This is a genomic window from Paraburkholderia sp. NPDC080076, assembly GCF_050281145.1.
In the GTDB taxonomy this organism is placed as follows: Bacteria; Pseudomonadota; Gammaproteobacteria; order Burkholderiales; family Burkholderiaceae; genus Paraburkholderia.
This window is the reverse complement of the sequence record NZ_JBNNWQ010000011.1, coordinates 1-57,671: the sequence shown is the minus strand read 5'-3', so window position 1 is coordinate 57,671 and position 57,671 is coordinate 1. Positions and strand designations below refer to the sequence as shown.

The following is a 57,671-nucleotide window of genomic DNA, read 5'->3' as shown; positions in this document are numbered from 1 at the left end:
AATTCACTGGTGTTGATCGTGCCGACCGACAGCCATTTCGCGCCGACCGCTCTGAACGATCTGACTTCGGCGAGCGTGAAGCGCGTCGCGTACGGCGATCCGGCTTCCGTGCCGGTCGGCCGATACACCCAGGGCGCTCTGCAGGCCGCGGGCGTGTGGGATGCGGTGAGCGCGAAGGCGGTGCTGGCCTCGAACGTGCGTCAGAGCCTCGACTATGTGTCGCGTGGCGAAGTCGACGCCGGCTTCGTGTTCAGCACCGACGCCGCCGTCATGCCGGACAAGGTCAAGGTCGCGCTCGACGTACCGACGCAAACGCCGATCACCTATCCGATCGCGCAAGTGGAAGGCAGCCGCCACGCAGCGGACGCGCAAGCGTTCATGAACTTCGTGCTGTCGCCGGCCGGCCAGGCCGTGCTCGCCAAGTACGGCTTCAAGCCCGCGCACTAACTTCACCGGGACGACGCACGCTCATGCAACAGGCCTGGATTCCGCTTCTGCTGTCGTTGAAAGTGGCGGGCTGGGCCACCGCGCTCAATCTGGTATTCGGCGTCGCGGCGGGCTTCGGTTTGTCGCGCTGGCGCTCCGGCGCGCGCGACGTGATCGACTCGCTGCTGATGCTGCCGCTCGTCATGCCGCCCACCGTGCTCGGCTATTACCTGCTCGTTCTGCTCGGACGGCGTGGCGTGATCGGCGGCTGGCTCGACCGCTTCGATATCCAGTTGGTGTTCACCTGGCAGGGCGCGGTGATCGCGTCGACGGTCGTGGCGTTTCCGCTTGTACTGAAATCGGCGCGCGCCGCCTTCGAGGCCGTCGATCCGCAACTCGAGCGCGCCGCGCGCACGCTCGGCGTCAGCGAGACGGCCGTGTTCTTTCGCGTGACGCTGCCGCTCGCCGCGCGCGGCATTCTCGCCGGCGGCCTGCTGGCGTTCGCGCGGGCGCTCGGCGAATTCGGCGCGACGCTGATGATCGCGGGCAATCTGCCGGGACGCACGCAGACGCTGTCGGTAGCGGTGTATTCAGCCGTGCAGGCCGGCGACGACAGCACCGCGAATTTCCTCGTGCTCGTGACCTCGGTGACGTGTGTCGTGATCCTGTTGCTCGCGGGGCGTCTCGTGCCGCAGCACACGTTGTTGAAGTCAGGTTGACATGCTGCTCGCCGTCGACATCCGCAAGACCTTCCAGAGCGCCGAGCGACGTTTCACGCTCGATGTCGCCTTCAAGGCGACCTCGCAACGCGTCGTGCTGTTCGGGCCGTCGGGTGCGGGCAAGAGTCTGACGTTGCAGGCTATCGCCGGCCTGCTGCGTCCCGACGAAGGCTCGATCACGCTGCATGGCAACGCGCTGTTCGACAGCGCGCGCGGCGTCGATCTGAAACCGCAGGCGCGCAAGCTCGCCTATCTGTTCCAGGACTACGCGCTATTTCCGCATCTGAATGTGCGGCAGAACATCGGCTTCGGCTTGCAGCAGGGTTGGCTCAATCCGCGCAAACGGATCGCGCATCCGCAGATCGATTACTGGCTCGATGCCTTGGAGTTGCAGAGCGTGGCGGGCAACCATCCGGCGCAGCTTTCCGGTGGACAAAAGCAGCGCGTGGCGCTGGCGCGAGCGCTCGTCGCGCAACCTCAGGTGCTGTTGCTGGACGAACCGTTTTCGGCGCTCGACAGCGTCTTGCGTCAGCGCATGCGCCGCGAGTTGTCCGATCTGCAGACACGGCTCGATATTCCGATGGTGTTGATCACGCACGATCCCGACGATGTCGCCGCCTTCGGCGATCAGGTCGTGCAGGTCAGCGATGGCTGCGTGCGCGAGGATCATCCGTTCGCCGGCTATGCGCGCAGCGAGCCCTGACTCGATCGTTAGCGTTTCGCGCGCTCAGTCCTTTACCCCGAGAATCACACTCGACGCCTTGAACGCGGCGACGACGCTCCCGCCTTCCACGAGGCCGAGCGTGTCGACGCTCTCATTCGTGACGACCGCGGTAATCACCGCGCCGCCATTCAGCACCAGCGAGACCTCGGCATTCACCGCGCCGCGCTTCACGCTCTGCACCGTGCCGCGCAACTGATTGCGCGCCGAGAGCTTGAGCGGCGCGCCGCTTTCGTTGTCGACGAGCAGCACGACCCACGACGCCTTGATCAACGCGAACGCCGCCGCGCCCTCGACGAGGCCCAGCGTCTCGGTGCTTTCATGCGTGATGACCGAGACAATCGCATGGGCGCCGGGCAGCGTCAGCACGACTTCGTCGTTGACGGTGCCGCGCGTGATCGCCGACACCGTGCCATACAGCTGATTGCGCGCACTCGTCTTCACGCCGATGCGGCCAATCAGATCCCAGTCCGTCGCGAATCCTTCGATCGCCGCGCCCGCGCGTTCGAGAAAGCGTTGATGCTCGCGTTCCACCGCACGAAACGTCTCGATCAGCTTGACGGCGCGCGGCGTCAGCGTGGTGCCGCCACCGCCTTTGCCGCCGGTCAGGCGCACCACGAGCGGCTCGCCGGCGAGATTGTTCATCGTATCGACGGCATCCCACGCGCCTTTGTAGCTCATGCCGACGGCTTTGGCCGCGCTGGTGATCGAGCCGGTCTCGCCGATCGCCGCGAGCAGCGCGATCCGCGACGCGCCGCCGAGCGTCTGCGCGCCCGCCTGAAACCAGACGGAACCGCCGAGCTCGAGATTGTCGCGGGAAGGATCGGTGTGGTCGGATGTCATGGCGAGGAGCGGTCGATGAGCGAGGAAAGGACGACGAATCATTATAGCGACGCAGACCCGCGTCACCGGCCGCGCGGCCAGCCGACTTCGAAGCGGGATAGATGGGATACTTTCAGTTCGACGCTTCGAACACCACGTCCTTTGCATTTTCGGCGCGCCGGCTTTGGCCGGCGCGCCGCAACGTCAACAAGGAGCAAGACAGTGAACATCGATCTATCGGGCAAGACCGCTATCGTCAGCGCATCCACGGCGGGCATCGGGCTTGCGATCGCCACCGGCATTGCTGCGTCAGGCGCGCAGACCATTATCAACGGACGCAAGCAGGAAGCGGTGGACCGCGCGATCGAGACGATCCGCAAGACCGCGCCGCAAGCGAAATTGCAGGGCTTCGCGGGCGACCTCGGCACGCTGGAAGGTTGCGACGCGTTGGCGAAAGCCGTGCCGCAGACGGATATCCTGGTGAACAACCTCGGCGTCTTCGGACCCGGCGACATCTTCACCACTGAAGACGACGATTGGGAGCGCTACTTTCAGGTCAACGTGATGTCGGGCGTGCGGCTCACGCGGCACTACCTGAAAGGGATGATGGAGCGCAAATGGGGCCGCGTGGTGTTCATCTCGTCCGAGTCGGCATTGAATATTCCGCCGGATATGCTCGCCTATGGTTTTTCGAAGACCGCGCAATTGAGCATCGCGCGCGGCATCGCCAAACAGGCGGCCGGCAGCGGCGTGACAGTGAATGCCGTGCTGCCCGGACCGACCTTGTCCGACGGCTTCCGTTCGATGGTCGAAGACACCGCGAAAGAGCAAGGTAAAACCGTCGAACAGGTCGCCGCGGAATTCGTCCGCGAGCACCGAAGCAGTTCGATCATCCAGCGCGCGGCCACCACCGAGGAAGTGGCGAACATGGTCGTCTACGTCTGCTCGCCGCAGGCCTCGGCGACGACCGGCGCGGCGCTGCGCGTCGATGGCGGCGTGATCGATACGATTGCGTGACGTGCCGCTTTTCTAACGAACGACGGGCGGCATGGCCGCTCGTCTTAACGTCATGTCATGGCCGCAATCTTCACAACGCGTACTGCGCGATGCCGTTGCCGAACGACCAGTTCTCCTTCAGCACCTCGACGAGATTGATAAATACATCCTCGCGTCGCAGCCCGGGCGATTCCGCCAGTTCGTCCGCCATGCGCTTGTATAGCGCCTTCTTCATCTCGAGCGTGCGCGTGTTGTTCAGCGTGATCTGAATGATCACGAGATCGTCGCTTCGCTGCACGTTCAGATACTGATCGTCGTACACAAAATTGCCGGCCTCATGCTCGGTGATCAGCATGAAGATGTCGTCCTTCGGCACGTTGAAGGTGTCCACCAGCGAACGCTGGATGCTCTGCGTCACCGCCTTCCGGTATTCGGCGGACTTGCCTGCGCGCAATGCGATTCGTGTGAGCGGCATGATGAAACTCCTTGGCTGCGGTTGATTGGGTAAACACAGCTTAGGCGCACTCAGTCATAATGAACAGACATCATTGATGATTTCATCTATATCCATCGAAAATGAAAGTTCTCGATCTCGACGCGGTTCGAGCGTTCGTTCTGGTCGCCGACCTGCACAGCTTCACGCGTGCGGCGGATGCGCTCGACACGACCCAATCGGCCGTCAGCCTCAAGCTCAAGCGGCTGGAAGCCCATCTGGGCAAGCAATTGCTCGAGCGTACGCCGCGTGTGGTGCGCCTGTCCGCGGACGGCAATGCGTTCCTCAGCGCCGCGCGCGACCTGCTGAACGCGCACGAACGCGCGCTGGGGTCGCTGTCGGTCGAGCGCCGGCGGCTCGCGTTGGGGCTCAGCGAGCATGTCGCGGGACCGGACTTGCCGCTCCTGCTCGGCAGGCTCAATGCGCACGATCCGGGGCTGGTGATCGAATTGCATCTGGGCATGTCCGCCGCGTTGCTCGCGCAATTCGACGAACGCCGCCTCGACGCGGTGATCGTCCGCTACGGCGCCGACGAACCGCCACGCGACGACGCCCAGGTGCTCTTTAGCGAACCGCTCGGCTGGCTCGCCACGCCGGCGTGGTTGCCGCGAGTCGGCGAGCCATTGGCGCTGGCGCTGTTGAGCCCGCCGTGCAACGTGCGCGACGTGGCACTGCGAGCGCTCGCGCAGGCGGGCGTTGGCTGGCAGGAAGTATTCGTCGGCGGCGGCGTGGCGGCCGTCGGCGCGGCCGTGGCGGCGGGCCTGGCGGTGTCGCCGCTGGCGCGCCGCGTGGCGCCGCGCGGCCTGATCGACGTCGGTGCGCGGCTCGGTTTGCCGGCGCTGCCGGAATCGCGCGTCACGCTGCATTCGCGGGTCAGGGACGAGCGGTCGGCGGAGACGTTGCGGCTGGTGACCAACGGGTTGGCGATGCAATGACAAAACGACTCACCGCCTTCCCCCGCGGATAAACTTCGCCGCCTTTCGCTTAAGCTAGAAAAGTTATCCCTTTCAAAGTAGATCCGTGGACCTCGACCCTCGACAAACCGCCGCCGTCCGCGCGGTCATCGAAACCGGCAGCTTCGAGCAGGCAGCTGTGCGGCTGAATCTCACGTCGTCGGCGGTATCGCAGCGTGTGCGGGCGCTCGAAACACGGCTGGGCAACCCACTGATCGTGCGCACGCGGCCGTGCCGTGCGACGCAGATGGGCCAGCGTCTGCTGCAATATCTGCGGCGCGCCGCCCTGCTCGAAGACGATTTCGCCAGCGATCTTGCACGCGCCGACGAAGCGCTCCTCAGCGTCGCCGCCGCCGTCAATGCGGACACGCTGTCGACGTGGTTTTTCCCCGCCCTCTCCGACATCTTGCTGCAAGAAAACGTGCTGCTCGACCTGACCGTCGACGACCAGGACCACACGCACGCCCTGCTCGCCTCCGGCCTCGCGATCGGCTGCATCACCACCGAACCGGCGCCCATGCGCGGCTGCTTCGCCGAACGGCTCGGCGCCATGCGCTACCGGCTGGTGGCGTCGGCGGCGTTCGTGCAGCGATGGTTTCCGAATGGCTTGACGCGCGAAAGTGCGCGGCGCGCGCCGGTGATCCTGTCCTCACGCAAGGACGCGTTGCAGGCGCGTTTTCTCGAGACGCGCTTCGGCCTGCCGCCGGAAGCCTACCCCTGTCACTACGTGCCCGCGCCGGTCCCGCGTTACATGGCGATCCAGCGCGGCCTGGCGTACGGCATGGTGCCCGAACTGGAATTCGGCGATGCGTTAGAGCGCGGCGATCTGATCGACCTGGCGCCGAAGCAGCCCACCGACGTCGAGTTGTACTGGCACGCGTGGAAGGTCCAGTCGCCGCGCCTGGAAAAGCTGTCGGCGCGCATCGTCGAACTTGGGCGCACCGCGTTGGGGGCGCCAGGCAGCAAACCGAAGCGCAAACGCGCGGCTTGACCGCGGATCAGTGAAGAATCGGCGGCAGCGAACCGCTGCTGGCCGTGGCGGGATTGCTCGTGGCGTTCGCCGGATTGGCTTGAACGTTTGCGGACGGCGCCGGCACATTCACGTGGGATGCAGCCGGTTTCGCCGCGCCGGTTTTCGCCGCGACCTTAGCCGTTTGCGGGTTAGCCTGACGAGCCGGGACCACCAGATTCGCGTGCACGACCTTGCCCTGGCTCGGTTGGGTCTGGACGAACTGCGCGTGCGGCTTTTTACTCTGCGCCATCACGGCCGCTTTCGATTGGGTTTTGCCTCCATGCGTCGCGCTGATCCCGCTCTTCGCGGCGCCCTTGGCCGCCACCTTCTTCACGCTGGCGCGCGCCGCCGACTTGTTGCCATGCCCCGTCGTCGCTGTCACGTGCTTCGAAGCGGCCTTCGCCGCTGTCTTCGAACCGGCGCCAGACTTGACCTTCTTGCCCGGCTTCGTGACATGCCCGCTCGCCTCGGGCGGGTTCCATACTTCGGCATAACCCGCGGCCATGGCCGCGCCCGACACACACCACACGGCAAGCGCCGCTCCTGCTGCAACTGCTCGAACGCCCATCTCCTGCTTCTCCTGATCTTCGACTTTATGACGAGCCCGGATTATATTCTCTTGCAAAAATCCACATTTAGACTAATATCAATTCCAAGTACAAATTAGGACTTACCCGCTCATGGCTCACGCTGCCCGTGCCACCCAGCCCGAAGCGCCGATTCGTCGGCCGGTTTCGGAACCCACGCTAACGGAAATGTCCGCGGCGGGTCTACGCGCGTTCTTCAAAATCGCGCACGACTGGGACCTGAACGCGGAAGAACAGATCGTGCTGCTCGGCTCGCCGGGCCGCTCCACCTACTTCAAATGGAAGTCGGCGCCTGAAACGGCCCGCCTCGGGCGCGACACGCTAGAACGCCTGTCACTGCTGCTCGGCATCTATAAAGCGCTGCAAATCCTGTTGCCGCAAGCCAGTGCCGCCGACACCTGGATCAAACGTCCCAACAGCGCGCCGCCGTTCGGCGGCCGCCGCGCGCTGGACCGCATGCTGGCGGGCAACATCAGCGACCTCGTGGCGGTGCGCCAGTATCTCGACGCAATGCGAGGCGGCTGGGCGTGACACAACCGCATTGGCAGGACCGCTGGCGCACGGCGCCGCTCGATTGGTCGCCCGCGTATCGCGTGATTCCGACGCGCTTTCCCGCCGTCAATCTGTTCGACCGGGTCGCTTCGCCGGAAGATTTCGACGCCTTGTACGCGCTCGAAGCCATGACCAACGACCGTCTGCGCACCGAAGTCGGCGAGCTCGATCTGGTGCCGCGCGAAGAACGCCGTTTCGGACCGGGCTACGGGCCGATCATGGCCGCGTTGACGCATCTGAATCCGCTCGGCAGCCGTTTCTCGGACGGCACATACGGCGTGTTCTATTGCGCGCGCTCACGCGCCACCGCGATCGCCGAAACGCGTTATCACACAGGGAAATTTCTGGAAGCGACGGCCGAGCCGCCCATGCGCCAGCAGATGCGTCTTTACACCGTCGCCGCGCAAGGCAGCGTGGTGGACATTCGCGGCGACGCTTCGGTGGATCTCGCGGTGCTGTCGCCGGATGACTATCTGGCCGGCCAGTCTCTCGGCCGGGCCATCCGCGCGGGAGGTGCGCCGGGTATCGTGTATCCGTCGGTACGGGATGACGGCGGCGAGTGCCTCGCCGCGTTCAAAACGACGCTGCTGCGCGACTGCCATCACGCGGCGTATCTGGAATACAACTGGAATGGCACGAGCGTGGATATGGTGTTCGAACTCAGCCAGGTCGGCTGATAGCTCGGCCTAAATGGACTGCGCGTGGCCTGCGCGCGCAGTCGCCAACGCCGCCGTCAAGGCAGCGCCAGCGCCGCCGCGCCTTCCGCGCGGGCCTCTTCGGTCGAGACGGACCAGCGCCGCAAGGCCAGCGGCTCCACGATCGTGAGCTTGCCGCCCGGCCCGAACGCGCCGGTGTCGATGAACACCTGTGAGCCGACCTGCTTGATGTCGCGCATCGGCGTGTGGCCGCAATAGGTCAGCGAGAGACCGCGCTGCCGCTGCGGATCGCCGTTGCCCAACGCCAGGTCGCGGCCCCACAACAATCGCTGGCGGGTGTCGGCGGAGAAATTCCCCGCGTCGAGCTCCGCATCCGAGCCGAAGAATTCGGCATGCAGAATATTGAAGCGCTCCTTGCCGCTGCCGACCACGCGCGCAAGCGGCAACCCGCGCAGGATTTCTGCGTAATGCTGCAAGCGTTCGTCGGATAGCTGCGCCGCCCAGATGCCGCCGATTCCGTACCACCACTGACGCCGCAAGCGCCCGTCGGCGACCGCGCACAGCGTGTCTTCGTGATTGCCGAGCACGGCGAAAAACCACGGCTTGTCGAGCAGCGCCAGAGCCAGTTCGGAATTCTCGCCGCGATCCACCAGATCGCCGACCGAGAAGAGCCGGTCGCGCTCCGGGTCGAACGTGATCACGCGCAGCAGATAGCGCAATGCATCGACGCAGCCATGCAGATCCCCGACCACGAAGTCGCGGCCGCTCCGGTTGGCCGGGTGATGCTGGACGGAATTGACGAGTACGGTAGCCATGCGTTCATGATAATGCGGCATCCGCAATGCGTATGCGCGCTGCCTATCGTTTCTTGGCGCCGTGGAGGGCGAGAATGACGCAAATCAACGCAAAAGCGCCATGTTTCCGGCAGGCCTTACCGGAAACACGCCGTCTGCGCGGTCACTATTGCTGAGTTCGCAATTTGCCGATCTGATCAGCCGTCACGGTCGATTGGGGATTGCCGAACTGTCTGGTCACATAGTTGGTGATGGCGGCCACCTGCTCGTCGGTGAGCTGGCTGGCGAATGCGGGCATCAACACGTCCGCCTGTTTCGTCGTACGGGTGACGCCGTGCAGGATCACCATCGCCAGATTGTTGGCGTCGCTCGCACCCACCACGGAGTTGTGAATCAGCGACGGATACGCACCCGGCGCGCTCGCGCCCACGCCTTGACCCGTCCAGCTATGGCAGCTCGCACAATTGGCGACGAACAGTTGCGCACCGTTCACGGCGTGGACGGCGGTGCCGCGCAGCGCCGTGACGTCGTCGGCGGGATTGCCCCATTGGTCGCGCGGGCGCGATTCGCCGCCGCTGATCGGCGGCACCGCGCGCAGATACGCGACGATCGAGCCGAGATCCTCGCGCGTCAGATATTGCGTGCTGTCGGCTACCACCTCGGCCATCGGACCGGCCGCATTGGCACGGCCCGGCGCCGCGCCGGTCGACAGATACGACACCAGTTCGTCGTCGCTCCAGTTACCCACGCCGCTGTTCTTGTCCGACGTGATGTTGTACGCGTGCCAGCCGGCCTGCACCGCGCCGGAGAAACGCGAACTCGTCTTCAAGCCCTGCGTGAAATTGCGCGGCGTATGGCATTCCTCGCAATGCGCGAGCCCTTGCACCAGATACGCACCGCGATTCCACTCGGCGCTTTGCTTGGGATCGGGCACGAAGCGGCCCTCGGTGAAATTGAACAGGTTCCAGAACACCATCAGCCAGCGCTGATTGAATGGGAATTTCAGGCTGTTGCCGGGCGGCGTGTAGTGGATCGGCGTGAGCGTGTTCAGATACGCGCGAATCGCCAGCACGTCCTGATCGGTGACCTTGGTGTACTCCGCATAAGGGAAGGCCGGATACAGGCGCTCGCCGCCTTTGCCGATGCCTTCATGCATGGCGCGCAGAAAATCGGCGTCGCTCCATTGGCCGATGCCGGTGTCCGGATCGGGCGTGATGTTCGGCGTCACGATGGTGCCGAACGGTGTGTTGATCGGCAGCCCGCCCGCGAAGGGCCGCGCTTTGTCCGCCGTGTGGCACGCCACGCAATCGCCGGCGCGCGCGAGGTATTCGCCGCGCTTGACCAGGTCGCCGCCGGCCGCCGTCACCGGCAAGGCCGCGCCGCTGATCGCTTGCGAGGCGTCGGCGGCGCGGGCCTGCGTGATCGGCAGTTCGTCGTTACGTTGCGTGTCGGGGCCGTGCGCCTCATACCAGGCGACGTACAGCGCGAACAGCGAAAAAATCGCGGCCAGCGTCGCGACTCTGAGGTGGCGGCGGCGGGCGTTCCGCGCAAGCGCCTCGAGCGGCTGCACGCGAGAGGTGTTCTTCGTCATTGTGGCTCTCCGTTCACGCTCAGATTTCACGCTTGAGCTTGTCGGCCAGCTTCAGCGACAGGGCCGCGATCGTCAGCGTGCAATTCACCGAGGCCGCGGTCGGCATCACGCCGCTGCTGGCGATGAACAGATTGGAGTGGTCATGCGTGCGGCAGTCCGCATCGACGACCGAATCCGCCGGATCGCTGCCCATGATCGTGGTGCCCATGATGTGATTGTTCGGCGCGAAGGTGTCGTCGAAGGTCACCTCGGCGCCGCCGAACAGCGCGGCGATTTGCGCATACAGTTCGTGCGTATTGGCCGCGCTTTTCTTCACGTAGTCGTTGATCGAGTAGTAGATTTCCGGCTGCGGAATGCCGAGCGCATCCTTGTGATCCGCCGACGGCACCACGCGGTTCTGCGGCTCCGCCAGGTGCTCATGGAAGCTGTTGATATTCAGCGTGCGCGCCGCGCGGTCGCGTATCTGCCGGTCGAGTTCGGCGCCGGTCAGGCCTTTTTTCAGGAGATCGGCGGTCACGCTCATCGTGGGCACGCCGTTCGAGAGATGCAGCTTCTTCGCGGCGTAGTCCGAACGGAACGCGCCATCGCGGAAGTTGACGATCGAGGTCATCTCCATCGGTCCGCGTCCCGGCCACAGCGGTTCATTGGCGAGGAACGCGACGCCCGTGCCCGGATGATCCATCAGGTTGCGGCCCACCTGATCGGAACTGTTGCCGACGCCGTGCGGGAATTTATCGGACGTCGACATCAGCATCAGCTTCGGCGTTTCGATGCCGTTCGCGGCAAGCACGAATAGTTTGCCGCTCACGCGCGTGCTGTTGCCGTTCGGGTCCTTGTAGTGGACCGCGGTGATCAGCCCTTTATTGTCCGCTTCGACGCGATACACCACCGCTTCGGGAATCAGTTTCGCGCCGGCCTGTTCGGCTTTCTCCGCATGCACGACGCCGTTGTACATCGCGGCGATCGGGCAGATCGGCATGCAGTTGTTGTTGCCGCAGCAGGTGGGCCGCGCGTCGTACGGACGGCTGTTGCGGGCCACCGGCTCGGGCACGACCTTGAAGCCTTGTGCATTGAGCACGTCGCTGAAGCGCTGATCCATGTACGAGAGCGGAAGCTGGCTCATCGGATACGGTTTCGAGCGCGGCGAGCCGAGATCGATCGAACTGCCGGGACCCGACACGCCGAGCTGCACTTCAGCCGCCGAATACCACGGCTCCAGCGTTTCATACGGATAAGGCCAGTCGCGTCCCACGCCGTACAGCTTGTGCAACTGGAAGTCCGACGGCAACAGCCGCCATGCGGCCGCCGCCCAATGCCAGGTCGTGCCGCCCACCAGCCGCAGGTACTGCGAGCTATACGGATAGTCGCCTTTCTGGATCAGATAATTGTTGGCGGGCGCGTACTCGGGATGCGGCGCATAAGGCGTCGATGGATACGGCGTCGCGAAGTCCGACTTGACCGGCGAGTTGCGGAAGTTCTCGACGATCTGCCAACGCGGAATGCGCGGCCCGGCTTCGAGCAGAATCACCGACGCGCCGGCCAGCGCCATCTGATGCGCGACCAGTCCGCCCGCCACGCCCGAACCGACTACGACGATGTCGGCGGAATTTGAGTTTGCCATTGTTGCCCTCTTGTGCAGAGCACTTATCTTTGTTTGCGTTGTTTGCTGTACTCGCGTGCCGCCACTGCGTCGAATGACTCAATCGAACAATGCGGCACGCGCGAGACGAACCTCGCTCACGCGCTCAACGGTTTCTTCGTCCAGTAGAACGGCACGTCCCGGCAATAGGACGGAATCGTGAGCACGTCCTTGACGGGCTCGAACATCAACGCTTTTTCATAAGCAACCACGTCCACATGCGGCATGTCGCCGACAAGGCCGAGATACCACGCGCGCATGATCGCGCTCACGGATTTCGCGAGCGCGGGCTGGTCGACTTGCAAAGCCTGCGTGACGGTATCCGACGGTACGCCGCCATGACCTTGCAACCATGTGTTGAGCGCGGCGACGTTCTGCGTGAACTGACTGTCGGATTTGGCGAGGGCGTCGTAGACGCGTTTGCCGAGCGGGGCGTCGAAGCCCGTACGGCCGGTGAGACGCTGCGAGAGTGCAAGGAATGCGTCGAGCCCGCCGCCCGCGGGCGTATCGGCAAACGCCGGGGCGATCCATGAAAGCGAGCGGCCGGCGCCGGCAAACGCGAGCGCCGCGGCTGCGGCACATGCACCGAGTACCCACGCTCTGCGCGAGGCGGACAACGATGCTGACGACGACAACTCTGCTGGACGCGTCACTTCGTGGTGCGCATCATTGTTGTTGGGTACATCTGTCATGGGGACTCCAGATGGTGAGTGATTCTCAACTTGCCTCGCGACCCTGGCGTGATGCCATTCGCGCGTGGCGTCGATCTCTACCCCAAACCTGGCCTAAGCGCCGCTTGAGCGGTCTTTTGTGAACCCGCACGCACCCAGTGCGAGCTGAGCTACGTGGTGCTGATGACATCCGTATGAAACCGCATGCACGGCATGGCATGCGCGGCAAAAAAAACCGTGCCGCCTGCCAATCGCCTTTCAACTGAAAGCGGCGCGCAAGGGCGTTGCGAAAGACTATAGCCTGTGACCCGCCCATTCGACAAATGGTGGTCCAGGCGCGGGTAGAATCCGCGACAGCGAGAGCCCCACACCCTACATTCCATGCTCACAAAATACTATCCACAGGTTCTTCGCAATCGACCGCGCATGTTGGTCGGCCTTGCGCTCGGCATCGTCGCCGCGCTGGCCGTGCCCGCGCACACACGCCCGATGGTCCGCGTGCTGGCCGGTTGGGACGCGGCCATCTGGAGCTATCTGGCGATGATCTGGGTGCACATGGCCGTTGCCGACGAAGGCCGCGTGCGCGAATTCGCCCGTCGCGACGACGAGAACGCCGGCGTGGTGCTGATGGTGATCTGCGTGGCCACCATTGCGAGCATTGCGGCCATCGTGCTGGAACTGGCCTCGGCGAAGGGGACAGCCGGCGCCTCCACCGTCTGGCACTACGCGCTGACCGGGCTCACGATGTTCGGCGCATGGTTCTTGATCCCGACCATCTTCACGCTGCACTACGCGCGGATTTACTACGACACCGACGCAAAGGAAACGCCGCTGCTGTTTCCCGACCATGCGCTCCAGCCGGACTACTGGGACTTCCTGTATTTCTCGTTCACCATCGCCGTGGCGTCGCAAACCTCTGACGTGGTGCTGCGCTCGCGTTCGATTCGCCGCGCCGCGCTCGCGCAATCCGTCCTGTCGTTCTACTTCAACGTGGCGGTGCTGGGTTTGTGCGTGAACATCGCGGCAGGCTTGCTCGGTTCTTCGTAATACTGTCGACACAAAGCCTCTCACGAATACCCTCGCCGAATAAGACTCCGCCTTTTGCGGGCATTGCCCCGTCCCTGACGCGCCACGTGTAAATCCCGGACCGCGGCCGCCCGTTTTACACGCGGCGGCCGTCCGTGCGACGCGTCTTGGCGCCTCGCGCCTTCTTTCGCACTTGCCTCCGAAGCTTGCTGCAGTGCGTACGCTCACCCCTCCATCGCTGCCGTCCGAGCCGCGCTGGCACAGCGTTTGCTGCGTCTTCCGAATCGATCTGGCCGGCCCGTGCAATCGACGCCTGGCGTCAAAGCACCCTTTACTGGCCAGCGGCGTGACGATCTTTGCACTACATTGACCAGTACGCGCCTTCGCTTGACGCATCGCGCGGTATCCGGCTCTGGAAGCCCAATGAGCGCTGTGATCGCATGCCACTTGCATCCACACCGCAGCAGGACGAATCTGGAAACGATCGATGGAACCTCGAAACGGGTACGCGCCGCGGATTTACTTTTTTCATTCACTTCTGGTTGGGCCGCTCGATGCATGGCCTGCGCAGTTCGCGCATGCAGCCGCGCTGGGCTTCGATCACGCGCTGATCGGCAGCCTCTTCGAGCCTGGACGAGCCGGCCACGGACAGGTGGTCGGCGACCACGCCCGCCTGCATCCGGTATTCGAAGCCCAGCAGCCCGCCAGCGAGGCGATACGCTCGCTCGCGAGCGCCGCCAGTCAAAACGGCCTGACTTTGCTGGTCGATCTGGTGATCGACCGGATGGCCGCCGATGGCGCGCTGTACGCCGAACATGCCGACTGGTTTCACCCATTCGAGTCTGAAGAGGCGCGGCTCGACCCCCGCCACGTGCATCGCGAGGACAACGTCGCGTATGCCAACTTCAACGACGCCGGCAGCAGCGCCGCGTTGGTCGGCTGGTGGACGGAGCAGTTGCTGGCGCTCGCCGAGGCCGGCGTGGGCGGCTTCCGGTTCGATTCGCCGCATCGCGTGCCGGCCGCCGTCTGGCGGCAATTGGGCGACGCGGTCCGCACCAAGCATCCCGAGGTGCGTTTTCTCGCCGCCACGCCCGGCCTCGCTCGCGGCGATCTGCTCGGCCTGCAAGGCGCCGGCTTCGACAGCGTGTTCTCGTCGGTGCGCTGGTGGGACTTTCGCGCAAGCTGGATGGTCGAGGAACATGCCGCGCTCGCGCGCATCGGCGCGCCGATCGCGTTTCCCGAAGCGCCTTACGGCACCCGTCTCGCCGCCGAGTTGAGCGATTCGCACGACGCCGCCATCGTCGAGCGGGCCTACCGGCGCGCGCTGTTCACGTCGGCCGCCATCGGTACGGGCTGGATGATGCCGATGGGTTTCGAATACGGCATCACCGAGCCGATGTCGCAAACGCGCGGCGATGCTTCGCAGTTCGCCCTCGCGGTCCAGGCGAAGCATTTCGATCTCTCGGAACGCATCACGCACGCCAACCAGGTGTCGCGCAATACGAAGACGCTGCATGCCAACGGTGAATTGCGCCCGCTCAGCGGGCCCGGCGCACCCGCGGCGGTGTTGCTGCGCGCCGACCAGCCCGACCTGCGCGAGGCCGACGAAGCGATCCTGATCGCGATCAATCCCGAACTCGGCGCACCGGTACGCGTCGATCCAGCGCGCTTCCTCGCGGGCGTGCCGGGCAATTTCACACGCTTCGTGCCGCTAGATGCGCCCGCCAGCGCCTCACCCGTCACGCTGACATCGTTCACGCTCGCGCCCGGCGCGGTCGGACTGTTCCGCGCGGTCGCGGAGAAGCCGATCCGTCTCGCGCCACCCATCGACAAGGCGAACAGCAAGCGCAGCGGCCGCAAGACCGTGATCGAGGCGCTGAGCGCGCCGCGCGTGGCGATCGAGAGCGTAACGCCTTCGGTCGACAACGGCCGCTTCGCGGCCAAGCGCAGCGTGGGCGAACGCGCCGAAATCACCGCCGCGATCTTCGCCGAAGGTCACGACAAGATTGCCGCCGCCGTGACCTGGCGCGCCGCCGACGAAACCAACTGGCACGAAGTGTTGATGGAACCGGCCCAACCCGCCGGCCTCGACATCTGGAAGGCGCGCATTCCGCTCGAACGCCTCGGCCGACACGAATTCACCGTGATCGCGTGGCGCGACGACTTCGCTTCGCTGGTCGAGCACGTCCAGAAGAAGCTGAAGGCGGGACAAACCGTCGAACTCGAACTCGAGGAAGCCGCGCATCTGTTCGCGCTGGTGCTCGCCGAGGTCGAAACCACGGAAGGCGCGGTCACCGAACCGCTCGAACATATCGTCAAGGTGTTCACCAAGGCCGACCCGGAAACCAAGCTCGCGCTGCTGCTCGCGCCGACCACCGCGAAAGCGATGACCGCCGCGCGCCACCGGCCGTTCCTGAGCCGCGATCCGGTCATCTACAAGATCGACGCCGACCGCACCGCCGCGCGCTTCGCCAGCTGGTACGAAATCTTCCCGCGGTCGATGAGCGACGACGAATCGCGCCACGGCACCTTCGCCGATGTCACGACGAAGCTGCCGCGCATTCGCGACATGGGCTTCGACGTGCTGTATTTCCCGCCGATTCACCCCATCGGCGTGGCGAATCGCAAAGGCCGCAACAACACGCTGAACGCGCAGCCGGGCGACGTCGGCAGTCCGTATGCGATCGGCGGGGTCGAAGGCGGGCACACGGCCGTGCATCCGCAGCTCGGCACGCTCGACGACTTCAAGGCGATGCTTGCCGCCGCGCACGCGCACGGCCTCGAAATCGCGCTCGACTTCGCGGTGCAATGCTCGCCGGATCACCCGTGGCTCAAGGAGCATCCGACGTGGTTCGCGTGGCGCCCCGACGGCACGCTGCGCTACGCGGAGAATCCGCCGAAGAAGTATCAGGACATCGTCAATCCCGACTTCTATGCGCACGACGCCAAGCCCGATTTATGGCTCGCGCTGCGCGACGTGTTCCTGTTCTGGATCGAAGCGGGCGTGCACATTTTCCGCATCGACAATCCGCACACCAAGCCGCTGCCGTTCTGGGAGTGGGTGATCGGCGATATCCGCGCGCGCTATCCCGACACGATCTTCCTCGCCGAAGCCTTCACGCGGCCGCGCATGATGAACCGGCTCGGCAAGATCGGCTTCTCGCAGTCATACACGTACTTCACGTGGCGGGAATCCAAGCGCGACTTCATCGAGTACATGACCGAACTCACGCAAACCGGCGCGCGTGATTCGTACCGGCCGAACTTCTTCGTCAATACGCCGGATATCAACCCGCGGCATCTGCAATCGCAAGGGCGCACGGGCTTTCTGATTCGCGCCGCGCTCGCCTCGACGCTGGCCGGTTTGTGGGGCGTGTACAGCGGTTTCGAGCTATGCGAGGCCGCCGCGCTGCCGAACAGCGAGGAATATCTCGACTCCGAGAAGTATCAGTTGCGCGCGTGGGACTGGAACCGGCCCGGTAACATCGTCGGCGAGATCACTGCGCTGAACCGGATTCGCCGTGCGAACCCGGCGCTGCAAACGCATCTCGGCCTGACGTTCCTGCCCGCGCACAACGATCACATCCTATTCTTCGAGAAAGCGACCGAATCACGCGACAACGTGATCCTCGTCGCGATCAATCTCGACCCGTTCAACGAACAGGGCGCGGATATCGAATTGTCGTGGGAGACTTTCCAGAAATGGAATCTGCACGACCACGGCCCGCTGGAAGTCACCGACCAGATGACCGGCGCGCGCTTCGAATGGCACGGCCGCTGGCAGCACGTCCAGCTCGGGTCGGGCCAGCCGTTCTCGATCTGGCGCATCGCGCCGCTCGGCGGCCTGCCCGCCGAACGGCCGGATGAAGCCGACAGCGACTATCACGCAGACGCTGGCAACCCAACCTCAACGGAAGGTGCGACATGAAGCGTGACGACCCGGCTCAAAGCACGACACAGTCACCGGTGGGCAATGCCCCTGGCAACACGGCCAAGCCGCGCACGAATCGGCGCGGCAAACCGGCGGCCTTGAGCGACGATCCGCTCTGGTACAAAGACGCGATCATTTATCAGGTGCACATCAAGTCGTTCTTCGATGCGAACAACGACGGCGTCGGCGATTTTCCCGGCCTGATCGCGAAGCTCGACTACATTGCCGAGCTCGGTGTGAACGCGATCTGGCTGCTGCCGTTCTATCCATCGCCGCGGCGCGACGACGGCTACGACATCGCCGACTACCGCAACGTGCACCCCGACTACGGTCAGATCGCCGACGTGAAGCGCTTCATTCAGGAAGCACACGCACGCGGCATTCGCGTGATCACAGAACTGGTGATCAACCACACGTCGGATCAGCACCCGTGGTTTCAGCGCGCGCGCCGCGCGAAGCCGGGTTCGAATCACCGCAACTACTACGTGTGGTCCAACACCGATCAGAAATACCAGGAAACGCGGATCATCTTTATCGATTCGGAGCCGTCCAACTGGACGCACGATCCCGTGGCGGGCGCGTATTACTGGCACCGTTTCTACTCGCATCAGCCCGACCTGAATTTCGACAATCCGGCCGTGCTGAAGGAAGTGCTGCAGGTCATGCGCTTCTGGCTCGATATGGGCATCGACGGGCTACGGCTCGACGCGGTGCCATATCTGGTGGAACGTGAGGGCACGAACAACGAGAATCTGCCGGAAACGCACGAGGTGCTGAAGAAGATTCGCGCCACCATCGACGCCGAGTATCCGAACCGGATGTTGCTCGCCGAAGCCAACCAGTGGCCGGAAGACGTGAAGGAATACTTCGGCGATGAAGACGAATGCCACATGGCATTCCACTTTCCGCTGATGCCGCGCATCTACATGTCGATAGCGAGCGAAGATCGCTTCCCGATCACCGACATCATGCGGCAAACGCCGGACCTCGCCGAAACGAACCAGTGGGCGATTTTCCTGCGCAATCACGACGAATTGACGCTGGAGATGGTCACGGATTCGGAGCGTGATTATTTGTGGAACACCTACGCGAGCGATCGTCGCGCGCGGCTGAATCTCGGCATTCGCCGCCGCCTCGCGCCGCTGATGGAGCGCGACCGCCGCCGTATCGAACTGATCAATTCGCTGCTGCTCTCCATGCCGGGCACGCCCGTGATTTACTACGGCGATGAACTGGGCATGGGCGACAACATCCACCTCGGCGATCGCGACGGCGTGCGCACGCCGATGCAGTGGTCGTCGGATCGCAACGGCGGATTTTCGCGCGCCGATCCTGAGCAACTGGTGCTGCCGCCGGTCATGGGCTCACTGTACGGTTTCGACGCAGTGAATGTGGAAGCACAAAGCCGTGACCCGCATTCGCTGCTGAACTGGACCCGGCGCATGCTCGCCACGCGCCGCGCGAAACAGACGTTCGGGCGCGGCACGATCCGTTTCCTGAAGCCGGAAAACCGCAAGATCCTCGCGTATCTGCGCGAAATGCCGGGCGAGCCGCCGATCCTGTGCGTGGCGAATCTGTCGCGCGCGCCGCAAGCGGTGGAGCTCGATCTGTCGGAGTTCAACGGCTCGGTGCCGATCGAAATGACCGCCGATTCCGTGTTCCCCGCCATCGGCCAACTGACGTATCTGTTGACGTTCCCGCCGTACGGCTTCCTGTGGTTCCTGCTGTGTGAGGGCAGCCAGCGTCCGACGTGGGCACAGGCCCATTCGGAGTCGCTGCCGGAATTCGTCACGATCGTGATCCGCGAAGGGCAGGTCGGTCCGACGCCGGAGAACGTACGCCTGCTCGAATCGGAAGTGCTGCCTTCGTGGCTGAGCCGGCGCCGCTGGTTTGCGTCGAAGGATCAGAAGCTCAATGCGGTACGGCTCGCGGCGTTGACCACGATTCCGCACGGCGGTTTCGCCTTCACCGAAATCGAGGCGGACGTGGGTGGTCACACCGAACGCTACGTGGTGCCGATCGCCATCACGTGGGGCGGCGAAACGACTTTCCCGTTGTTCAAGCAACTGGCCTTCGCGCGCGTGCGGCGCGGCCGCAACGTGGGACATCTGACGGACGCCTTTGCGTTGCCGATCTTCGCGCACGGCGTGATGCGCAAGCTGCGCGAACGCGCCGTGGTGCCGACCGTGCAGAAGAGCGAAATCAAGTTTCTGCCGACTGAGCGTTTCGCCGAACTCGAGGGGCTCGGCGAACGGCCGGAGATCCGCTGGCTCGCGGCGGAACAGAGCAACAGTTCGTTGATCATCGCCGATGCGGTCGTGCTGAAACTGGTGCGCCGCCTCGTGAGCGGCATCCATCCGGAAGCGGAAATCAGCCGTTACCTGACGCAATTGGGTTACGCGAATACCGCGCCGCTCTATGGCGAAGTGGTGCGCGTCGATCCCGAAGGTGTGCCGCATACGCTGTGTATTCTGCAAGGCTATATCGAGAATCAGGGCGACGCGTGGAACTGGTCGCTCGACTATCTGCGCCGCTCCGTGGACGAACTCGCGATCGCCGTCGATACCGAATCGCAATCGGCGTCGGACCGCACCAACGAGGCGATTCTGGTGGAAGGCTACAGCACGTTGGCCGGCATCATCGGCAGACGGCTGGGCGAATTGCACGTGACGCTTGCCTCGCCGACGGACGACCCGGCGTTCGCGCCGGAACCCGCTAGCGCGGAGCAGGTGAAGGCATGGGTGGACGGTACGCAGGCGATGCTCGCCAGCGCGCTCGATCTGCTCGCGCCGCGCATCGAGCAGATGAGCGATCCGGAAACCAAGGCGCTGGCGCAAAGCCTGATCGACCGTCGCAAGGAACTGGTGGCCGTCGTCGACAAGCTGGTTTCCGCCGACGCAGGCGCGCTGCGCATTCGCATTCACGGCGACTTCCACCTCGGCCAGGTGCTGGTCGCACAGGGCGACGCGTATCTGATCGACTTTGAAGGCGAGCCGGCACGCACGCTCGAAGAACGTCGTCAAAAGTCGAGCCCGCTGCGTGACGTGGCTGGCCTGATGCGCTCGCTGTCGTACGCAAGCGCCGCTGCGCAGTCCACCACGGAGGCCGCGCCGCAACAGACCGCCGATCGCAAGCGCACGCTGTTCGACCGTTTCCGCGCGTATGCCACCGAAACGTTCCTCAACGAATACCGCGCGGCTGCAGCGCAAGCGTCGACGCCGCTCGTCGCGCCCGAAGCCGAACAGGCCTTGCTCGATCTGTTCCTGATCGAAAAAGCCGCCTACGAAATCCGTTACGAAGCGGCCAACCGCCCGACGTGGCTCAGCTTGCCGGTACGCGGCCTCGCCGCGCTCGCCAGCCGTCTGCTCGGCGACACCGGCGCACACGGCCACGATTCTTCAACCCAGGCGCCAGGCGCCGCCACGCCGCCTAACCCGGCCGAGGGCGACTATGAGTGAGCATGATCCGGCCGTAGGCCTTCAACCGCTCGAGATCGACGCGCTCGTCGAAGCGCGCCACCCCGATCCTTTCTCACAGCTCGGGCTACATCAGACGAACGCGGGGCCGGTGGTGCGCGCACTGTTGCCGAACGCCGCGCACGTCAGCGTGATTTCCCGCGCCGACGGTGCGTTGCTCGGCGAGCTCGAACAGTTGCGGCCGGGCCTCTTTGCCGGCCGCGTCACGGCCGCGGCGCCGTACCGTTTGCGCATCGACTGGCATGGCGTGGTGCAGGAAATCGAGGACACATATTCGTTCGGTCCGGTTCTCGGCGACGAGCCGCTCGGCCGGCTCGCCGGCGGCGATCCGTACGCGGTGCTCGAATGCCTCGGCGCCCATCCGATGGAATTCCACGGCGTGCCGGGCGTGCGCTTCGCCGTGTGGGCGCCGAACGCGCGGCGCGTTTCGGTGGTGGGCGACTTCAATGCGTGGGACGGCCGCCGTCATCCGATGCGGCTGCGGCATCAGGCCGGCGTGTGGGAATTGTTCGTGCCGCGCGTCGGTCCAGGCACCCGCTACAAATACGAGCTGCTCTCGCGCGACGGTCATCCGCTGCCCCTGAAGGCCGATCCCTGCGCGATGCAAACGGAAAAGCCGCCGGGCACCGCGTCGATCGTTGCGCATGTCGACGAGATCGAGCAGTTTCCGTGGACCGATCACGAATGGATCCAGTCACGCGCCAGCAAGCAGACGCCGCGGTCGCCAATCTCGATCTACGAAGCGCATGCCGAGTCCTGGCTGCGCGTCGCGGAACAAGGTCAGCGCGGACTCGACTGGGATGAACTCGCGGAGCGGATGATTCCGTACGTGAAAAGCATGGGCTTCACTCACGTGGAGTTCATGCCGATTGCGGAGCATCCGTTCGGCGGATCGTGGGGCTATCAGCCGCTTGGGCAGTTCGCGCCGTCGGCTCGCTTCGGCAAACCCGAGCAGTTCGCGAGGTTCGTCGACAAGGCGCACGAAGCCGGACTCGGCGTGATTCTCGACTGGGTGCCGGCGCACTTTCCGAATGACGCGCACGGCCTGATCGACTTCGACGGCACGCCGCTCTACGAGCACGCCGACCCGCGCGAAGGCTATCACCAGGATTGGAACACGATGATCTACAACCTCGGCCGCAACGAGGTGAGCGCGTTCCTGGTCGCGTCAGGGCTGGCGTGGTTGAAGCGCTATCACGTCGACGGGTTGCGCGTGGATGCGGTTGCATCGATGCTGTACCGCGACTATTCGCGCGCCGCTGGTGAGTGGGTGCCGAACATTTACGGCGGCCGCGAGAACCTCGAATCGATTGCGTTCCTCAAGCGCCTGAATCACGAAGTCGGCTACGTGCCGGGCGCGCCGGGCGCGATCACGATCGCCGAGGAATCGACCGCGTGGCCAGGCGTGACGGCGCGTGTCGAAGACGGTGGCCTCGGCTTCCAGTTCAAGTGGAACATGGGCTGGATGCACGACACGCTGCACTACATGGAAGAAGATCCGGTCTACCGCCAATACCATCACCACATGCTGACGTTCGGCATGGTGTACGCGTATTCGGAGCGCTTCGTGCTGCCGCTCTCGCACGATGAAGTAGTGCACGGCAAGGGGTCGCTGCTCGGCAAGATGCCCGGCGACAGGTGGCAGAAGTTCGCCAACCTGCGCGCGTACTTCGGTTTCATGTGGACGCATCCTGGCAAGAAGCTGCTGTTCATGGGCGGCGAATTCGGCCAGATGGCGGAGTTCGATCACGATACGTCGCCGCATTGGCATCTGCTCGACGATTCGAATCACCACGGCGTGCAGAAGCTGGTGCGCGACCTGAACCGGTTGTACAGCGAAGAGCCCGCGCTGTATCTGCTCGATTGCGAGCCGGGCGGCTTTGAATGGCTGATCGGCGACGACAGCGGCAACAGCGTGTTCGCCTATCGCCGCACCGATGGCGCGGGCCGCGAACTCGTCGTAGTGTGCAATATGACGCCGGTGCCGCGGGTGGGTTACCGGATCGGCATGCCGCGCGGCGGACGCTGGTCGGAAGTGCTCAATACGGACGCCGGCGTGTATGGCGGCTCGAACATGGGCAACGGCGGCGTGATTCACACCGACTCCCAATCGAGCCATGGCTGGCCACATTCCGCTTCACTGACGCTGCCGCCGCTTGCGACGATCGTATTGCGCGCGGATTGATGGAGGTGCTGTGAAGCGAGCGCGCGGCGTGCGAAATCTTCGCGCCGCGCGCTCGTTGCATGAAGACCCACGACAGCGTTCAACAATCAGAACAAGGAAGGGGAATCATGTCGCATGCAATGCCCGACCGGCTTCTGCCCGGTTCGCCGTATCCGCTCGGCGCCAGCTGGGATGGCCTCGGCGTCAACTTTGCGGTGTTTTCGGCGAACGCGCAAAAAATCGAGCTTTGCCTGTTCGATCCGACCGGCCGCAAGGAAATCCGCCGCTTCACACTGCCCGAATGCACCGACGAAGTCTGGCACGGCTACCTGCCCAACGCGCATCCGGGCACCGCTTACGGGTTTCGCGCGCACGGGCCGTATCAGCCGCAGCATGGGCATCGCTTCAACCCGCACAAGCTGCTGCTCGATCCGTACGCGCGCAAACTGGTCGGACAGTTTCGCTGGTCGGATGCGCTGTTCGGTTATCGCGTGCATTCGAATCGCGCTGACCTTTCTATCGACCGGCGCGATTCGGCGCCCGCCATGCCGAAGTGCGTGGTGATCGACGAAGCGTTCGACTGGTCGCACGACAAGCGCCCGAATGTGCCGTGGGGCGAAACCATCGTCTACGAAACGCATGTGCGCGGCGTCTCGATGTTGCGCGCCGATTTGCGTCAGCACGAACGCGGCACGTTCGCGGCGCTGGCTTCTCCGGAGTTCATCGAGCATTTGCTGAAACTCGGCGTGACCGCCGTCGAATTGCTGCCGGTGCATGCGTTTCTCAACGACCGCTTCCTGGTGGAACGCGGGCTGCGCAACTACTGGGGCTACAACACGGCCGCATTTTTCGCACCGGAGCCGTCGTATCTGAGCACGCACCGGCTCGACGAAATGCGCATCGCCGTGCGTCAGTTGCACGCGGCCGGCATCGAAGTGATTCTCGACGTGGTCTACAACCACACCTGCGAAGGCAACGAGATGGGGCCAACGGTGTCGTGGCGCGGCCTCGACAATGCCAGCTACTACCGCCTGATTCCCGGCGACGAGCGTCACCATATCAATGACACAGGGTGCGGCAACACAGTCAATCTGCCGCATCCGCGCGTGCTGCAAATGGTGATGGATTCGCTGCGCTATTGGTCGACCGCTTTCAACATCGACGGCTTCCGTTTCGATCTCGGCGTTACGCTCGGCCGTGAGCAGCACGGTTTCGATCCTGGCTCCGGTTTCTTCGACGCGTTGCGCCAGGACCCGATCCTGTCCCAACGCAAGCTGATTTCCGAGCCTTGGGATATCGGACCGGGCGGTTATCAGCTAGGCAATCATCCGCCGGGTTTCGGCGAATGGAACGACCGTTTCCGCGACACCGTGCGCCGTTTCTGGCGCGGCGACGCCGGTTTGCGGCCCGATCTCGCCGCGCGTCTGACCGGCTCGGCCGATCTGTTCAACCGGCGCTTCAGGAAGCCGTGGGCGTCGGTCAATTTCGTCACGTCGCATGACGGTTTTACGTTAGCGGATGTCACCGCTTACGAGCAGAAGCACAACGAAGCCAATCGCGAAGACAACAACGATGGCCACAACGAGAACTGCAGCCGCAACTGGGGCGTGGAAGGCCCGAGCGACGACCCCGCGATTCTCGCCACGCGCAAACGCGTGGCGCGCTCGCTGATCGCCACGCTGCTGATGGCGCTCGGCACGCCGATGGTGCTGGCTGGCGACGAATCGCTGCGCACGCAGAACGGCAACAACAACGCGTACTGCCAGGACAACGAAATTTCATGGCTCGACTGGGAGCGCGCGGAATCGCCGGACGGGCAGCAGATGACCGCGTTCGTCGCGCGCGTGATCGCGCTGCGCAAGCAACATCCGCTGTTGCGCGAAACGCGCTTTCTATTCGGCGATCGTGAAGTGTTGCCCGGCCTGTTCGACGTGGGCTGGTTCGACGAGCACGGCGACCCGCTCACCATCGAGGCCTGGCAGGATCCCGAAGGCCGCGCGTTCACGCTGCGGCGCGCGGGTCCAGGCTTAAACGGCGAAACAGAAGTATTGTTGATGATGCTCAACGCCAACGAGGAAACACTGCGTTTTACGCCGCCCGCCCCGCACCTGGAATGGCACGTGCTGTTAGACACTGCTGAGCCGGAGAGCACGCCGCATCGGCTGGCGGTTGGAGAGGTCGAAGTGGCCGCGCATAGCCTCGTGATGCTGGCTGCGCAGCCGGTGGGCGAAGCGGATTGGCAGGCGGGCTGGAAGGCCGGCGCGCAGCACGGACCGCGGCTTTTGACTGCGCTTCCGCCCGATCCTGGTGCGCATCCGCCCAGTAGCGATATGTCGCCGACTACTTAGGCGGTAGCGGCGCCGCGAGCGACGCGTAACACGCGGCTCGAAAGCAAAACTGAATGGTGACGAATCATGTCCGAAAGTCCGATTGATCCTCATGCGCATCATCACGCGCACTGTTTGCCGTTCGGCGCGCAGTTGCTAGGCGCGACGGGCTCGAAGCCGCGCACGCGGTTTCGCTTTTGGGCGCCTTCCTGCCAACACGTCCAGGTGGAAATCGAAAACGGCCCTGCCCAAGGCACGCACGATATGACGCCCGCCGGTAACGGCTGGTTCGAAGCAAGCGTCGACGGCGGCGCGGGCACGCTGTACCGCTTCCGGCTGGATGGCGAGCATGCGGTGCCCGATCCGGCATCGCGCTTTCAGCCGCAAGACGTGCATGGCCCGAGCGAAGTCATCGACCCACGCGCGTACCGTTGGGAACACACGAACTGGCATGGCCGGCCTTGGGAAGAAACGGTGTTGTACGAGTTGCACGTCGGCGCAATGGGCGGTTATGCAGGTGTGCAGAAGCGCCTGCCGGAACTCGCCGCGCTCGGCGTCACCGCCATCGAACTGATGCCGTTGAACGACTTCCCCGGCAAGCACAATTGGGGCTACGACGGCGTGTTGCCGTATGCGCCCGATTCCGCCTACGGCCGCCCAGAAGATCTGAAAGCGCTGATCGATGCCGCGCACGGTCTTGGCCTCATGGTTTTTCTCGACGTGGTCTATAACCACTTCGGCCCGGACGGCAACTATCTGCACCAGTACGCCCGCTCATTTTTCCGCGAAGGCACGCACACGCCGTGGGGCCCGGCGATCGATTTCGAGCGCAGCGAAGTGAGCGACTTCTTCACGGATAACGCCGTCTACTGGATCAACGAATATCGTCTCGACGGGCTGCGTTTCGACGCGGTGCACGCTATCGACAACCACGCGTGGCTGCGCGAATTGTCCGATCATATCCGCGCCAAAGTGCAGCACGGCCGGCACGTGCATCTGGTGCTGGAAAACGAGCACAACAGCGCGAGCCTGCTGGAAACGCATTTCGACGCGCAATGGAACGACGACGCGCACAACACCTTGCACGTGCTGCTGACCGGCGAAACGGAAGGCTATTACCACGCGTACGAAGACCAGCCGATCCGCCGTCTCGCGCGCGTGCTGTCGGAAGGCTTCGCCTATCAGGGCGACCCTTCGCCGATACACGACGGCAAGCCGCGCGGCGAAGCGAGCGGTCATCTGCCGCCCACTTCGTTCGTGATGTTCCTGCAGAACCACGATCAGATCGGCAACCGCGCGTTCGGCGAGCGGCTGCGCAAACTGACCTCGGACGACGCGTTGCGCGCCGCCACCGGCCTGCTTCTGTTATCGCCGCAAATCCCGCTGCTCTTCATGGACGAGGAGTACGGCTCCACGCGACCCTTCCTGTTCTTCACCGACTACGCCGGCGATCTCGCCGACGCGGTCCGCGAAGGACGGCGCCGCGAATTCGCGCGCTTTTCCTCGTTCAGCGATGAGAAACGCCGCGCGCAGATTCCCGATCCGAACGACGTGAAGACGTTCGCGGCATCGTCGCCGGCGGCGTCGCACACAGCGCCGAATCACGAAGGCGATGAAGCGAAAGACCGCCTCGACTGGATGCACTTCTACAAATCCGCGCTCGCTGTGCGCGCCAAACTGATTACCCCGCGCCTGCAACATAGCAAGTCGTGCGGTGTGATCGTGCTGACCGCGGCGAATGGCGGCGACGCCAATGCGCTGATCGCGCGCTGGAAACTCTGCGACGGCGAGACGTTATCGGTCGCGCTGAATCTTTCGAAAGAGAACGTGGCGTGCGCCGAAATTCCGGCCGGCAAGGTGATTTTCGAAACGCCGCCACGCGTGCGCGAACAGATCGACGTCAAGGTGTTGCCGCCGTACACGTTCGTCGCGTGGCTGACCGGCGACGTCTGCGACTACGCTATCGGCCACGATGCTCGCATTGCGGGCCAACAGGAGCGCCACGCGTGACTACCCGACGCCCTAACAACACGATCGTCACTCTCGCCTCGCGCGCCGGCTTCGAGGTGGAGTGGCAGGACGCGCACCATACGACGCAGCATGTGCCTGAGACCACACTCGCCGTGCTGCTCGAGCGGATGGGTTTGCCGTGCGGCAACGCCACGCAAATCCGCCAAAGCACTGCCGCGCTGGAAGCAGAATTGTCGGGCCGCAAACTTCCGCCGCTGATGACCGCGGAGGTCGGGCGCGGCATTGCCTTGCACGTCGCGGCGATCAAATCCGGCATCCATTATCGGATCGAGCTTGAAAGCGGCTCGATCATCGACGGCAGGTTTACGGCGCCCAAAGGCGAGGAAGCGTTGCTCGCACCGATCGACGAGGCCGGCTATCACACGCTCGTGATCAACGATCAACGCGTGACGCTGGCCGTGGCGCCGCCGCGCTGCTATACGGTCGCCGACGCTTGGCGCACGCTGCACAACGACGATGACACCGGCGACAACAGGCCCACGCCGCCGCTGTGGGGCATCGCCGCGCAGTTATACGGCTTGCGCCGCACCGGCGACGGCGGCATCGGCGACTATTCGGCGCTTGCGCAAATCGCCGTCGGAAGCGCGAAGCGTGGCGCGCACGCGCTCGCCGTCAGCCCGACTCATGCGATGTTCAGCGCGGAGCCGGAGCGCTTCAGTCCATATTCGCCGTCGTCGCGTTTGTGGTTGAACGTCACGCATATCGATCCCGCTGCCGTGTTCGGCGCGGATGCGGCCCATGCCGCGCTCGAAGCCGCACAGGCCGGCGACACGTGGTCGAAACTCGAACGCTTGCCGCTGATCGACTGGCCGAACGCGGTCGTGCTGAAGCTGAAAGTCTTGCGCACGCTGTACGAGCATTTCTGCACGCACGAACGCGCGCAGCACACGCCGCGCGCGCTGGAATTTCACGGCTTCTGCGAACGCGCCGGGCGCGCGCTCGAAGATCACGCGCGTTTCGAAGCGCTGCAGGCGGCGCAACTCTCGCAAGAAGGCGGCAACGGACATTGGCGCAACTGGCCCGAGGCATTGCGCGATCCGCGCAGCCCGGAAGTCGAAGCCTTCGCCGAGGCCAATCGTCATGAGGTCGATTTTCATCTGTTTCTGCAATGGCTCGCCGCCAAGGGTTTGTCGCACGCACAACATGCGGCGCGCGATGCCGGCATGGCGGTCGGCCTGATCGCCGATCTCGCGGTGGGATGCGATAGCGCCGGCAGCCATGCATGGTCGTATCGGGACGACATGCTGCAGGGCGTATCGGTCGGCGCGCCGCCGGATCTGTTCAATCAGGCCGGCCAGGCGTGGGGACTCACCACGTTCTCGCCGCGCGCCATGCGCACGCAGGGCTTTTCCGCTTTCATCGACATGTTGCGCGCGGCGTTCGCGCATGCCGGCGGCATCCGTATCGATCACATTCTCGGCCTGCGGCGGCTGTGGCTCGTGCCAGAAGGCGAAAGCGCGCGCAACGGCGCTTATTTGCGCTACCCGCTCGAGGACCTGCTGCGTTTGATTGCGCTCGAATCGTGGCGGCATCGCGCGATCGCGATCGGCGAAGATCTCGGCACCGTGCCGCCCGGTTTTCGCGAGCGGCTAGAGGAGCACGGCATCGCCGGGATTCGCGTGCTGTGGTTCGAGGGCGCGCACGACGGCAAAGGATTCAAGCCGCCTTCGGCTTGGGATCGCAATGCGGTCGGCACTACGACCACGCATGATCTGCCGACGGTCGCCGGCTGGTGGCGCGGCAGCGACATCACGTGGCGCAACAGGATCGGCCAGACGATGGCGCGCGCTGACGGCCGCGATCCCGAGGAAGCGGCCCAGGAAGTGCGCGCGCAAGACCGCGCCGAGTTGTGGCGCGCGTTCCAGCAAGCGGGCGTGGCCGCGCCCGACGTCGCGGCGCCGCCGCCCGACCGCGCGCCCGTGGACGAAGCGCTCGCCTTCGTGGCCGCGACGCCCGGCCCGCTGGTCACGTTTCCGCTCGAGGATCTGCTTGCGCAAGTCGAGCAGCCGAATCTGCCCGGCTCGATCGACGAGCATCCGAACTGGCGGCGCCGCGTGAGCGTGCCGATCGACGAACTGTTCGAGGACGACACTTTCTGCGACCGGCTGCTCGCGGTCGATCGCGCGCGCCGCGCCGCGACCGCCCCGGTTCCTTCCGCCAACGCTTCTTCGGAGCCTGATACGCCATGACCGTCCCGCGCTCCACGCTTCGCCTCCAGTTCCACCGAGGCTTCACCTTCGACGATGCCGCGAAGCACGTCGATTACTTCGCCGCGCTCGGCATCAGCCACGTGTACGCGTCGCCGATTACGACGGCCGAACCGGGCTCGATGCACGGCTACGACACCGTCGACTACACCCAGGTCAGCGCCGAGTGCGGCGGCGAGGCGAGCCTGAAGCGCCTCGTCGATAAACTGCGCGCGCATAACATGGGGCTGATCATCGACACCGTGCCCAATCATATGGGCGTCGGCGGATCGAGCAACGCGTGGTGGCTCGACATCCTCGAATGGGGCCGTCATAGCGCTTATGCGCGGCACTTCGACGTGGACTGGCATTCGCCCGATCCCGCCTTGCGCGGCAAGGTGCTGGTGCCCACACTCGGCGCGCCGTACGGCGAGGAACTCGCGGCAGGCCGCATCGCGCTGCATTTCGCGGCCGACATCGGGCGCTTTTATATCGGCTACGGCCCGCACGTGTTTCCCGTGTGCCCAACCGATTACGCGTCGATTCTGCAAAGCGCCGACCGCGCCGATCTCAACGCGCTCGCCGAGCGCTTCCACGGACTCACGACGCAACCGACCGATCATCCGCGCGCCGCCGAAGGGCGCGACATGCTGCGCGAGTTCGTCGCACAAAACGGTGCCTCGGCGATCGAAATCGCCCTGCAGGCGTATGCCCCTGACGATCCGGTGACGCGTGACCGACTGCATCGGCTGATCGAGCGGCAGCACTTCCGCCTGGCGTGGTGGCGCACCGCGTCCGACGAGGTGAACTGGCGGCGGTTCTTCGACATCTCGACGCTCGCCGGCGTGCGCGTGGAACGGCCCGAAGTGTTCGAGGCCGTGCATGCGCTGCCTTTCCGTCTGTACCAGGAAGGCGTGGTGGACGGCTTACGGATCGATCACGTCGACGGCCTCGCCGAGCCGCGTGAATATTGCCAGCGTTTGCGTCAACGTCTCACGGAACTGCGCGATACCGCGCCGTATGTGGTGGTCGAAAAAATTCTCGGCCGCGGCGAACCGCTGCGCGACGATTGGCCCGTGGACGGCACGACCGGCTACGATTTCATGAGCGACGTCGGCGCGTTGCTGCACGATCCGGCGGGCGCCGAACCGCTCGCGCAAACGTGGGCCGAACTGACCGGCCGCAGCCCCCGTTTTGCAGACGAAGCGCTAATCGCGCGCCGCAAGATTCTCGCGGAAAACCTGTCGGCGGAACTCGACCGCGCGGCGCGCGCGTTGCATCGCATTGCCCGCGATTCGCTGACTACGCGCGATTTCACCTTCACTACGCTGCGGCGTGTGTTGACCGAACTGGTCGTGCATTTTCCGGTGTATCGAATCTATCCGCAGAACGGTCTGCGTAGCGCGGCAGATAACGTCTATTTCGAGCAGGCTTTGGAGGGCGCGCGACGGACGCTTTCGCGCGCGGATCTTGTCGCGCTCGATCGCGTGAATGCGTGGCTCGGCGGTAGCGCGGAAGAACCGCCGCCCGGACGAAGCGGCGCACCGCAGCAACAAGGCCAGAACGGCACACCGCCAAGCCATGCCGGTTCCGCGCGACGCACCGCCCAGACGCTGTTTTCACAACTGACCGCGCCGGTTGCCGCGAAGGCGGTCGAAGATACGGCGTGCTATCGCTATGGCCGGCTGTTGTCGCGCAATGAAGTCGGCTCGGACCCGGGCGAGTTCGCACTGTCGGTCGAGGCGTTTCACGCGGCGAATCTGGAGCGTTCGCAGCACTTCCCGCACGCGATGCTCGCGACGGCCACGCACGATCACAAACGTGGCGAAGACGTGCGCGCGCGGCTCGCTGTGTTGAGCGAGATCGCGCAGGACTGGAGCGCGACGTTGCGCGCGTGGTCCACGTTGAATGCGCCGCATCGTCGCGCGTTCGATGGCAAACCCGTCAGCAGCGTCGGCCAGGACACGACCTACCACTGGGCGCCCGGCCCCGCCGCCGAAGCAATGCTCTATCAAACACTGGTGGGCTGCTGGCCGCCGGATTTGCAACCAGACGATGAAGCCGGCGTGAAGGAACTGGCCGAGCGCGTCGCGCAATGGCAATTGAAGGCGCTGCGCGAAGCCAAGCTGCAAACCAACTGGCTCGCGCCCGACGAAGGGTACGAGGCCGCCTGTCGCGATTTCCTGTTCGACATCCTCGCACCGCAGCGGCGTGACGGCTTCCTGAAGGCGTTGTCCGCGTTCGTCACGAGGATCGGCCGCGCCGGCGCGCTCAATAGCTTGCAACAAACCGTGTTGCGGCTGGCATCGCCTGGGATTCCCGATCTTTATCAGGGCACCGAGTTGTGGGACTTCAGTCTGGTCGATCCGGACAACCGCAGACCCGTCGATTTCGCCAAGCGCGAGGCGTGGCTCGTACAGACGCCGCCGTCGGAATTCCTGCCGAGCTGGCGCGATGGACGCGTGAAGCTCGCGGTGGTGCAGCGCGTGCTCGCGTTGCGAGCGCATTTGCCGGAGTTGCTGAGCCAGAGCGAGTATCTGCCGCTCGCCGTGCGCGGGAAGCACGCGTCGAGTGTAATCGCGTTTGCGCGGCGGCATGGCAATGCGTGGGCCGTGGTGATAGCGAGCCGGCTCGCGGCCGGCTTGCTCGGCGACGATGGCGATTTGCCGATGGTCGATCCGGCGAAATGGGAGGACACGGCGCTGGAGATGCCGTCCGATCTATCCGCGCGAGCGCTGTTCGACTGGCTGAGTCCCGCTGCGCCGAAGGTCGATGAAAACGGTCTGCTGTATCTGCGCGATGCGCTCGGCGCGATGCCGATCGCTGTGTTGGTGGAGGACGGCGTGCCGCGTAGTTGATCCTCTTGATCTTCTGGGCGAAGGCGGTTGGAGCGTATGTGCTCTCGCCGCCTTTTTTATGGACCTGGTCGGAATGAGGCGTTATTCCGCTGAAGTGCCCTGCTCTTCGTGTCCCGCCACACGCGCCCTTTGTACAATCAGGATGTGAAGAATCAAGGGAAGCGCTGATGACGTGTTTCAGGCTTCCGTCGGCTAACCTAGCGTCCCGCTGCCCACAACAGTGAAAGTCCCGAAGACAACATCAAGCCGTCGACGACCAGTTTGAACGTCGAGGGGCTCATGCGAACCACAATCAGCCGCGCGGCAAAAGAACCGACCATGAGCGCAGAGCCGGTGATCAAGCCATCGATCACCACATGCAAAGGCAACGCGCCGAAATGATTGAAGACCGCGACTTTGGCGGCATAGACAGTCAAGGAGCCCGCCGCTTCGGTCGCGAGAAAAGCGCCCTTTACGAGGCCGTAAGACATGAACACCGGCACTGTGATCGGCCCGGTGGACACGACGATCCCGGTGAGAAAACCCACCACGCCGCCGATCAGGGAAAGCTGCCACAAAGAGAACTTGATATCCCGGCGCGCAAGCCAGCGCCGCGTGGGCACCATCGCGACGAAGAACAAACCCAACGCAATTTCGACCGCGTGCGGCGGCAACGCAAGCAGCGTGCGCACACCGAGTGCCGCGCCCGGCACGGCGGTCACGCAGTAGGCGCCGCACGCCCGCCAGTCGATCTCGCGCCACCACGCGAGGACCTTGCCGAAGTTGCCCATGATCGCGGCGATCGCCATGATCGGCACCGCCTGTTGCGGACCGAACAGCATCACGAGAACGGGCATCAGCATCATCGACGAGCCGGTGCCGACCACGCCGCTCAGCGTGCCGGCCAACAACCCGACGCACAGCACCAACAGATATCCCATGTCGCCCCCAATGGTGTGGACGACAATTCTACCTGTGGCGTGTTGCAGCGCTATCGCGGCTTAGCCGCCTTCGTCATCGAAGGTTTTCGGATAGACGCGCACGAGCACGATCCGCGGTCCTTTCATCTTCTTGACGACGACGTCGAAGCGGTCGAACTCGACGCGCTGCCCTTCGGTGGGCAGATCGTTGAGCGCCTGAATCACGAGGCCGCCGACCGATTCGGCCTTGCCTTCGTCGATGTCGATCCCCAACGCGCGTTCCAGCGACACCACCGGCAAGCTGCCCTTGCCCATCAAGGTGCCGTCGTCCATGCGCGTCCAGTCGGCGTCGCCTTGACGGAATTCGTCGTGGATCTGGCCGACCAGTGCGCCGAGCAGATTGTCGAGCGTCAGGAACCCGATCGGCTTCGAACGCTTGTGGCCGACCAGCGCGAAGTGCGGCGCACCCTTGCGGAAGCGGCGAAACAGTTCGAGCGCCGGCATCTCCGGCGTCACGTACTGCACGGGCCGCGCGTATTTGGAGAGATCGTCGAGCGTGCTGCCCGCATGGCGGGCCAGCAGCAGATCCTTCAAATGGATCATGCCGGCCACGCGTTCGCCCGATGCGTCTTCGAACAGCGGATAGCGGCTGAAGCGATGCCGCGCCACCACCTGCATGTTTTCGCGCAACGGCAAATCGCGCCGCAAACCGACCATTTCGTAGGCCGGACGCATGAGGTCCGACACCGTCATGCGCGAAAAATCCAGCGAGTGCGCGATCGTGTTCCACTCGTCCTGACTGTAGGCACCGTCCGGCGAACCCAGTTCCGTTGCGACGTTGGCGCGGCGGCCGCGCAGGATCAGCTTGAGTTCGTCGGTCGAGTAGTGCGAGTCGTGGCCGTGATCGGCGTCGAGCCCGGCGAGTTTGAGCACGGCATTCGCGCTCGTATTGAGCACCCAGATCGCCGGATACATGGCCCAGTAGAAGCCGTACAACGGCGTAGCGGCCCAGAGCGAAACCTTCTCCGCCTCACGAATCGCCAACGACTTCGGCGCCAGTTCGCCCACCACGATATGCAGGAACGAAATACACGAGAACGCGAAGAACAGCGAAATGCCGTGGATCAGCTTCTCCGATTCCACGCCGAGCAGCGTGAAGAGCGGCGTGAGCAGTTCCGCGAAGGCGGGCTCGCCGATCCAGCCGAGTCCGAGCGACGCGAGGGTAATGCCGAGCTGACAGGCGGACAGATAGGCGTCGAGGCGCCCGTGCACCTTGCCCAGCAGCCGTCCGCGCATGCCATGTTTGGCGGCAAGGCTTTGCACGCGCGTCTGCCGCAGTTTGACCAGACCGAACTCAGCGGCAACAAAGAAACCGTTGAGGGCAACGAGAAACAACGCACCGATAAGGGCGACGACCTGGATCAAAGCGAAAGGCTCCGGCAACAAAAGTTGTCAGTATAGAGGGTGAAAGCTCGGTGAAATCTGAATCGCGCAAACGAAGTGGCTGAGTCCAACCGTTCACTTTGGTGCTGTTGCGCTCAGCGGGATGCGTAGCGCAAGCGTGGCCGTAGCGTTGCCGCCCGGCTCGCTGCCGGCCGCGTCGACTTGCTCGAAACTGCCGCCGTGCGCTTCCGCGACGCGTTTGCACAGCGCCAGCACCCACGCGATGCGTTTCGCCTCGCGCGGCTCGCGCGCCTGCTTGCGGGCAAACGCTTCGAGCACATGGGGCAAGGCGGGATCCTGCAACGCGGCGCTGTTCGTGTCGTACGCGAGGCTGGCGTGCCATGCGCTCGTGTCGGCTTTCGTGGACAGGACGACCGTGGCGCCTTCCGGGCTCGTTTCGACCGCGAACGTCAGCATCAGCCATAGCGCGGCTGCAAGGCGCTCGCGGTCGCCGTTGAGCTGCTCGGTGGCGAGTTGCGAGTCGAGCGTGACTTCCACACCGCGCGTCCGGGCCAGACCCGAGCGGACTTCTTCCACGGTTTCATCGAGCAGCGGATGCAGCGGGAATGACGCATAGGCAAGCGCCAGCGATTTGGTTTCGGCGCGCGTGGCGTCGACGATCGTCTCGAGCAACTTGACCTGCTGGTCCACGCCATTGCGAATGCCGGTGACGGCACGCTGCGCGTTGGGGTCGTTCGCGTCGAGCTTGCGCTCCAGCACGTACGCCCAGCTATGAATGGCATTCAACGGACCGCGCAGATCGTGCGACACCAGCGAGAGCACATGGTCACGCATGAACAGCGCGGTTTCCGCGCGGAGATGCGCGGTCCGTTCGGATACGGCGAAGCCGGAAGGCACCGGCTTTTCGCCGGTAGTCCCGGTTGAAGACGTTGTCACGATCGAGCCCTCTCAGGCAGTGCATGATGATTGAAAGAAGCCCCATTATAGGCATGCCGTCCGGCGCCACCAGCCTGGCCGGACGGCCAATCAGCACGCAATCCGCGTGCCACGCGGCAATCCTCGGCATGCGGCGCCAACACGCCTACAATGTCGGTTTTTACGTTTTTGACCTGAGGAGCGACACATGTCGACTGTGACTACCGAATCCGGCTTGAAGTACGAAGATATCGTTGAAGGCACCGGCGCCGAAGCGGTGGCCGGCAAGACCGTCAGCGTGCACTACACCGGCTGGCTGACCGATGGCCAGAAGTTCGACTCGAGCAAGGACCGCAATGACCCGTTCGCTTTCGTGCTGGGCGGCGGCATGGTCATCAAGGGCTGGGACGAAGGCGTGCAAGGCATGAAGGTCGGCGGCACGCGCAAGCTGACTATTCCGCCGCAACTCGGCTACGGCGTGCGCGGCGCGGGCGGCGTGATTCCGCCGAACGCCACGCTCGTGTTCGAAGTCGAATTGCTCGGCGTCTAAGCTTTCGCAGTTCTGTCACCGCGCACCGTCGATGAGCCACGCCGCCGTTACCGCTCCTACCGTTTCGCTGCGCCGCTACGGCGCGATCGAAGCGTCGGACGTGCACGACTTTCACCAGGTCGTGCTCGGGCTCGACGGCGCGATGGTGATGGCGGTGAACGGCGTCGCGCAACTGCTCGACGCCAGTACCGCCTGGCTCATCCCGGCGGGCGCGCGGCACGATTACGCGGGCGTCGGCGAGAACCGGCAGTTGGTGCTGGATTTGCCGGCCACTTCGCTGGCCGTGCCGGAGCGTTTGTTCGACCGCGCGCGGCCCGTCTCCGTGGAAGGCTCGCTTGCGCAACTCGTGCATCGCATCGCGGCGCACGCTACCGGCGGCGTTCTGGGCGACGATCTGGATACGCGGCGTTTTCATTGGGACGCAGCCGCGCGCCTCGGCGCGGCGTTGGTGGCCGATGCGGGCACCACGGCCGGCGCACAGGCAGCCGGCGCGGGTCTCGACTTTGCGCGTATCGACCGCTGGCTGCGCGCGCATTTATCGGAGCCTTTGCGGATCGCCGACCTCGCCGCGCATTGCGGCTTCGGCATGCGGCGCTTTCATCAGCTTTTTATCGAGGCCTTCGGCGAGACGCCGCATCGCTATTTGCAGCGGCTGCGGCTCGATACGTCGATCACGCTGCTCGCCGATCCGCGCCTTTCGTTGACGGATATCGCGCTGGACATCGGCTTCGGCGATCAGAGCGCCTACACGCACGCGTTCACACGGCGTTTCGGGCTGGCGCCCGGTCAGTGGCGCGCGTTGCGCCACTGAGTTTTCACTGCACACAGTTTCACTGCGCGAGCCGCCCGAGCGGCCCGCCTGTCCTTCATTGAGCCTTCGCTCGAACCTCGCTCAACCCGCGAGACCGCGCTCCAGATCGCCGCGGATATCGCCGGCATTTTCCAGACCGACTGCAAGACGAATCAAGCCTTCGCTGATCCCCGCCGCCGCACGCGCTTCCGGCGTCACGCGACCATGCGTGGTCGTGGCCGGATGCGTGATGGTGGTGCGCGTATCGCCAAGATTGCCGGTGATCGAGCAGATCTTCGTATTGTCGATCACCCGCCATGCATTCGCGCGCATCTGCTCCGGCGTGTCGCCCTTCAATTCGAACGAGAGAATCGCGCCGCCCGCCTTCTGCTGACGCATGGCCAGCGCGTGCTGCGGATGCGATTCGAGCCCCGGATAGAACACGCGATTCACGGCCGGATGCGTTTCCAGCCAGCGCGCGATTTCGAGCGCATTCGCCGACTGCTTTTCAACGCGCAGCGACAGCGTTTCCATGCCCTTGAGCAACACCCAGGCGTTGAACGCGGACAACGTCGGCCCGGCGCTGCGGACGAACGGGAACACCTTTTCCATGATGAACTGCTTCGTGCCGACCAGCGCGCCGCCGAGCACGCGGCCCTGACCATCGAGGAACTTGGTGGCCGAATGCATCACGACGTCCGCGCCGAGCTTCAGCGGCTGCTGCAAGGCCGGGCTGCAGAAGCAGTTGTCGACCACGAACAGCGCATTCGACGCCTTGGCGATCTTGCTGATCGCCTCGATATCGGCGACTTCGGTCAGCGGATTCGACGGCGTTTCGAGGAAAAACATCTTCGTCTCCGGGCGCACCGCGTTTTTCCACGCGTCCAGATCGGTCGGATCGACGAACGTGGTCGTGATGCCGAACTTGCTGAAGATCTGCGAGAACATGCCGAGCGTCGAACCGAACAGCGCCTGCGAGCTGACCAGATGGTCGCCCGCCTGCAACGCCGACATCACCACCGACATGATCGCGGCCATGCCCGACGCCGTCGCCATGCAGGCTTCGCCGCCTTCGAGCGCGGCCAGACGATCCTGGAACATCGAGACGGTCGGGTTCGTGAAGCGCGAGTAGGTGTAGTTGTCTTCGGAATTCTTGAATTTTTCGGCGGCATCCGCGGCACTCGCGAACACGAAGCTCGAGGTCAGGAAAATCGCTTCCGAATGCTCGTTGAAGTCGCTGCGCACCGTGCCTGAGCGGACTGCCAGCGTGTCGAAGTTCAGGGAGTCGTCCATGTTGGTTCTGGTTTCCAATGTTCCATGGCTGCGTTCGGCGTTTGCGTCTCAGATGAACTGGGACGCGCGTATCAAGCCGAACGGCAGCAACAAAAAAGCCCGCTTTTGCGTCGGCATAAGCGGGCTTCATGTGCGGGGGAAAGCTGGAGCGGAGGTAGATGAATGCGGCTTTTCTACCATTCGCTTTAGCTGTTTCGGGTTGCCCCGCGTCCGCAAGCTGAGTTCAAATCGACGCAAGCCGTCATGCTAACACGCTCCCGGCGCGGCGTGCAGCGCGCCACGCCGGGAGCGGCCTCATTCAAGCCGCGCTCAACCTACCGACAGTTGCAAATGCAGTTGCGAACGGGCCGGGGCGCCGCCGTCGATCGCTTCGCTCGCGGCGTCGCGGTCCGATTGCGAGGACGGTGCGAGACGCGCGGTTTCGATGCGGTCAAGGTACTCGGTCGTGACGTCGCCGGTCACGTAGTTGCCGTCGAAACACGACGCTTCGAATTCCTTCAGCGCCGGGTTGATATCGCGCACCGCCTGCTTGAGCGCGTCGACGTCCTGATAGACGAGATGGTCCGCGCCGATCATGCGCGCGACTTCGTCGTCCGAGCGGCCGTGGGCGACGAGTTCACCGCGCGTCGGCATGTCGATGCCGTAGACGTTCGGGAACTTCACCGGCGGCGCCGCCGAAGCGAAGATCACCTTGTTCGCGCCGGCATCGCGCGCCATCTGCACGATTTCATGCGAAGTGGTGCCGCGCACGATCGAGTCGTCGACGATCAGCACGTTCTTGCCCTTGAACTCGATGCCCATGGCGTTCAGCTTCTGGCGCACCGACTTCTTGCGCACGGCCTGGCCCGGCATGATGAAGGTGCGGCCGACGTAACGGTTCTTGAAGAAGCCTTCGCGGTATTCCACGCCCAGTTTCTTCGCGACCTGCATCGCGGCCGGACGGGACGAATCGGGAATCGGCATCACGACGTCGATTGGAACGTCGGGCAACTCGCGCTTGATTTTCTCGGCGAGGTAGTCGCCCATGCGCAGACGCACGTTGTAGACCGGCACGCCGTCGAGCACCGAGTCCGGACGCGCGAGATACACGAGTTCGAAAATGCAGGGGTTCAGGCTCGGGTTCGTGGCGCATTGCTGCGAGTGCAGATTGCCTTCGATGTCGATGAAAATCGCTTCGCCCGGCGCCACATCGCGCACGAACTCGAAGCCGATACCTTCGATCGCCACCGACTCCGACGCCAGGATCCACTCGACGCCTTCCGCCGTTTCCTGCTTGCCGAGGCACAGCGGACGAATGCCGAACGGGTCACGGAAGCCCAGCAGACCGTAACCGGCGATCAGCGAGACGATTGCGTACGACCCGCGCACCCGCCGATGCACGCCCGACACAGCCTTGAACAGCGCGGCCGGGTCGAGTTGCAAGCCCGAGCTGGAGAGCTGCAATTCGTGCGCGAGCACGTTGAGCATCACTTCCGTGTCGGAATTGGTATTGATGTGGCGGCGATCGATGCGGAACATCTCATCTTTCAGTTGCTGCCAGTTCGTGAGATTGCCGTTGTGCGCGAGGATGATGCCGAACGGCGCGTTCACGTAGAACGGCTGGGCTTCTTCTTCGCTCGACGCGGAACCGGCAGTCGGGTAACGGACCTGGCCGATACCGGTGGTGCCGGGTAGGCTGCGCATGTTGCGCGTGCGGAACACGTCGCGCACCATGCCGTTGGCCTTGTGCATGTGGAAGTTGCTGCCGTTCGCTGTCGCGATGCCGGCGGCGTCCTGACCGCGGTGCTGCAGGAGCAGCAGGCTGTCATAGATCAGCTGGTTGACCGGAGAGTGGGAAACTACGCCTACGATGCCGCACATGGCATGTCCTTCAAAGGTACGAAATTCGTCATGGCGGCCGCTGCCTGCGATGGTGTCCCGAGAGACTTCTTTCGGGGCGTTCGCGAAGCTACGCGACCGAACGTAAAGGCAGCCGGTTTGCGCCGGAGTCCTGCTGCGTTTCCCTAGCCACTCGCCTGATCGTCACACTCGGACGTAAGCAGCAAGCGTCTCGGGAAGCAGCGGTTTCATTACGTGCACGCCCTCGACCGCATAGGGCCGAAGCAAGGCGTTGCGCCAGAATTCCTGTTGGGGCAGTTCGGTCAAGCCAGCCAGGGCGACCAGAATCAGCACCAGAATGACCCCGCGCACGAGGCCGAACATCAAACCGAGCGAGCGGTCCACGCCGCTCAAGCCGGTTGCCTGCACGATGCGGCTCAAAAGGGCGTTCAGCACACTCGCCACCAGCACCACACCGACCACCACCAATGCAAAGGCCAGCAGCCATTGGGTCAACGCGCCGCCCGGCCAGTTGGACGGGATAAACGGCACGATGTAACCGACAAAGCGGCAAGCAATGAAAAACGCCGCAATCCAGCCGATCAGCCCAAATATCTCCGACAAAAACCCGCGCCATGTGCCGCGCAGCGCCGACAAACCGATCACCGCCATTACAGCGTAGTCGAAGGCAGTGAACATCGCTGGCTTACTGTGCAGCGCCGCTGTTCGCGCCCGACGTCAAGCCGACCTCGCGAACCTTTGCGATGGCGGCGCTTGCCGCTGCACGGTCGGCGAACGGGCCAGCACGCAGCAACGTGAGCGTGGAGCCGTCAGCCTGCTTTCGATGTTCGGTATATGCGGGCACACCCGCCGCTTTCAACTTGGTGGCCCAATTGCGCGCGTTGGCGTCATTCGCGAAGGCGCCGAGCTGCACGGCGAAACGGCTGCCCGGCGGCGAAGCCGGCGTGCCGGAATTCGCGTCCGCGCTGGCGGCCGTGTTCGTGTCATCCGAGCTTGGGGCTTGAGCAGCCGGTGCGGTTGCGGCGTTATGCGTGACCGGCGGTTTCGCCGCCGGCTTGGCAGCCGTTGCGGGCGCCGCCGGCGTAGTGTTGACCGCCACGGACGGCGCTTGCGGTTTCGCCGCCGGCTTGACCGCGGACGCCGCTGCGTTCGTCTCCGCGCTCGGTTGCTTCGCGGCGCTGGATTGGCCTTGCTTGGCTGCCGTTGCCGGCGCGAGACCGGATGCGGCGAGTGCCGCGTCTGGCGTTACGGGGTTATCGGGCGCCACACCGGCCTGCGTGTCTTCCGCGGCTTTGGCAAGCTTCGGCGCCGGACGGTTTGGAATGTCGATGGAGATGTCGTCTGTGACGGGCTTGGGGTGCGAGTCCAGCACCATCGGCAGGATGACGACCGCCGCCACGACCATCGCGATCGCGCCGACGAGGCGGCGACGCGCACGCTGCTTTTCCGGCAACGTAGGGTCGAGCAGCATCGCATCGGCGTCGACGGTGCGCTCCGTGCGGCGGGTTCGCCGCTCCACGCGCTCGCCACGGGCGGCCCGGGTGGAACTGGTATTTGCGCCGCGCCGGGTGGGCGCGTCGTCTTTCTTGCCGAACGAGAAAATTCCCATGAATCGCTTGGTTCGAGCCTGGCGCCCGTTCAGTGTTGCTGCGATTTACGGTAGGCCATCACGCCTGCTACCGTATAGAAACTGCCGAAAACCACGATTCTATCATTCTCTGACGCTCGTTTTAGCGCGTCTTGGAAAGCCTCTGCCGGTGTGGCGTAGCGCATCACGCTGCTGTCGGCGCCCTCGCCCACGCCCTGCTCGCGCAAGGCCGCTTCGAGTTCTTCCGCGGACGCCGCCCGCGGCGTCGGCAAATCGGTCACGCACCAGTGATCGATTTCGCCTTTCAGGTGCGTCAGCACGCCGGCAATGTCCTTGTCGCGCATCGCGCCGAACACCGCGTAGGTGTACGGGAAGAAGCCCATGTTGCCGAGGTTTTGCGACAGCACCGCGGCCGCATGCGGATTGTGGCCGACATCAAGCACGACGGCCGGCTTGCCCGGCAGCACCTGGAAGCGCCCCGGCAGTTCCACGTTGGCAAGGCCGAGGCGGATGTCCTGCGCCGACACCGGCAAGCGGTCACGCAGCGCCTCAAGACCGGCGAGCGCCGCCGACGTGTTGATCAACTGGTTCGCGCCGCGCAGTGCCGGATAGGCCAGCGCCGAACGCCGGAGGGTCGGGCCGACGTAGCTCCATTGCTGGCGCTCGCTGCCGGCTTGGCCCTCGTAGCGGAAATCGCGGCCGAACAGCCACAATTCGGCGCCGATTTTTTCCGCGTAATCGATCAGCGATTGTGGCGGCACCGGGTCCGCGCAGATCGCCGGCTTGCCCGGACGGAAAATGCCGGCCTTTTCGAAGGCGATTTTCTCGCGCGTATCGCCGAGATACTCCGTGTGATCGATATCGATGCTGGTGATGATCGCGCAATCCGTATCGAGGATATTGACCGCGTCCAGGCGGCCACCGAGGCCGACTTCGAAAATCACCGCGTCCAGTCCGCGCGAAGCGAACAGGCTCATGATCGCGAGCGTCGTGAATTCGAAGTAGGTCAGCGTGACCGGTTCGGCGAGGCTCAGACGCGCGGCTTCGACGGCTTCGAAGTGCGGCAGCAGATCCGCGTCGCTCGCCATTTCGCCGTTCACCCGCGCGCGCTCGTTGAACGACAGGAGATGTGGCGACGTGTGACAGCCGACCGTGAACCCGGCGCGCAGCAGAATGGATTCGAGGATCGCGCACGTGGAACCCTTGCCGTTCGTGCCGCCGACCGTGATGACCGGACACGCGAACGACAACTGCATCGCGTCGCGCACCTGGCTGATGCGGGCCAGACCCATGTCGATGCCGACCGGATGCGCGGATTCAAGGTGCGTGAGCCACGCGTCGAGGGTGGGGAATGTGGTCATCGGGTGAATCGCGAGTGAATCGATTAGGCAGTGTTGCGAATGGACGCGGCGCGAAGCGGTCGGCTGCGGCTGCGGCTGCGGCTGCGGCTGCGGCTGCGGCCAGAGCCTGATCCGGCGGGCACTTTATGCGCGAAAACCGCACCCGCCCGCGCTGGCCGCCGTCAGCAACGTCGCTGCGTTGCGAGACCGTGATTATCCCGGAAATGACAGCGCGCCGCTTGATCACTCACGCGGCGCGCTATTTTTACTGCTTTTCTGATGGCCGCCGCGCTTGATAAGCGCGACGACGGTTCACCGTAGTGTCTGCTTACGCGACGGCGTCAGCCGGTTGATGGCTCAACAGCGCCATCAATTGCGCGAGTTCTTCACGCAGCTTGCGACGGTCGACGATCATGTCGATCGCGCCCTTCGTCAGCAGGAATTCGGCGCGCTGGAAGCCTTCCGGCAGCTTCTCGCGCACGGTTTGTTCGATCACGCGCGGGCCGGCAAAACCGATCAGCGCCTTCGGCTCTGCGATCACCACGTCGCCGAGAAACGCGAAACTGGCCGATACACCGCCCATGGTCGGATCGGTCAGCACGGAGATGAACGGCAGCTTGGCTTCGGCGAGCTTGGTGAGCATGGCCGTGGTCTTGGCCATCTGCATCAGCGACAGCAGACTTTCCTGCATCCGCGCGCCGCCCGAAGCGGTGAAGCAGATGAACGGCACTTTCTGTTCAAGCGCGTTCTGCGCGCCGCGCGCGAAGCGCTCGCCGACCACCGAACCCATCGAGCCGCCCATGAACGAGAACTCGAAGCAGGCCACCACCACCGGCAGCGTGTGGATCGCGCCGCCCATGACGACCATCGCGTCGGTTTCGTCGGTGTCGTCCATCGCCTCTTTCAGGCGATCCGGGTACTTGCGGCTGTCTTTGAACTTGAGCGCGTCGACCGGGACGATTTCCTGGCCGATTTCGTAGCGCCCTTCCGGATCGAGCAGGCCGTCGAGCCGCTCACGCGCACCAATGCGCATGTGATGGTCGCACTTCGGGCAAACATGCAGATTGGCCTCGACGTCGTTGCGATACAGCACGGCTTCGCACGACGGGCACTTGATCCACAGGCCTTCCGGAATCCCCTTACGGTTTTTCGGGTCGGTTTGTTTGATTTTCGGCGGCAGCAGTTTGTCGAGCCAGCTCATATTGAATCCTTCTCGGGTCTACGATCGCGCAAACGGCGGGACAAGCCCGCCGCTCACACTACAGAAGACAAAAATAACTGTTATCGGGCAGTCGCGACGCTATCCAGCGCCTCGCGCACTTCGGCGACGAAACGCGTAAGCGTCTCGGCAGCGGCTTCGGGCGCCGCCTGTTCGAGCAATTGCACGATACGGCTACCGATCACGACGGCATCGGATACTTCGGCCACCGCACGCGCGGTTTGCGCGTCGCGGATACCGAAACCGACGCCCACCGGCAGGGGGACGCGCGACTTGATGGCCGGGATTTTACTCGCGATGCTGGAAACGTCCAGATTTGCCGCTCCGGTCACCCCTTTCAACGACACATAATAGACGTAGCCGCTGGCGATTTTGCCGACTTCCGCAATGCGCTCGTCGGTCGACGTGGGCGCGAGCAGAAAAATCGGATCGATGCCGGCAGATCGCATCTGTTCGGCGAAATTAACGCACTCTTCCGGCGGATAGTCGACAACCAGCACGCCATCCACACCGGCTTCCTTCGCCGCCTTTGCAAAGGCTTCGGTACCCATGCGTTCGATCGGATTGGCGTAGCCCATCAGCACGACGGGCGTGGTGTCGTTGGTTTCGCGGAAGCGCTTGACGTCGGCGATCACGTGGCGCAGCGACACGCCATGCGCCAACGCGCGTTCCGACGATTGCTGGATCACCGGGCCGTCGGCCATCGGGTCGGAAAACGGCACGCCGAGTTCGATCACATCCGCGCCGCCGGCGGCGAGCGCATGCATGAATTCGACCGTGCGCGCGGGGTCCGGGTCGCCAGCCGTCATGAACGGAATCAGGCCTTTCTTACCCTGGGCGGACAGCGCAGCAAACGTGTTCTTGATACGGGACATGGAATATTCTCGGATTTGGGTTACTGCGCAGCGCGCTCATTGCACGTCGCTCATTGCACTTCGGTCTGCCGTTGAGTTTTGGCTTTGACCCGACGCGTTACGGGCGGCGCGGCAGCCGCGCTGACGCGTTCGCGCGCGATCGCGCAGTAACTTTCATTGATCTCATAGCCGACGAATTCGCGCTGCTGACGGGCGCAAGCGACTGCGGTGGTGCCGCTGCCCATGAAAGGGTCGAGCACGCGGCCGCCCTTCGGACAACTTGCCAGCACCATCCGCTCGACAATTTCCAGAGGCTTCTGGGTGGGGTGCGCGACGCGTTCGGCATGCTGCCGATGCAGTCGCGACACCGACCAGACATCCTTGGGATTATAGCCAACCTCGAGCCACTTACTGCCCTCGAACAATTTACGCGAACGCGCCTTCTTCGTGGCGGCATCGTACGGGATGCGGACGGGATCGAGATCGAAGAAGTAATCCTTCGACACCGCGAAAAAGCCGATGTTGTCATGCACCGAAGTGAACCGGCGCACGGTTCCGCCCATGCTCGGCACACGCCGGTCCCAGATGATTTCGTTGATCATCGTGAGTTTTGTCTTCAGGAAGCTGAAGATTTCCGGCGCGTACTGCCAAGTGCAGAAAATGTAGAGCGAACCTGACGGTTTCAGCTTGGGAATGGCCAGTTCGAGCCAGCCACGCGTCCAGGCGAGAAAGTCTTCGCCCGTGCGCATGTCGGAGTCGTTGCCATAGTCCTTGCCGAGCCCGTAAGGCGGATCGCATACGATCAGGTCGATCGATCCGTCGGGAATGTTCGCTACATCGGTCAGAAAATCGCGGTTCAACAGTCGTATGCCGGCAGGCACCTGCGGCAACAGCGATGCAGGCGCCTCGGCCGCCGTTGCATTGGCGGCCGGCCTTGTTTCCGTGGTTACAGTCGCCGGCTGCGGCTCGTCGAACTCGTCACGCATCGTCGCGGCGCTCAGAACTGAATGCCCGATCGCTCAGCGACCGTATGCATGTCCTTGTCGCCGCGGCCCGACAAATTGACCAGAAGGTACTTGTCCTTCGGCAACGTCGGCGCGAGTTTCGCGGCATAGGCCAGCGCGTGACTGGACTCCAGTGCCGGAATAATGCCTTCGATGCGGCAGCAATCGTGGAACGCCTTGAGCGCTTCTTCGTCGGTGATGCCAACATATTCCGCGCGTTTGCTGTCTTTTAACCACGCGTGCTCAGGACCGACACCCGGATAATCCAGGCCCGCCGACACCGAATGAGTCTCGATGATCTGGCCGTTTTCATCCTGAAGCAGGTACGTGCGGTTGCCGTGCAGCACGCCGGGACTTCCGCCGATCAGCGACGCTGCGTGGCGGCCGGATTCAATGCCGTCGCCGGCAGCCTCGACGCCGATCAATTTCACCGAAGTGTCGTCAATGTATGGGTAAAAGATGCCCATCGCATTCGAACCGCCACCAACGCACGCAATCACCGCATCCGGCTGGCGGCCGACCAATTCAGGCATTTGCACCTTGCACTCGTCGCCGATCACGCGCTGGAAGTCGCGCACCATCATCGGATACGGATGCGGCCCCGCCACCGTGCCGATGATGTAGAACGTGTTTTCGACGTTGGTGACCCAGTCGCGCATGGCTTCGTTCAACGCGTCCTTCAAGGTCCGCGAGCCCGACTCGACGGGTATGACGGTCGCGCCGAGCAGTTTCATGCGATATACGTTGGCGGCCTGGCGGCGCACGTCTTCCGCGCCCATGTAGACCACGCACTCCATGCCGAACCGCGCGGCGATCGTGGCCGTCGCCACGCCGTGCTGGCCGGCGCCGGTTTCCGCGATCACGCGCGGTTTGCCCATGCGCTTGGCAAGCAGCGCCTGCCCGATCACGTTGTTGACCTTGTGCGCACCGGTGTGATTCAGGTCTTCACGCTTGAGAAAAATCTGCGCGCCGCCGAGCATCTCGCTCCAGCGCTGTGCGTGATAAATCGGCGACGGACGGCCGACAAAATACTTCAGTTCGCGCTCGTATTCGGCCACGAATTCCGGGTCTTGCTTATATTTTTCGTACGCCGCACGCAGCTCGTCGAGCGCGTGAACCAACGTTTCAGCGACGAACACGCCACCAAATTGGCCGAAATGGCCTCTTTCGTCAGGCAAGTTATACATGGTGATCACTCTTCTCAGTGTGGCGCGCGGCTCTCGTGCGAGACAACCGCCGCGCCGGAATCATTCGGCGTCCGCTGCGCGCACCGCGCGTACGAACGCCGCCATCCGGGCGTGATCTTTCACGCCCTTGGCGCCCGGCGTTTCGATGCCGCTCGAGACATCGACCGCGTACGGGCGCACGCGATGGATCGCATCACTGACGTTTTGCGCGTTCAACCCACCACTCAAAACGGCCCGACGCGCGAGCTCTGCTGGAATAAGTGACCAATCGAAGACCTTCCCGCCGCCGCCGTATCCTTCGACATGGGTGTCGAACAGAAGGCCGCTGGCTGCTGAATAGCTAAGCGCCGATTTTACCAAATCGGCGGGCTGAGTATCCGCCGCAACGCGCAACGCGCGCAACCAAGGCAAACCCGCAACGCCGGCAAGCGATTCGCACTGTTCCGGCGTCTCGTCGCCGTGAAACTGCAACAGCGTGAGGCCGACGTTGCTCGCGACCTCGCGGATCCAGTCCGGCGTGGCGTTGACGAACAAGCCGACCACCGACAGGAACGGCGGCACGTCGTGCACCAGCTCGACCGCCTGCGCGACGCTGACCGAGCGCGGGCTCGGCGGGTAGAACACGAGGCCGATCGCGTCGGCGCCGAGGTCGATGGCGTGGGACACGTCTTCCGGCTTGGACAGGCCGCACAGCTTGATGCGCGTGCGATGCGGCGCCGCCTGCTGCGCGCCGGCGTGGGATTCGTTCGCGAGGGTTTCGGTTGCTTTCATGTTTGGGCTTGCTCGGTCCATACGGTACTCCACGGCACGCTGCCTGTCTGCGGCGCGGGCACGGCGAATTGCTCAGGATAGCCCACCTGCGCCAGATACAAGCCGTCTGGCATGAAGGTCGGCGCGGCGAAATCGCGATCGCGGCTCGCGAGCACCTCGGCCATCCATTCGACCGGGCGACGGCCACGGCCGATGTAGACGAGACAGCCCATCAGGTTGCGCACCATATGATGCAGGAAGGCGTTCGCCCGAAAACGGAAATGGACGAAGTCGCCCTGCTCCCGTACGTCGATCTGATACAGATGCTTGACCGGCGTTTTCGCCTGACATTGCGACGAACGGAACGCCGAAAAATCGTGCTCGCCGATCAGATGAGCCGCGGCCGCCCGCATCGCGCCGACGTCTAGCGCCGTATGCACCCAACCGGCCCGCGTCGCCAGCATCGGCGAGCGCACCGGATGAACGTACAGCACATAGTAATAGGTCCGCTCGAACGCCGAGAAACGCGCGTGGAACTCGTCGGGCATCGGCTTGGCCCACTGGATCGAGATGGTCTTCGGCAGGAACGAATTGGTGCCGCGGACCCAGGACACGTCGGCGCGATCGAGTTCTGTGTCGAAGTGCACGACCTGACCGAGACCATGCACCCCTGTATCCGTGCGGCCCGCGACGACGGTTTGCACCGGCGTCTGCGCGAACTCGCGCAGCGCCCGTTCGAGCTCGTCCTGAACGGTGTTGCGGTGCGGTTGCGACTGCCAACCGCAGAATGCCGAACCGTCGTACTGGACGCCTAGAGCAATACGCTTCACGACAACGGGGCGAGCGTCGAGAGCAACGCGCGGGCCTCGGTGCGCGTACCCGGATCGTTCGTCTCGATCACTTCGTTGATGAGCGCGCGCGCGCCGGACAGATCGCCGAGTTCGATGTACTCGGCCGCCAGTTCGAGCTTGTTGCGAGCGATGCGGCCGAGATCGTTCTGCGTGAACGCCGGCAACGGCTGGGCCGGGCTCGGCGGCAACTCGAGGTCGAAATCGAGCTTCAACGCGCCGAAGCCGGATGCGCCGAAGCCCGTACCTAAACCCGCACCCAGGCCCGCGACGGCCGCGTGGCCTGCGGTGCCGGCGGTGATTTCGTCGGCGATATGCGGCGCGTCGTCGTCCGGGTGGGGCAACGGCGCGGCATGTTTCGCCGTGAATTCCGGCGATGCCACCGGCTGGGTCGACAGTGAGGCGGGCACTTGCAGGGCGTCAGCGGACGACTCGACGCGCGGGGGCAACGGCATGTCGAGGCTACCGAACGCATCGACGGCGTCGCGCGGGAATTCGGCCGGCACGGCTGCGGGCGCGGACTGGGGCTGCGCTAGCGGCTCTTCAGGTTCGAGGTTCGGTGCGGCATTGGATGGTGCCGTTTGGGCCGATTGGGCCGTTTGGGCCGGTTCATACGGCGGTTCGGTGTGCGCTTGCTGCGTCTCACCCGCCAGCGGCGCGGCCGGCACCGGTGCGTCGCTGTACGGCTGGCCGAACGCCGAAGTCGTGTGCGGTTCGACGGAAGGTTCCTGCGGCACAGCCGGCACGTTGTCCCATTGCAGACGATGGGCAGGTTCCTCGTGCAGGAAGGCTTCGTCGACGGGTTCGAGCGGCGCCAGCGGCAACGCCTCGGCGCCGAGTTCCGCAGCGGCGGCAAGGCTTGCGGCCGTGGTCGCGCTATCGAAGTCGTCGTGGTGCGGAGCCGGGAGAGGTTCGGGAGTGAAGCCACTCTGAGCGGATGGAGCGGTGTTCGAATCCAATTGCGCGGGTTCGACGGACGCGTGTGTTGCGTCGCGCTCTTGCGAGATGTGGTCGGGTGAGGGGAAGGTTGTGTGGCCTGCGGGATGTTGTTCCGCTGCACGTTCTGCGATTGCCCGTTCCGTTGCTGCGCGCTCTGCCGCTGCTTGCTCCGCTGCCGTGCGTTCCGCCGCTGCGCGCTCGGCCTCTGCTCGCTCCGCTGCCATGCGTTCCGCCGCTGCGCGCTCTGCCTCTGCTTGCTCCGCTGCCGCACGTTCCGCCGCCGCACGTTCCGCCGCCGCGCGCTCTGCCGCTGCTTGCTCCGCCGCCGTGCGCTCCGCCGCTGCGCGCTCGGCCTCTGCTTGCTCCGCCGCCGCACGCTCTGCCGCAGCCCGTTCTCCAGCCACACGTTCCGCCGCCGCTTTCTCCGCCGCCTCCCGCGCAGCCGCCTGACGAATCTCCGCGTCGCGCTCCGCCGCCACACGCTCCGCCATTTCACGCGCCGCCGCGTCACCTTCGGCAGCTTCACGTTCCGCAGCCGCCAGCGCCGCCGCATTTCCCACGGCCGCATCATCGCCTGCGTCCGACGCTTCGCGCACCGGAACCTGCTCGCGCGTCGAAACGATGTCCTGCGGACCCGTTGCGCGCGCGGACACCGCCGCATCGCCATCCGCCGACGCAGCTTCCGCCGCCGCACGTTCGCGCTTACGCCGGCCCATACGCAACGCCGCCAGCAGTGCGACCAGCGCCGCGCCGACCGCCGCCGCCACGCTCAACTCCGTCTGCGACATGCCGGCATCATTCGACGTCGATGCCACCGGCGTAGCGCCATGACTCGGCACAGCCGCCACTGAGGACACGCCAGCCGCCGGCTGCGCGACATTGTTCGACGCGGTGCCCGTAGCAGGCGGGGTCCCGCCGATGCCATGCTTCTGCAACTCCATCAGCACGCGATTCTTCAGCGCGAGCAATTGCTGCAAGCTCGACACCTGCGCGCGCGGTTGCGACGCCGGCTGCGCGGCGGTCGTCGCCGGATTCGTTCCTGCACCAGCCGTGGATGCGCCTTCAGCAGCCTCGCTAGCCGAGGGCTGGATCGAACCGGTCCACTCATGGGTGCCACTGGCCGGCAGTGCCGCCGCCTGCGATCCCGCGACCGGCGCCGATGAAGCCGTGCCGGCAGGCGCCACCGAGCTTGCCTCAGTGGCCGCACTGGCCATCGCCGAAACAGCAGGCGCGGCAGGCGTCGCCGCGCGAGCCGCAGCGCTTGCTGCGCTTGCCGCCGCCGCGTTGACCTGCGCTGCAGCACTCGCCGCGTCGGTCGCCGGCGCTGCATTCGACGCGGAGGCAGGCGCAGCCGCGGAAGCCGCCGTCGCAACAGCCGCCGCCGACGCAGCCAGCGCACCCGACGCATCCAACACGGGCACCGTCAGCACCGCGCCCAGCCGCAACCGGCTCGGGTCGTGGCTCATGAAGGCATTCGGGTTCGCATCGAAGAGCGCGCGCGAGGCGCGCGCGAGCGTCGCTTTGTCGTGCGACTGCGTGACGGCAATCGCCACGTCGTTCAGCGACTGCCCGGGCCGTACCGTCACTTGACCGCCGTTCGCGTACGAGACGGAGGCGGCGTCCGGCGCGCTCGCGGCATCGCCTGGCGCGGCGAGCGCGCCGCCCATGCCGGCACCCGCCAGCGCAAGAGCCGCAGCCGCGGCAGCGGCCAATCGGCCCGCACCTCGATGAATGAACATAGCCCGAAGGGATGAGAGTCGAAGGTTCATCGGGACTCCTGGCGCGTCAGCGCGCAGCCCTTTTTTGCGGTTGGAAAGAGACAAGATAATCGGAGCACACAATGAAAAAGCGCCGCGCAAGCGCGACGCTTCTTGAGTTTTCTACGCGTCGTGAGCGCGTAGTTTACTTTACTTGTCGAGCACAATGCGAAGCATGCGACGCAGCGGTTCCGCCGCGCCCCACAACAACTGATCGCCGACCGTGAAAGCCGACAGGTATTCGCCGCCCATCGCCAGTTTGCGCACGCGGCCGACCGGCACCGTCAGCGTACCCGTCACCACCGCGGGGGACAGATCGCGCATTGACGCTTCACGCTCGTTCGGCACGACCTTGACCCAGTCGTTGCCCGACGCGAGGATGCTGTTCACTTCGTCGAGCGGCACGTCCTTGTTCAGCTTGATGGTCAGTGCCTGCGAGTGGCAGCGCATTGCGCCGATGCGCACGCACAGGCCGTCGACCGGAATCGAACCCGGCGTGCCCATGGCGGGCTTGCCGAGAATCTTGTTGGTTTCCGCGCCGCCCTTCCACTCTTCCTTCGACATGCCGTTGCCGAGATCCTTGTCGATCCACGGAATCAGCGAGCCGGCGAGCGGCACGCCGAAGTTGTCGGTCGGCATACGGTCGCTGTTCATCGCGCTCAGCACGCGGCGGTCGATGTCGAGAATCGCCGACGACGGATCCGCCAGGTCTTCCTTCGCCGCACCGTACAGCGTGCCCATTTGCTGCAGCAGTTCGCGCATGTTTTGCGCGCCCGCGCCCGAAGCGGCCTGATACGTCATAGCCGTCATCCAGTCGACGAGGTTTTCGCGGAACAGGCCGCCGAGCGCCATCAGCATCAGGCTAACGGTGCAATTGCCGCCGATGAAGTTCTTCTGGCCCTTGACCAGCGCGTTCTTGATCACGTCGAGGTTGACCGGATCGAGAATGATGACCGCGTCGTCCTTCATGCGCAGCGACGACGCCGCGTCGATCCAGTAGCCGTTCCAGCCCGCGGCGCGCAGCTTCGGGAACACTTCGTTCGTGTAGTCGCCGCCCTGGCACGAGATGATCGCTTCGCACTTCTTCAGGTCGTCGATGCTTGTCGCATCTTTGAGCTTGGTCTCGTTTTTGGCGAACGACGGCGCGTTGCCGCCCGCGTTGCTGGTGCTGAAAAACACCGGTTCGATAAGATCGAAATCGCCTTCCTGCTGCATGCGTTGCATCAGGACGCTGCCGACCATGCCGCGCCAACCTACGAGACCTACGTTCATGACTTCATACCCTTCGAATGGAAACTTCCCCGCATCTTTGCCCGCAGTGACCGCGCGGGGAAGATGAGCGGGCACGACGGACGATCAGCGCTTCGTGATCGTTTTCGGGGTAATCGTTTTAATGGAAGCTTTGGCGGTAATGGCGAGCTCAACCGCACGGGCCGTTTTGCCGTGCAGTGTCGAAATCGAGGAGATTTGAGCTGTGTGCGCCATCGCTACAATATACACGAAAACCGGAATCCGGCGACGTCAATGTCCGCCGCTGCCGTCCGTATTGCGCGCGAATCGGCCTCTTTCGAGGCCAATTCGCGTTTTAAAGGCCGTTTATCGACCTGACTACCACTTTACTTGCCCGCTTATTTGCCTGCTTTAGAGCGCGGCAACGACCGCGTCGCCCATCGCGACGGTGCCGACCTGCTTGCAACCCGGCGTCAGAATATCGCCGGTGCGATAGCCTTGTTCGAGCACCTTTCTCACGGCGTTTTCGATACGATCCGCCTGCTCCGCCTTGTTCAGCGAATAGCGCAGCATCATGGCCGCCGACAGAATCGTGGCGAGCGGATTCGCGACGCCCTTGCCGGCGATGTCCGGTGCCGAACCGTGCGACGGCTCGTACAAGCCCTTGTTGTTCTTGTCGAGCGAGGCGGACGGCAGCATGCCGATCGAACCCGTCAGCATGGCCGCTTCGTCGGAGAGAATATCGCCGAACATGTTGCCGGTGACGACCACGTCGAACGCCTTCGGCGCCTTGACCAGTTGCATCGCGGCGTTATCGACATACATGTGCGACAACTCGACGTCCGCATATTCCTTCGACACGTCGATCATCACGTCGCGCCAGAACTGCGAGGTTTCGAGCACATTGGCCTTGTCCACGCTCGTCAGCTTCTTCTGACGCTTTTGCGCCGCCTGAAACGCGACGTGCGCAATGCGGCGCACTTCGGGCTCCGAGTAACGCATCGTGTCGAAGCCTTCCTTCGCGCCTTCGAACAGCCCGTCCGGCGACGAACGCACGCCGCGCGGCGCGCCGAAATAGATGTCGCCGTTCAGTTCACGCACGATCAGGATGTCGAGGCCCGAGACGATCTCTTCCTTCAACGACGACGCGCCGGTGAGTTGCGGATAGCAGATCGCCGGACGGAAGTTCGCGAACAGTTGCAGATGCTTGCGCAGACCCAGAATGGCCTGCTCCGGGCGAAGCGCGCGTTCGAGCGAGTCATATTTCCAGTCGCCGACGGCGCCGAACAGGATCGCGTCGGCTTCTTTCGCCAGCGCCAGCGTCGAGTCGGGCAGCGGGTGGCCCTTCGCTTCGTAGCCCGCGCCGCCAACCGGCGCTTCTTCGAGTTCGAACTTTTCGCCGAGCACGTTCAGGACCTTGACAGCTTCCTTGACGATTTCGGGACCGATGCCGTCGCCCGGCAAGACTGCGATCTTCATGCGAATTCCTTGATGTTTGCTTCGAGAGTGAAAGTGCCCCCAGATCTGTCGCTTCGCGTCAGGCCCCCCGCGGGGGGCAAGAAAACTTGGGGCGCCCCGGCGTTTTCTTGCGAGCTTGAATCAACGAGCGGGCCTCAGAGGCCCGACGCCCTTAACCGACGATGCGGTGATTCAGCCAAGGCTGCTTCGTAATGCGCTCCGCTTCGAACTGGCGAATCTTGTCCGCGTGACGCAGCGTGAGGCCGATGTCGTCGAAGCCGTTCAGCAGGCAGTACTTGCGGAACGCCGCGACTTCGAACGGATATTCGGTGCCGCCGTCCGACGTGCGCACGACTTGCGCCTCGAGATCGACCGTCAGCTTGAAACCGTTGAACGCATACGTCTCGTTGAACAGGTGATCCACTTGCTGTTCGGTCAGCACGATCGGCAACACGCCGTTCTTGAAGCAGTTGTTATAGAAAATGTCGGCGAAACTCGGCGCGATCAGCGCGCGAAAGCCGTATTGCTCCAACGCCCAAGGCGCGTGCTCGCGCGAGCTGCCACAACCGAAATTCTTGCGCGCCAGCAGCACCGAAGCGCCCTGATAACGCGGCTGGTTCAACACGAAATCCGGATTCAGCGGACGCTTGGAATTGTCCTGACCCGGCTCGCCGTGGTCGAGGTAGCGCCATTCGTCGAACGCGTTCGGACCGAAACCCGTGCGCTTGATCGACTTCAGGAATTGCTTCGGAATGATCGCGTCCGTGTCGACGTTCTCGCGATCGAGCGGCGCCACGACGCCGGTGTGTACGATGAATTTATCCATGACGCTTGCGCCTGTTTCAAGACCGGGCGATGCGCGCGGCGGCCGGAAAGCCGCTCGGCGCATGGCCGGCAAAAATCAAAAACCGCTTATTTATCAGCGTGGTTGCTGATCGAATTGCCGAGGTGCGACATGTCCTCGCCGAATCCGTGCACCGTGTTGCAACCGGCCAGACCCAGCAACAGCCCAGCCAGGGTACCGAGCGCGAAGCGGCGCAATAGAGTGGTGCGATTCATGTTCATCATGCGTGTTTATCCAAGCTTGCGAATATCGACGAAATGCCCTTCGATGGCCGCAGCCGCAGCCATCGCGGGGCTCACGAGGTGGGTACGGCCACCGGCGCCCTGACGACCTTCGAAGTTACGATTCGACGTGGACGCGCAACGTTCGCCCGGATCCAGCCGGTCGGCGTTCATGGCGAGACACATCGAGCAACCCGGTTCACGCCATTCGAAACCGGCATCGGTAAAGACCTTGTCGAGGCCTTCACGTTCCGCCTGTGCCTTCACGAGACCCGAACCCGGCACTACCATGGCCAGACGGATGTTCGGCGCCACGCGGCGGCCCAGCTTCTTCACGACGTAAGCCGCGGCGCGAATGTCTTCAATGCGCGCGTTGGTGCACGACCCGATGAAGATTTTATCCGGCTTGATCGACTCGATCGGCGCGTTCGGTTCGAGCGCCATGTATTTCAGCGCGCGCTCCATGGCGTCGCGCTTGACCGGGTCTTTCTCGCGGTCGGGATCCGGCACGCGGCCGTCCACGGCCGTGACCATTTCCGGCGACGTGCCCCACGTGACTTGCGGCACGATCTCCGCTGCGTTCAGTTCGACCACGCGATCGAACTGCGCGCCTTCGTCCGACTTGAATTGCTTCCAGTATTCGACCGCGTGATCCCACTCCACGCCTTCCGGCGAGAACGGGCGGCCCTTCAGGTATTCGACCGTAGTGTCGTCGACCGCGACCATGCCGGCCCGCGCGCCTGCTTCGATCGCCATGTTGCAAACCGTCATGCGGCCTTCCATGGAGAGCGCGCGAATCGTCGAACCGCCGAATTCGATCGCGTAGCCGGTGCCGCCTGCCGTGCCGATCTTGCCGATGATGGCGAGCACGATGTCTTTCGCGGTGCAACCGCGCGGCAGTTGCCCTTCGACTCGGACCAGCATGTTCTTGCTCTTCTTCTGCAAGAGCGTTTGCGTGGCCAGCACGTGTTCGACTTCCGACGTGCCGATGCCATGCGCCAGCGCGCCGAACGCGCCGTGCGTGGACGTGTGCGAGTCGCCGCAGACGATCGTCATGCCGGGCAGCGTAGCGCCCTGCTCCGGCCCGATGATGTGCACGATGCCCTGACGCAGATCGTTCATCTTGAACTGCGTGATGCCGTAAGCGTCGCAGTTCGAATCGAGCGTGTCGACTTGCAGCTTGGAAACCGGATCGGCGATGCCGTGGCTGCGGTCCGTGGTCGGGACGTTGTGGTCCGAGACCGCCAGGTTCGCGCTGATGCGCCACACCGGACGCTCAGCCAGCTTCAGACCTTCGAACGCCTGAGGGCTGGTGACTTCGTGCAGCAGGTGACGGTCGATGTAGAGAATCGTCGTACCGTCTTCTTCCGTGTGGACCACGTGTGTGTTCCACAATTTGTCGTAGAGAGTCTGTGCCATGGTATGCGGGGTAGTATTGACTGCGGGCTGACCGTGTCGGTCGATTATGCCACGCGGCGCCCCGCCTGGGCCGCTCAATCAGGGAGAAAACCGATAAAAAACAGGGAGTTGGGTGGTAGTGTCGATACCTGTATTGGCGTTACCCGGCAAGAGCGCACCCGTCCCCCGCCTGCTGCAGTGCCGCGCAAATGCATGCTCAGTGCGCCGGACAAGAAGCTGAAAACAAAACGCCCCGACGGAAAACCCGTCGGGGCGCCTTTATCAGCAGACTCCGTCCTAACTCGCAGCGCACGCAGCCACTACGAATTAAGCGGACTCAAACCTGATCAACGTTGCGCGATCGGCTTGGCTTCACGTTGCGTGTCGCCGATGAACAGCTGACGCGGACGGCCAATCTTCTGTTCCGGATCGGCGATCATTTCGTTCCACTGCGCAATCCAGCCGACCGTACGTGCCATCGCGAAGATACACGTGAACATCGAGGTCGGGATGCCCAGCGCGCGCTGCACGATGCCCGAGTAGAAGTCGACGTTCGGGTACAGTTTGCGCGACACGAAGTATTCGTCTTCCAGTGCGATCTTTTCCAGTGCCATGGCCAGCTTGAACAGCGGGTCGTCGTGCAGGCCCAGCTCTTCCAGCACTTCGTGGCAGGTTTCGCGCATCAGCTTCGCACGCGGGTCGTAGTTCTTGTA

Annotated in this window: 47 protein-coding genes (1 of these 47 running past the window's edge); 19 read left to right on the top strand and 28 right to left on the bottom strand. The window is 64.1% G+C overall.

The annotated features are described in order from the left end of the window. The 3 genes in view from modA to ACQKRQ_RS33450 are tightly spaced (at most 23 nt apart) and all read left to right on the top strand, a layout consistent with a single transcriptional unit that may run on beyond the window. Window positions 1-447, top strand: partial view of a molybdate ABC transporter substrate-binding protein gene (gene modA / locus ACQKRQ_RS33460; protein ID WP_427481706.1) — the 3' portion only. Its footprint begins 327 nt before the window's first position; only the last 447 of its 774 coding nucleotides appear in the window; the start codon falls outside the window, past its left edge; it ends in the stop codon at window positions 445-447. A gap of 23 nt (window positions 448-470) precedes the next feature. Next, entirely contained in the window at window positions 471-1,145 is a 675-nt protein-coding gene (gene modB / locus ACQKRQ_RS33455) for a molybdate ABC transporter permease subunit (protein ID WP_132383700.1), read from the top strand. A 1-nt stretch (window position 1,146) separates the two neighbouring features. Further along, the gene (locus ACQKRQ_RS33450; protein ID WP_427481704.1) at window positions 1,147-1,848 is read left to right on the top strand and encodes a sulfate/molybdate ABC transporter ATP-binding protein; all 702 of its coding nucleotides are present in this window, start codon (window positions 1,147-1,149) and stop codon (window positions 1,846-1,848) included. A 24-nt stretch (window positions 1,849-1,872) separates the two neighbouring features. On the opposite strand, the gene ACQKRQ_RS33445 is transcribed toward ACQKRQ_RS33450, so the two are convergent. Continuing rightward, the gene (locus ACQKRQ_RS33445) at window positions 1,873-2,709 is read right to left on the bottom strand and encodes a TOBE domain-containing protein (protein ID WP_427481702.1); all 837 of its coding nucleotides are present in this window, start codon (window positions 2,707-2,709) and stop codon (window positions 1,873-1,875) included. Between the two features lie 201 nt (window positions 2,710-2,910). Here ACQKRQ_RS33445 and ACQKRQ_RS33440 point away from each other — a divergent pair, with 201 nt between their 5' ends. Next, window positions 2,911-3,705 (top strand): SDR family NAD(P)-dependent oxidoreductase, encoded by a 795-nt coding sequence (locus tag ACQKRQ_RS33440; RefSeq protein ID WP_427481700.1) that lies wholly within the window; start codon window positions 2,911-2,913, stop codon window positions 3,703-3,705. A 70-nt stretch (window positions 3,706-3,775) separates the two neighbouring features. Here the strand turns inward: ACQKRQ_RS33440 and ACQKRQ_RS33435 are convergent, their stop codons facing one another. After that, window positions 3,776-4,159, bottom strand: a complete 384-nt coding sequence (locus ACQKRQ_RS33435) for a tautomerase family protein (RefSeq protein ID WP_132383692.1) — start codon at window positions 4,157-4,159, stop codon at window positions 3,776-3,778. A 101-nt stretch (window positions 4,160-4,260) separates the two neighbouring features. Here ACQKRQ_RS33435 and ACQKRQ_RS33430 point away from each other — a divergent pair, with 101 nt between their 5' ends. Both ACQKRQ_RS33430 and ACQKRQ_RS33425 read left to right on the top strand, forming a co-directional pair. Continuing rightward, window positions 4,261-5,112 (top strand): LysR family transcriptional regulator, encoded by an 852-nt coding sequence (locus tag ACQKRQ_RS33430; RefSeq protein WP_408431411.1) that lies wholly within the window; start codon window positions 4,261-4,263, stop codon window positions 5,110-5,112. 85 nt (window positions 5,113-5,197) lie between these two features. Then, window positions 5,198-6,121 carry an HTH-type transcriptional regulator ArgP gene (locus ACQKRQ_RS33425; RefSeq protein WP_408431413.1) on the top strand — a complete coding sequence of 308 codons (924 nt, stop codon included), beginning with the start codon at window positions 5,198-5,200 and terminating at the stop codon, window positions 6,119-6,121. A 7-nt stretch (window positions 6,122-6,128) separates the two neighbouring features. On the opposite strand, the gene ACQKRQ_RS33420 is transcribed toward ACQKRQ_RS33425, so the two are convergent. Further along, window positions 6,129-6,710, bottom strand: a complete 582-nt coding sequence (locus ACQKRQ_RS33420) for a hypothetical protein (RefSeq protein ID WP_427481697.1) — start codon at window positions 6,708-6,710, stop codon at window positions 6,129-6,131. Window positions 6,711-6,822: 112 nt separating this feature from the next. Here ACQKRQ_RS33420 and ACQKRQ_RS33415 point away from each other — a divergent pair, with 112 nt between their 5' ends. Together ACQKRQ_RS33415 and ACQKRQ_RS33410 are read left to right on the top strand one after the other, a co-directional pair. After that, window positions 6,823-7,260, top strand: coding sequence for an MbcA/ParS/Xre antitoxin family protein (locus ACQKRQ_RS33415; RefSeq protein ID WP_132383684.1), 438 nt, complete (start codon window positions 6,823-6,825; stop codon window positions 7,258-7,260). Next, entirely contained in the window at window positions 7,257-7,958 is a 702-nt protein-coding gene (locus tag ACQKRQ_RS33410; protein ID WP_132383682.1) for an RES family NAD+ phosphorylase, read from the top strand. Before ACQKRQ_RS33415 ends, ACQKRQ_RS33410 begins: the two co-directional genes overlap by 4 nt. A 56-nt stretch (window positions 7,959-8,014) precedes the next feature. Here ACQKRQ_RS33410 and ACQKRQ_RS33405 read toward each other — a convergent pair whose 3' ends face one another. The 4 genes from ACQKRQ_RS33405 to ACQKRQ_RS33390 all read right to left on the bottom strand — a co-directional run bounded on the left by ACQKRQ_RS33405 (window position 8,015) and on the right by ACQKRQ_RS33390 (window position 12,653). Then, complete coding sequence (locus tag ACQKRQ_RS33405; RefSeq protein ID WP_207915805.1) at window positions 8,015-8,752, bottom strand: metallophosphoesterase; 738 nt, start codon at window positions 8,750-8,752, stop codon at window positions 8,015-8,017. Between the two features lie 145 nt (window positions 8,753-8,897). Then, complete coding sequence (locus ACQKRQ_RS33400; RefSeq protein WP_427481694.1) at window positions 8,898-10,322, bottom strand: c-type cytochrome; 1,425 nt, start codon at window positions 10,320-10,322, stop codon at window positions 8,898-8,900. A gap of 19 nt (window positions 10,323-10,341) precedes the next feature. Continuing rightward, window positions 10,342-11,943 (bottom strand): GMC family oxidoreductase, encoded by a 1,602-nt coding sequence (locus ACQKRQ_RS33395; RefSeq protein ID WP_132383676.1) that lies wholly within the window; start codon window positions 11,941-11,943, stop codon window positions 10,342-10,344. A gap of 116 nt (window positions 11,944-12,059) precedes the next feature. Next, the gene (locus ACQKRQ_RS33390; protein WP_427481692.1) at window positions 12,060-12,653 is read right to left on the bottom strand and encodes a sugar dehydrogenase complex small subunit; all 594 of its coding nucleotides are present in this window, start codon (window positions 12,651-12,653) and stop codon (window positions 12,060-12,062) included. A 360-nt stretch (window positions 12,654-13,013) separates the two neighbouring features. Here ACQKRQ_RS33390 and ACQKRQ_RS33385 point away from each other — a divergent pair, with 360 nt between their 5' ends. From ACQKRQ_RS33385 to treY, 8 genes are all read left to right on the top strand, one after another. Continuing rightward, window positions 13,014-13,679: a DUF1345 domain-containing protein gene (locus tag ACQKRQ_RS33385; protein ID WP_408431420.1), complete on the top strand. Its 666-nt coding sequence runs from the start codon at window positions 13,014-13,016 to the stop codon at window positions 13,677-13,679. Window positions 13,680-14,145: 466 nt separating this feature from the next. Next, window positions 14,146-17,586 carry a maltotransferase domain-containing protein gene (locus tag ACQKRQ_RS33380; RefSeq protein WP_427481690.1) on the top strand — a complete coding sequence of 1,147 codons (3,441 nt, stop codon included), beginning with the start codon at window positions 14,146-14,148 and terminating at the stop codon, window positions 17,584-17,586. Next, entirely contained in the window at window positions 17,583-21,047 is a 3,465-nt protein-coding gene (gene treS, locus ACQKRQ_RS33375) for a maltose alpha-D-glucosyltransferase (protein WP_427481688.1), read from the top strand. Before ACQKRQ_RS33380 ends, treS begins: the two co-directional genes overlap by 4 nt. After that, window positions 21,040-23,250 carry a 1,4-alpha-glucan branching protein GlgB gene (gene glgB / locus ACQKRQ_RS33370; protein WP_132383666.1) on the top strand — a complete coding sequence of 737 codons (2,211 nt, stop codon included), beginning with the start codon at window positions 21,040-21,042 and terminating at the stop codon, window positions 23,248-23,250. Before treS ends, glgB begins: the two co-directional genes overlap by 8 nt. A gap of 107 nt (window positions 23,251-23,357) precedes the next feature. After that, entirely contained in the window at window positions 23,358-25,577 is a 2,220-nt protein-coding gene (glgX, locus tag ACQKRQ_RS33365; protein ID WP_427481687.1) for a glycogen debranching protein GlgX, read from the top strand. A 66-nt stretch (window positions 25,578-25,643) separates the two neighbouring features. After that, window positions 25,644-27,566, top strand: coding sequence for a malto-oligosyltrehalose trehalohydrolase (gene treZ, locus ACQKRQ_RS33360; RefSeq protein ID WP_427481685.1), 1,923 nt, complete (start codon window positions 25,644-25,646; stop codon window positions 27,564-27,566). Continuing rightward, a complete protein-coding gene (malQ, locus tag ACQKRQ_RS33355) occupies window positions 27,563-29,776 on the top strand; it encodes a 4-alpha-glucanotransferase (protein ID WP_427481684.1) in 2,214 nt (737 codons plus the stop codon). Before treZ ends, malQ begins: the two co-directional genes overlap by 4 nt. After that, window positions 29,773-32,631, top strand: a complete 2,859-nt coding sequence (gene treY / locus ACQKRQ_RS33350; protein WP_427481683.1) for a malto-oligosyltrehalose synthase — start codon at window positions 29,773-29,775, stop codon at window positions 32,629-32,631. The genes malQ and treY overlap by 4 nt, the downstream gene beginning before the upstream one ends. A 197-nt stretch (window positions 32,632-32,828) precedes the next feature. Here the strand turns inward: treY and ACQKRQ_RS33345 are convergent, their stop codons facing one another. The 3 genes from ACQKRQ_RS33345 to ACQKRQ_RS33335 form a co-directional block, all read right to left on the bottom strand. After that, window positions 32,829-33,551, bottom strand: coding sequence for a sulfite exporter TauE/SafE family protein (locus ACQKRQ_RS33345; protein WP_132383656.1), 723 nt, complete (start codon window positions 33,549-33,551; stop codon window positions 32,829-32,831). A 60-nt stretch (window positions 33,552-33,611) separates the two neighbouring features. Then, window positions 33,612-34,955 carry a hemolysin family protein gene (locus tag ACQKRQ_RS33340; protein ID WP_132383654.1) on the bottom strand — a complete coding sequence of 448 codons (1,344 nt, stop codon included), beginning with the start codon at window positions 34,953-34,955 and terminating at the stop codon, window positions 33,612-33,614. Between the two features lie 93 nt (window positions 34,956-35,048). Then, window positions 35,049-35,870: a sensor histidine kinase gene (locus ACQKRQ_RS33335; protein WP_132383652.1), complete on the bottom strand. Its 822-nt coding sequence runs from the start codon at window positions 35,868-35,870 to the stop codon at window positions 35,049-35,051. A 187-nt stretch (window positions 35,871-36,057) separates the two neighbouring features. Between ACQKRQ_RS33335 and ACQKRQ_RS33330 the strand changes: the two genes are divergently transcribed. Beyond that, on the top strand, window positions 36,058-36,399 hold the full coding sequence (locus tag ACQKRQ_RS33330; RefSeq protein WP_027803023.1) for an FKBP-type peptidyl-prolyl cis-trans isomerase: 342 nt from the start codon (window positions 36,058-36,060) through the stop codon (window positions 36,397-36,399). A 31-nt stretch (window positions 36,400-36,430) separates the two neighbouring features. Further along, complete coding sequence (locus ACQKRQ_RS33325) at window positions 36,431-37,210, top strand: helix-turn-helix domain-containing protein (RefSeq protein WP_427481681.1); 780 nt, start codon at window positions 36,431-36,433, stop codon at window positions 37,208-37,210. A gap of 81 nt (window positions 37,211-37,291) precedes the next feature. On the opposite strand, the gene ACQKRQ_RS33320 is transcribed toward ACQKRQ_RS33325, so the two are convergent. After that, window positions 37,292-38,482 (bottom strand): O-succinylhomoserine sulfhydrylase, encoded by a 1,191-nt coding sequence (locus ACQKRQ_RS33320; protein WP_408181675.1) that lies wholly within the window; start codon window positions 38,480-38,482, stop codon window positions 37,292-37,294. On the opposite strand from ACQKRQ_RS33320, the gene ACQKRQ_RS33315 reads away from it, so the two are divergent. Further along, window positions 38,481-38,732 carry a hypothetical protein gene (locus tag ACQKRQ_RS33315; protein ID WP_408285012.1) on the top strand — a complete coding sequence of 84 codons (252 nt, stop codon included), beginning with the start codon at window positions 38,481-38,483 and terminating at the stop codon, window positions 38,730-38,732. The two genes, ACQKRQ_RS33320 and ACQKRQ_RS33315, sit on opposite strands and share 2 nt — an antisense overlap. Window positions 38,733-38,791: 59 nt before the next feature. On the opposite strand, the gene purF is transcribed toward ACQKRQ_RS33315, so the two are convergent. From purF to ACQKRQ_RS33230, 17 genes are all read right to left on the bottom strand, one after another. Continuing rightward, complete coding sequence (gene purF, locus ACQKRQ_RS33310; RefSeq protein ID WP_132383644.1) at window positions 38,792-40,342, bottom strand: amidophosphoribosyltransferase; 1,551 nt, start codon at window positions 40,340-40,342, stop codon at window positions 38,792-38,794. A gap of 162 nt (window positions 40,343-40,504) precedes the next feature. Continuing rightward, window positions 40,505-40,999, bottom strand: coding sequence for a CvpA family protein (locus ACQKRQ_RS33305; RefSeq protein ID WP_132383642.1), 495 nt, complete (start codon window positions 40,997-40,999; stop codon window positions 40,505-40,507). 7 nt (window positions 41,000-41,006) lie between these two features. Next, on the bottom strand, window positions 41,007-41,930 hold the full coding sequence (locus ACQKRQ_RS33300) for an SPOR domain-containing protein (protein WP_427481680.1): 924 nt from the start codon (window positions 41,928-41,930) through the stop codon (window positions 41,007-41,009). Between the two features lie 29 nt (window positions 41,931-41,959). After that, entirely contained in the window at window positions 41,960-43,270 is a 1,311-nt protein-coding gene (gene folC, locus ACQKRQ_RS33295; protein ID WP_427481678.1) for a bifunctional tetrahydrofolate synthase/dihydrofolate synthase, read from the bottom strand. Window positions 43,271-43,577: 307 nt separating this feature from the next. Continuing rightward, complete coding sequence (accD, locus tag ACQKRQ_RS33290) at window positions 43,578-44,450, bottom strand: acetyl-CoA carboxylase, carboxyltransferase subunit beta (RefSeq protein WP_012428630.1); 873 nt, start codon at window positions 44,448-44,450, stop codon at window positions 43,578-43,580. An 80-nt stretch (window positions 44,451-44,530) separates the two neighbouring features. Beyond that, complete coding sequence (trpA, locus tag ACQKRQ_RS33285) at window positions 44,531-45,343, bottom strand: tryptophan synthase subunit alpha (protein WP_132383636.1); 813 nt, start codon at window positions 45,341-45,343, stop codon at window positions 44,531-44,533. A gap of 50 nt (window positions 45,344-45,393) precedes the next feature. Further along, on the bottom strand, window positions 45,394-46,308 hold the full coding sequence (locus tag ACQKRQ_RS33280; protein WP_427481677.1) for a DNA-methyltransferase: 915 nt from the start codon (window positions 46,306-46,308) through the stop codon (window positions 45,394-45,396). Window positions 46,309-46,319: 11 nt separating this feature from the next. Continuing rightward, entirely contained in the window at window positions 46,320-47,513 is a 1,194-nt protein-coding gene (gene trpB / locus ACQKRQ_RS33275; protein WP_427481675.1) for a tryptophan synthase subunit beta, read from the bottom strand. 60 nt (window positions 47,514-47,573) lie between these two features. After that, a complete protein-coding gene (locus tag ACQKRQ_RS33270) occupies window positions 47,574-48,284 on the bottom strand; it encodes a phosphoribosylanthranilate isomerase (protein WP_427481673.1) in 711 nt (236 codons plus the stop codon). After that, a complete protein-coding gene (gene truA, locus ACQKRQ_RS33265; RefSeq protein ID WP_132383628.1) occupies window positions 48,281-49,093 on the bottom strand; it encodes a tRNA pseudouridine(38-40) synthase TruA in 813 nt (270 codons plus the stop codon). Before truA ends, ACQKRQ_RS33270 begins: the two co-directional genes overlap by 4 nt. After that, window positions 49,090-51,819, bottom strand: a complete 2,730-nt coding sequence (locus tag ACQKRQ_RS33260) for a FimV/HubP family polar landmark protein (RefSeq protein WP_427481671.1) — start codon at window positions 51,817-51,819, stop codon at window positions 49,090-49,092. The genes truA and ACQKRQ_RS33260 overlap by 4 nt, the downstream gene beginning before the upstream one ends. Before the next feature lie 138 nt (window positions 51,820-51,957). Next, window positions 51,958-53,079, bottom strand: a complete 1,122-nt coding sequence (gene asd / locus ACQKRQ_RS33255; RefSeq protein WP_012428637.1) for an aspartate-semialdehyde dehydrogenase — start codon at window positions 53,077-53,079, stop codon at window positions 51,958-51,960. A 369-nt stretch (window positions 53,080-53,448) separates the two neighbouring features. Further along, window positions 53,449-54,516 (bottom strand): 3-isopropylmalate dehydrogenase, encoded by a 1,068-nt coding sequence (gene leuB / locus ACQKRQ_RS33250; protein ID WP_408284993.1) that lies wholly within the window; start codon window positions 54,514-54,516, stop codon window positions 53,449-53,451. A 151-nt stretch (window positions 54,517-54,667) separates the two neighbouring features. Beyond that, window positions 54,668-55,321 (bottom strand): 3-isopropylmalate dehydratase small subunit, encoded by a 654-nt coding sequence (gene leuD, locus ACQKRQ_RS33245; protein WP_132383622.1) that lies wholly within the window; start codon window positions 55,319-55,321, stop codon window positions 54,668-54,670. Window positions 55,322-55,407: 86 nt separating this feature from the next. Beyond that, window positions 55,408-55,563 carry an entericidin A/B family lipoprotein gene (locus tag ACQKRQ_RS33240; protein WP_132383620.1) on the bottom strand — a complete coding sequence of 52 codons (156 nt, stop codon included), beginning with the start codon at window positions 55,561-55,563 and terminating at the stop codon, window positions 55,408-55,410. A 6-nt stretch (window positions 55,564-55,569) separates the two neighbouring features. Continuing rightward, window positions 55,570-56,979 (bottom strand): 3-isopropylmalate dehydratase large subunit, encoded by a 1,410-nt coding sequence (leuC, locus tag ACQKRQ_RS33235; RefSeq protein ID WP_132383618.1) that lies wholly within the window; start codon window positions 56,977-56,979, stop codon window positions 55,570-55,572. A 326-nt stretch (window positions 56,980-57,305) separates the two neighbouring features. Continuing rightward, window positions 57,306-57,671: citrate/2-methylcitrate synthase (locus ACQKRQ_RS33230; protein ID WP_427481668.1), on the bottom strand; the 366-nt coding region annotated here is incomplete at its 5' end.

Bases quoted from the DNA above. Each gene is read 5' to 3' on its own strand.
- modB (WP_132383700.1), top strand. From the start codon at position 471: ATGCAACAGGCCTGGATTCCGCTTCTGCTGTCGTTGAAAGTGGCGGGC.
- ACQKRQ_RS33450 (WP_427481704.1), top strand. From the start codon at position 1,147: ATGCTGCTCGCCGTCGACATCCGCAAGACCTTCCAGAGCGCCGAGCGA.
- ACQKRQ_RS33445 (WP_427481702.1), bottom strand. From the start codon at position 2,709: ATGACATCCGACCACACCGATCCTTCCCGCGACAATCTCGAGCTCGGC.
- ACQKRQ_RS33435 (WP_132383692.1), bottom strand. From the start codon at position 4,159: ATGCCGCTCACACGAATCGCATTGCGCGCAGGCAAGTCCGCCGAATAC.
- ACQKRQ_RS33430 (WP_408431411.1), top strand. From the start codon at position 4,261: ATGAAAGTTCTCGATCTCGACGCGGTTCGAGCGTTCGTTCTGGTCGCC.
- ACQKRQ_RS33420 (WP_427481697.1), bottom strand. From the start codon at position 6,710: ATGGGCGTTCGAGCAGTTGCAGCAGGAGCGGCGCTTGCCGTGTGGTGT.
- ACQKRQ_RS33415 (WP_132383684.1), top strand. From the start codon at position 6,823: ATGGCTCACGCTGCCCGTGCCACCCAGCCCGAAGCGCCGATTCGTCGG.
- ACQKRQ_RS33405 (WP_207915805.1), bottom strand. From the start codon at position 8,752: ATGGCTACCGTACTCGTCAATTCCGTCCAGCATCACCCGGCCAACCGG.
- ACQKRQ_RS33400 (WP_427481694.1), bottom strand. From the start codon at position 10,322: ATGACGAAGAACACCTCTCGCGTGCAGCCGCTCGAGGCGCTTGCGCGG.
- ACQKRQ_RS33395 (WP_132383676.1), bottom strand. From the start codon at position 11,943: ATGGCAAACTCAAATTCCGCCGACATCGTCGTAGTCGGTTCGGGCGTG.
- ACQKRQ_RS33390 (WP_427481692.1), bottom strand. From the start codon at position 12,653: ATGACAGATGTACCCAACAACAATGATGCGCACCACGAAGTGACGCGT.
- ACQKRQ_RS33385 (WP_408431420.1), top strand. From the start codon at position 13,014: ATGCTCACAAAATACTATCCACAGGTTCTTCGCAATCGACCGCGCATG.
- ACQKRQ_RS33380 (WP_427481690.1), top strand. From the start codon at position 14,146: ATGGAACCTCGAAACGGGTACGCGCCGCGGATTTACTTTTTTCATTCA.
- treS (WP_427481688.1), top strand. From the start codon at position 17,583: ATGAAGCGTGACGACCCGGCTCAAAGCACGACACAGTCACCGGTGGGC.
- glgB (WP_132383666.1), top strand. From the start codon at position 21,040: ATGAGTGAGCATGATCCGGCCGTAGGCCTTCAACCGCTCGAGATCGAC.
- glgX (WP_427481687.1), top strand. From the start codon at position 23,358: ATGTCGCATGCAATGCCCGACCGGCTTCTGCCCGGTTCGCCGTATCCG.
- treZ (WP_427481685.1), top strand. From the start codon at position 25,644: ATGTCCGAAAGTCCGATTGATCCTCATGCGCATCATCACGCGCACTGT.
- treY (WP_427481683.1), top strand. From the start codon at position 29,773: ATGACCGTCCCGCGCTCCACGCTTCGCCTCCAGTTCCACCGAGGCTTC.
- ACQKRQ_RS33345 (WP_132383656.1), bottom strand. From the start codon at position 33,551: ATGGGATATCTGTTGGTGCTGTGCGTCGGGTTGTTGGCCGGCACGCTG.
- ACQKRQ_RS33330 (WP_027803023.1), top strand. From the start codon at position 36,058: ATGTCGACTGTGACTACCGAATCCGGCTTGAAGTACGAAGATATCGTT.
- ACQKRQ_RS33325 (WP_427481681.1), top strand. From the start codon at position 36,431: ATGAGCCACGCCGCCGTTACCGCTCCTACCGTTTCGCTGCGCCGCTAC.
- ACQKRQ_RS33315 (WP_408285012.1), top strand. From the start codon at position 38,481: ATGTTGGTTCTGGTTTCCAATGTTCCATGGCTGCGTTCGGCGTTTGCG.
- ACQKRQ_RS33320 (WP_408181675.1), bottom strand. From the start codon at position 38,482: ATGGACGACTCCCTGAACTTCGACACGCTGGCAGTCCGCTCAGGCACG.
- purF (WP_132383644.1), bottom strand. From the start codon at position 40,342: ATGTGCGGCATCGTAGGCGTAGTTTCCCACTCTCCGGTCAACCAGCTG.
- ACQKRQ_RS33305 (WP_132383642.1), bottom strand. From the start codon at position 40,999: ATGTTCACTGCCTTCGACTACGCTGTAATGGCGGTGATCGGTTTGTCG.
- ACQKRQ_RS33300 (WP_427481680.1), bottom strand. From the start codon at position 41,930: ATGGGAATTTTCTCGTTCGGCAAGAAAGACGACGCGCCCACCCGGCGC.
- folC (WP_427481678.1), bottom strand. From the start codon at position 43,270: ATGACCACATTCCCCACCCTCGACGCGTGGCTCACGCACCTTGAATCC.
- accD (WP_012428630.1), bottom strand. From the start codon at position 44,450: ATGAGCTGGCTCGACAAACTGCTGCCGCCGAAAATCAAACAAACCGAC.
- trpA (WP_132383636.1), bottom strand. From the start codon at position 45,343: ATGTCCCGTATCAAGAACACGTTTGCTGCGCTGTCCGCCCAGGGTAAG.
- ACQKRQ_RS33280 (WP_427481677.1), bottom strand. From the start codon at position 46,308: ATGCGTGACGAGTTCGACGAGCCGCAGCCGGCGACTGTAACCACGGAA.
- trpB (WP_427481675.1), bottom strand. From the start codon at position 47,513: ATGTATAACTTGCCTGACGAAAGAGGCCATTTCGGCCAATTTGGTGGC.
- ACQKRQ_RS33270 (WP_427481673.1), bottom strand. From the start codon at position 48,284: ATGAAAGCAACCGAAACCCTCGCGAACGAATCCCACGCCGGCGCGCAG.
- ACQKRQ_RS33260 (WP_427481671.1), bottom strand. From the start codon at position 51,819: ATGAACCTTCGACTCTCATCCCTTCGGGCTATGTTCATTCATCGAGGT.
- asd (WP_012428637.1), bottom strand. From the start codon at position 53,079: ATGAACGTAGGTCTCGTAGGTTGGCGCGGCATGGTCGGCAGCGTCCTG.
- leuB (WP_408284993.1), bottom strand. From the start codon at position 54,516: ATGAAGATCGCAGTCTTGCCGGGCGACGGCATCGGTCCCGAAATCGTC.
- leuD (WP_132383622.1), bottom strand. From the start codon at position 55,321: ATGGATAAATTCATCGTACACACCGGCGTCGTGGCGCCGCTCGATCGC.
- ACQKRQ_RS33240 (WP_132383620.1), bottom strand. From the start codon at position 55,563: ATGATGAACATGAATCGCACCACTCTATTGCGCCGCTTCGCGCTCGGT.
- leuC (WP_132383618.1), bottom strand. From the start codon at position 56,979: ATGGCACAGACTCTCTACGACAAATTGTGGAACACACACGTGGTCCAC.